This window comes from Streptomyces sp. NPDC007025 (assembly GCF_042869455.1).
In the GTDB taxonomy this organism is placed as follows: Bacteria; Actinomycetota; Actinomycetes; order Streptomycetales; family Streptomycetaceae; genus Streptomyces.
In genome coordinates, this window is the sequence record NZ_JBIAFT010000006.1 from 56392 (window position 1) to 114062 (window position 57671).

Sequence of the window (57671 nt, forward strand, 5' to 3'; positions counted from 1 at the left end):
GCCGCCACCAGCTTGTCGCACCGCTCGCCCGCCGACTGCATCGCCTCGGCGGCCTCCCGGCGGGCCCGCTCGTGCAGCTCCTCGACCTCCGCCTCGACGCGGGTGCGCAGCTCCTCGGCGCGCTCCCGGATCGCCCCCGAGTCGCTGCGCGCCTCCTCCAGCATCGTGTCCGCGTCCGAGCGCGCCTTCTCGACCAGCTCCCGGCCCTCGGCCTGCGCCTCGGTCACCAGCCGGTCGGACTCCCCACGCGCGGCACCGACCATCGAATCCGCCTGCTCCTCTGCGGTGGCCTGCGTGCGCAATGCCTCCTCCTGTGCCTTGGCGAGGAGCTGGTCGGCCTGCTCGGCGGCCTCGGCGCGCTTCTTGGCGGCCTCCTCGCGCGCCTCGTCCCGCAGCCGGTCGGCCTCCGTACGGGCCTCCTCGGCGATCCGCTCGGCCGCGGCGTGCGTCTCCTCGCTGAACCGCTCCGCCTTCGCCCGCAGCTCGGCGCCGACCCGCTCGGCCTCGGCGCGGGTCTCCTGGCTGTACCGGTCGGCTCCGGCATGGGTCTCGGCGCTGTACCGGTCGGCGCCGGTGCGGGTCTCCGTGCTGTACTGCTCCGCCTCGCCACGCGTGCGGTCCGCCTCCTGCCGGGCCTCGGTGAGGAGCTGGTCGGCCTGCTCGGCGGCCTCGGCGCGCTTCTTGGCGGCCTCCTCGCGCGCCTCGTCCCGCAGCCGGTCGGCCTCCGCGCGGGCCTCCTCGCTGCCGCGCTGGGCGTCGGCACGGGTGCGCTCGGCCTCCTCGGCCGCCTCCGAGACCGTGCGCTCGGCCAGCGACTTGGCCGCGTCGGCCTCCTCCTGCGCCTCGCTGCGCAGCGTCTGCGCCGCGAGTTCGGCCGCCGACCGCAGCCCGGCGATCTCCTCCTCGGCCTCCTCGCGCAGGCCCGCGACCGAGTCCCGCACCTGCTGGGCCGTCTCCTCGGCCGACGCGACGAGTTCGGCAGCGCGCCGCTCCGCCTCCTCCGTCAGCCGCTCGGCCTCCTCCTGTGCGTCGGCCACCCGCTTGCGGGCCGCCGCCAGCAGCTCCTCGCTCTGCTCGCGGGCCGCCGTGCGCTCCTGATGCGCCTCCTCGCGGGCGGAGGTCAGCAGCTCCTCGGCCTCGCGCCGGCGCCGGGCGGCCTCCTCCTGGGCGGCACTGAGCGCCTCGGCAGCCTCCGTGTTCGTCCGTTCGGCCGCCGCGTCCGCCTCGGCGCGCACCCGGTCGGCCGTCGTCCTGGCCTCCTCGCGCAGCCGCTCGGCCTCCGCCGTCGCCTCGCTGCGCAGCTGGACGGCGACCGACTCGCCCTCCGCGCGGGCCTGCGAGGCGTCCGAGGCGGCCTCGGTGCGCAGCCGCTCCGCCTCCTCCTCCGCCTGCTCACGCAGCGTGCGCACCCGCTCAGCGGCCTCGCTGCGCAGCCGCTCGGTCTCGGTCCTGGCCTCCTCGCGCAGCCGCTCGGCCTCGGTGCGGGCCTCGGCCAGCCCGGACTCGGCCTCCGCCAGCCTGGCCTCGGCCTCCTCGCGCAGCCGGGTCAGCTCCGCCTCGGTCTCGGCCTTCCGCTCGCGGACCGCCTCCTCGGCCTCCTCGCGGGTGCGCCGGGCGGCCTCGTCCGCCTCGGTGCGCGCCTGCTCGGCGTGCTCCTCGGCCTCGGTACGCGTCTCCTCGGCCTCCGTGCGGGCCCGCTCCAGCGCCTCCTCGGCCTGGGTGCGCAGCGCCGTGGCCCGCTCGATCGCCTCCGTGCGCACGCGCTCGCTCTCCGTGGCGGCGTCGGTGCGGGTCTCCTCGGCGTCCGCCTTGGCCTTGCCCAGCAGCTCCTCGGCCCGGTTGGCGGCCTCCTCGATCTGCTGGACGGCGTCGCGGCGGGCCTCGCCGCGGATCTTCTCGCCCTCCTCGACCGCCTCGGCGCGCAGTTGCTCGGCCTCGCCGCGCAGCCTGCGGGCCTCCTCCTGGAGCTCGACCGTCTTGGCCCGGTACTCCTTGGTGTCGTCCTTGGCGGCGCCCTTGAGCTCCGCGGCCACGTCGTGCGCCTCGGCGCGCAGCCGGTCAGCCTCCTCCTCGGCCTCCCGGCGCAGCCGCTCCGCTTCCTCGGCGGCCGACTTCGTGGTGGCCTGGGCCTCGTCCGAGGCGCGGTTGAGGACGTCCTCGGCCGTGCGGGCCGCCTCGGCGAGCTGGTTCGCGGACTCCTCGGCCGTGGTGGTGCGGGCCTTCTCGCGGGCCTCGGCGATCAGCCGCTCGCCCTCGGCCCGGGCGTCCTCGCGGACCTGCTCCGCCTCGGTGGTGATGGCCTCGGCGTCCTTGGTGGCCTGGCCCACCAGCCGGGCCACCTCCGCCTTGGCGGTACGGGTGCGCTGCTCGTTGACCGACTCGGTGTCGCTGAGCCGCTTTCCCGCCTCCTCCTCGGCCTCCTGGAGCTTCTCGGCGGCCTGCTCCCGGGCCTCGCGCAGGGCCTCCTCGGCCTCCCGCATCCGCTCCTCGGCGCCGCGCATCAGCTCGGCGGACTCCCGGCGGCTGCTCTCCACCTCCCCGGCGGTGGAGCTGCGGAGCTGCTCGGCGTGGTCGGTGGCCTCCTGCGCCTGGGTGGAGGCGGCGGTCAGCAGCCGCTCGGCGTCGGCGCGGGCCCGCCGCAGGATCGACTCGGCTTCGCTGCGGGCCTGCTCGGCCTCGCTGGTCAGCCGCTGCCGCGACTCCTCCGTCAGCCGCTGCGCCTCGGCGCGCGCCTGGGAGAGCGCCTGCTCCGTCTCGGCGCGGGTCTCCTCCATCAGCCGGCGGGCCTGCTGCTCGGTGCGGGAGCGGAGCTGCTCGGCCCAGGCCACGTTCTCGTTGACGTGGGTCTCCACCGTCGCGCGGCGGTCGGCCAGCTCCTGGTCGAGCTGCTGGCGGCGGCGTACCGCCTCGGCATGCAGCTCGGCCTCCAGCCGCGCCTGCTGCTCGGCCTGCTCCTGGAGCACCCGCTGGGTCTGGGCGCGCGCCTCGCGCAGTTCGCGTTCGGCGTCGGCGCGCATCTGGTCGGCCTGGAGCTGGGCGTTGCGCAGCAACTGCTCGGCCTGATGGGAGAGATTGTCGTATCCCGCCGGGCGCGTGGCCAGGGCGCGGCGCGCCTCGTGCAGCTTGGCGCGCAGCACTTCGACCTGGTAGCCGAGGTCGTCGGCATGCTCGACGGCCTTCTCCCGCTCCTTCTTCAGCCGCTCCATCTCGGCCTCGAACTGCGAGAGGTGATCGTCAGCCTCGTAGCGGTCGTAGCCCCGCACTGCGCGGTCCCATCCGTCCCCTGGTAGTCGTGGAGATGATCCGAGCCCTCTCCCGGACTTGAGTGGACACGTCTCCCGGAAATGGTGTCAGATCATCGGCGGAACGTGGACCGAGCCCCCAGCCCGGAGATCTCCGTACGGTGGGGAGGGCCCGCCCCGGCCGAGGGGCCACTCTACCGGGCCTGGAAGCCGACGTCAGTGGTCCGTTGGTGCTGCTGTGGTCCAGGGGGGTACGGGGCGGTGCGCCGGGCGTGGCGGAGTGTGACCGGATCGGAGCGCCGAGGTCCGCGGATCCTCCGGGTGCCGATCCCCCGGGGGGGCTTGCCGGGCCGTCGCCCGGACGGCGCGCGGTGCCCCGCCGGACCGGGACCGGTGCGCGTGGCGGGCCGGGACTCAGTGCTCCCCGTCGCCGGGCGTCGCCGCGGTGACCAGTTCGGTGAGCACTCCGTGGCAGTCCTTGGGGTGCAGGAAGGTGATCCGCGAGTCCATGCTGCCCCTGCGGGGCTCGTCGTACAGCACGCGGACGCCCTTGTCGCGGATGGCCTCCGCCTCGCCGTCCACGTCCGCGGTGCCGAACGCGATGTGGTGGACGCCCTCGCCGTTCTTGGCCAGCCACTTGGCGACCGCCGAGTCCTCCCGGATGGGCTCCAGGAGCTGGAGGTAGGAGGCGCCCCCGTCGTCCGTGCCGTTGATCCGCAGCATGGCCTCGCGGACGCCCTGCTCCTGGTTGACCTCGGTGTGGAACACCTGGAAGCCGTAGGTGCGAGAGTAGAAGTCCACGGTGGCCTCCAGGTCCCGGCAGGCGATTCCGATGTGGTCGATACGCGTCAGCATGGGGAACAGTGCAGCGCTCTCCGCCCGGTTACGCAACGTGCGCACGGTCACACCCACCGACCGGTGACCGCGGGTGGTACCGCTCAGTATCTTGAGTGGTAACCCTCGTTAACTTCCCCCCGGAAGGAAACTCCTCATGACTCCCACCCCCAGCAGCACCACATCCGTGATCGTCTCCGGAGCCCGTACGCCCATGGGGCGGCTGCTCGGTTCGCTGAAGTCCTTCTCGGGGGCGGACTTGGGCGGTTTCGCCATCAGGGCGGCCCTGGAGCGGGCGGGGATCGGCGGCGACCAGGTCGAGTACGTGATCATGGGCCAGGTCCTGCAGGCCGGGGCCGGGCAGATCCCGGCGCGGCAGGCCGCGGTCAAGGCCGGTATCCCGATGAACGTCCCGGCACTGACCGTGAACAAGGTGTGCCTCTCCGGGCTCGACGCCATCGCGCTCGCCGACCAGCTGGTGCGCGCGGGCGAGTTCGACGTCGTCGTCGCGGGCGGCCAGGAGTCGATGACCAACGCCCCGCACCTGATGCCCAAGTCGCGCGAGGGCTACAAGTACGGCTCCCTCGAGGTGCTCGACTCCATGGCGCACGACGGCCTGACCGACTCCTTCGACGGCGTGGCCATGGGCGCCTCCACCGAGAAGCACAACACCCGCCTCGGCATCCCGCGCGAGGTGCAGGACGAGATCGCCGCCCGCTCCCACCAGCGGGCCGCCGCCGCGCAGCGCGACGGGCTCTTCCAGGCGGAGATCACCCCCGTGGAGATCCCGCAGCGCAAGGGCGACCCGGTGCTCTTCTCCGAGGACGAGGGCATCCGGGGCGAATCCACCGCCGAGTCGCTGGGCAAGCTGCGGCCGGCCTTCGCCAAGGACGGCACGATCACCGCCGGTTCCGCCTCCCAGATCTCCGACGGCGCCGCGGCGGTCGTCGTGATGAGCAAGGCGAAGGCCGAGGAGCTCGGGGTGGAGTGGATCGCCGAGATCGGTGCACACGGCAACGTCGCCGGGCCGGACAACTCGCTCCAGTCGCAGCCCTCGAACGCCATTCAGCACGCGCTGAAGAAGGCGGGGCGCGCGGTCGCCGACCTCGATCTGGTCGAGATCAACGAGGCGTTCGCGGCCGTGGCGCACCAGTCCATGAAGGACCTGGAAATCGGCCCCGAAAAGGTGAACGTGAACGGTGGTGCCATCGCCCTGGGGCACCCCATCGGGATGTCCGGGGCGCGCCTGGTCCTCCACCTCGCGCTGGAGTTGAAGCGGCGCGGGGGCGGGCTGGGCGCCGCCGCCCTCTGCGGCGGGGGCGGACAGGGCGACGCCCTGCTCATCCGCGTCCCCTGACGACGGCTCCCCGCCGGGGCCCGGGAAGCAGTTCGCTCCCGGGCCGGGCGGCCGCCCGGCGGGTGCCCTCCGTCCGCCGGCGGCGGGCCCCGGGGCGGAGATCCCGCCGCAACCGGGTAGGAGGAACGGACAGACGGTGACAGCCCAGAACGGAGCGGTTTGACATGGCGGATGTCGCAGCGCTGGTGGCGGCGGCCCGGGAGGGCGCGCCGCGGGCCGTGGCGCGGCTGATCTCCCTCGTCGAGGGAGCCTCCCCGCAGCTTCGCGAGGCCATGGCGGCCGTCGCGCCCCACTGCGGCAACGCCTACGTGGTCGGCCTGACGGGGTCGCCCGGTGTCGGCAAGTCCACCACCACCTCCGCGCTGGTCACCGCGTACCGCGCGCAGGGCAGGCGGGTGGGCGTGCTGGCCGTGGACCCGTCCTCGCCGTTCTCCGGCGGCGCCCTGCTGGGCGACCGGGTGCGGATGGGGGAGCACGCCTCCGACCCGGGCGTCTACATCCGGTCGATGGCCACCCGCGGCCACCTGGGCGGCCTGGCCTGGGCCGCCCCGCAGGCGATCCGGATGCTGGACGCGGCGGGTTGCGACGTGGTCCTGGTCGAGACCGTCGGTGTGGGGCAGTCCGAGGTCGAGATCGCGGCGCAGGCGGACACCAGCGTGGTGCTGCTCGCGCCCGGCATGGGCGACGGCATCCAGGCGGCGAAGGCCGGAATCCTGGAGATCGGCGACGTCTACGTCGTCAACAAGGCCGACCGGGACGGCGCCGACGCCACCGTCCGCGAGCTCAACCACATGCTCGGGCTGGGCGAGGCCCGCGGTCCCGGCGACTGGCGGCCGCCGGTGGTCAGGACCGTGGCCGCGCGCGGCGAGGGGCTGGAGGAGATGGTCGCGGCCCTGGACAAGCACCGCGGCTGGATGGAGGAGCGCGGCGTGCTGGCCGAGCGCCGTGCGGCGCGTGCCGCGAAGGAGATCGAGACCATCGCGGTCACCGCGCTGCGCCGCCGGATCGGCGAGCTGCGGGGCGGCAAGCGGCTCGACGCGCTGGCCGCGCGCGTGCTCGAGGGGACGCTGGACCCCTACACCGCGGCCGACGAACTGGTCGAGGGCGTCACCGAGGGGTGACGCCCTGACCGGGCCGAGCTGCCGGACATCGCCCAGCGGCACGCCGCCGCGGGGGTGCGGGTCTCGGTGCGGGAAGGACGGATCTTCGAACGCTCTGTGCGACTGGATGCCGTGCGCACCCGCGACGGCGGCCGGCCGGTCCGGGGCCGGCCGCCGCCCGGGACGTCGCGGAGCACCATGGCCGCACCCTCCGCGCACCCTCCGCGCCCCCTCCGGGGGAGGGGGTTGGTGCGTCCTGCGGTTGCCGCTCGCCGACGCGTGGGACGGACGGGGAGGCCGGCGGGCGGGGCCGGCGAGTGGGGGCCGATCCGTGCGGGAGCGCTAGACGCGTCCCCGTTCGGCGCGGAGCTTCTCCGCCATGGGACGCAGGATGCGCTCCAGGTGGGCGAGGTCCGAAGGGGAGACCCCGTCGATGAAGTGCCGCCGCACCGAGGCGACATGGTGCGGTGCCACCGTGCGCATGGTCTCCCAGCCGTGCTCGGTGAGCACCGCGAACAGCCCTCTCTTGTCCGACTCGCAGGACTCCCGCCGCACCAGCCCGGCCTTCTCCATCCTGGTGATCTGGTGCGACAGCCGGCTCTTGGACTGGAGCGTCGCCGTGGCCAGGTCGGTCATCCGCATGCGGTGCTCGGGCGACTCCGAGAGATTCACGAGTATCTCGTAGTCGTTGAGGGTCAACCCGAACGGTTGCAGATCGCGCTCGAGCTGATAGCTGAGCAGCCTGCCGACGTCGAGGTGGGTGCGCCAGGCGCGCTGCTCGTCCTCGGTGAGCCAACGGGTGCCGTCATCGGTGTCCATACCGTGAGACTCTACCCAGGCCCGTACAGGCGTGCTTACGCCGCGTGGTATTTGTGCTCCGCAGCGTTGCCGGACGGCTCTTCACAGCCCCAGCCGGCGCTGGAGACTGCCGAACTGGCCCGGCAGTTGCGGCCCCTGCTGCCCGCCGTGGCCGCCGTCGCCCCCGTGGCCGCCCCCGGGCACCCCGGCCTGCTGCGGGACGGCGCCGGTGTCGCGCTCGTCCATGAGCACCTCGGACGACTGGATCAGCACGGTGCCCGCTCCGACGAACTCGAACTGGTGCTCCTCGCCGGAGGCGCCGCCCACCCCCGTCAGGGCGCGCAGCCCGCCCATGACGCCCTTGAGGTACCGGTGGTCGTAGTGGTGGCACGGCGAGGGGCAGTCCGCCCAGCCGACCAGCGCCTGCGGATCGACCCGCACCGGCGGCTCCACGAAGTGCACCTCCCCGTTCGAGGCGGCCACGAAGGAGCCGGTGCCGATCAGGGTGAGGAAGCCCGGGATGATGGACTGCTTCAGCGAGAGGGACGGGTCGAAGGCGAGCAGGTTGCCGGACCGGACGGTCAGGTTGCCGTCCTCCAGGTCGTAGGAGTTGATGTCGAAGGCGCGGTCGGCCAGCAGCAGTTTGCCGCGCCCCTGGGCGACCACCCAGTCCGCGGCGTGCAGCGGCGAGTGGAAGCTGCTCGCGACGAGTCCGTCCAGCGGTCCGTGCCCGATGCCGTGGAAGTCGATCTGCCCGTAGTAGGCGATCATCTTCCCCTTCTGCAGGAACCACCGGCCGTCCAGCTCGACGCAGAAGGCATAGGGGTTGACGTTGTCGTTCGCGGGCAGCGACACCGCGTCGTACACCCGGTAGTCCTGCGGGGCGCCCCCCTGCGGCGGCTGGGACATCACAGCTTCTCCTCACTGGCCTGCACGAAGACGGCGCCGCTGCCGGACAGTTCGAGCTGGAACGCCTCGCCCGAGCCGCGCCCCACCATGTCCCGCCAGCCCAGCGCCGAGGACAGCTTGTTGCGTACGTCGCCGAAGTGCGCCACATACGCCTGGGGGTCCACATGGACGGGGTGCCCGGGCGCGATGGTGAGCTGGACGATGCCGCCGTGCGCCAGCACGGCCGCCGAACCCCGCCCGGAGAGCGTGGTGGTGAACAGGCCCTGCCCGGAGACCTGGCCGCGCACCATGCCCATCACCCCGCCGTCCCTGCCGAGGAAGAGGGTGCCCTGCTGGAGGGTGCCGTCGAAGGCGAGGAGGCGGTCCGACTCGACGCACAGCGTGTCGCCGTCGAGGTCGATCACCTGGATGTGGTGGCCGCCGTGGCCGAACATCACGGTGCCGTCGCCCTCCACGGTCATCAGGGGCGCGGCCTCGCCCGCCACCCGGCGGCCGATCATCGACATCACCCCGCCCTGGCCGCCCTGGACGTTGGGCGTGAAGGAGACCTCGCCCCGGTAGCCGACCATGGCGCCGCGCTGGCTGAACATCCGCTGCCCGGGGGCGATGCGGGCCTCCACCAGCTTGCCGGACAACTCCCGGAACGGCATCAGACGTCCCCTCCCAGCGTGTTGCGCTCGCTCGGCTGCACGTAGACCAGGCCCGTGCCCTCGAAGCGGATCTGGAACGCCTCGCCGGAGCCCTCGCCCAGCAGCGTGCGGAAGTTCACCCCGGACTGGAAGCTCTGCCGCAGGTCCCCCTGGTGTGCGACGTAGGCGCCGGGGTCGACCTGGAGCGGCGTCTTCGGGCCGACCCGCAGCAGCACCGCGGGACCCGCCGACATCAGCGCCGCCTGGCCGGTGCCCTCGACGGAGGTGGTGAACAGCCCGTTGCCCTGGGAGGCCCCGCGCAGCCCGGTGAAGCTGGTGCCGGTGCGCAGCCCGCTGTCCGTGCACAGCAGGTTGCTCGCCTCGACATGCAGCTTCTCGCCGTTCAGCCGGACGAGGTTGATGTCGCAGGCCCGGTCGGCGAAGTAGCAGGTGCCCCGGCCCTTCACCTCCATCACCGTCAGCTGTTCGCCGGTGAGCCGCCGCGTGACCATGCCGCGCACGCCCTCGCCGCCGCCGCTCAACTTCTTGAACGCCATCTCGCCGTCGTAGGCGACCATCGAGCCGTTCTTCGCCTTGACCGCGTCGCCGCCGCCCTCGAGCGTGACGGCCAGCACCTTGGTGCCGTCGAGTCGGAACTGAGCCACGCGACGAACCTACCCTGCGGCCGGTGATCCATTGCAGGGCTGCCACAATGGAAGAGCTTGTGCGTTCCTTCACAAACGCCGGGCGCCGTCGTCCCCGCGCATCCGACCCCGCTCGACCCACACGATCTGAGGACCTGCCGTGGCCATACTGGAAACTCCTAGCGGCCTGCCGCCCAAGGCGGTCTCCGCCCTGCGCCGTCTGCGACTCACCTCGGTGCCCGAGGCGATCTCCTTCCTCATCCTGATCCCCTGCTCGGTGCTGAAGTGGACGACGGACATCGGCTGGGCGCCGGGCGCCGTGAAGGTGATGGGGCCCATCCACGGAGTCCTGTTCATCCTCTACGTCCTTTTCTGGCTGGACGCCTGGAACCGGAACAAGTGGGACAGGAACCGCGCCGCGCTCTACTTCGTCCTCTCGGTGCTCCCGACCGGCGGCTTCTTCGCGGACAAGATGCTCCGCAAGGAGGAGGAGGCGGGAGTGATCGCGGCGCGCGCCCGCAAGGAGCAGACCTCGCCCAGCGCGGTCAACTCGTGATCGTCGCCTTCTCCGTCACGCCGCTGGGAGTCGGCGAGGACGTGGGGGAGTACGTCGCCGACGCGGTGCGGGTGGTCCGCGAATCCGGGCTGCCGCACCGGACCGACGCCATGTTCACCTCGCTGGAGGGCGACTGGGAGGAGTGCATGACGGTCGTACGGCAGGCGGTCGCGGCGGTCGAGGCGCGGGCGCCCCGGGTCTCGCTCGTCCTCAAGGCCGACATCCGGCCCGGCGTCACCGACGGACTCACCTCGAAGGTCGCGACGGTCGACCGGTACCTCGACGGGAGCTGACCGGGCGGCCGGGAGCGGGGGCGTCCCCTTCCCGGCCGGCTGCCGGTGCCGGGCCCGGCGGGGTGCGCCCGTACAGCACCCGGCGGCCGGCCCCGCGACGAGGCCGGCAGCTCCGCGCCGCGCAGCCGCGAGGTGGGCCCGGACCCAGGCGAACCCCTGTCCGGCGCGGGTCGAGTGGTCCAGGCTCGTTCCATGCCACCGGACAACGAACTGAGCCCCCCGTCGGACAGCGCGCGGCCGGACGTGGTCCCGCAGCGGGCGGACAGCGGCGCGGACAGCGGCGCGGGCAGCGGGCGGGCCGAAGCGGTCCCGCAGCGGGCGCGGTATGCGGGGCTCTTCCGCGTGCCGGAATTCCGCGCCGTGTTCGCGGCGCATGTGCTGTCCCTGCTGGGCACGGTCGTGGCGGGACTCGCGCTGCCCGTGATGATCTACGCGGAGACCTCCTCACCGCTGCTGAGCGCCCTGACCTTCGCGCTCGGCTTCCTCCCGAACGCGGTGGGCGGCGCCGCCCTGGCCTCGGTCGCGGACCGGTTCAGCGCCCGCCGGGTACTGGTGGCCTGCGATGTGTTCAGCGCGGCCTGCGTCGCCGCGATGCTGCTGCCCGGGGCGCACGTGGCGCTGCTGCTCGCGCTGCGGGCCGCGGCCGCTTTCGTGCAGCCCCTCTTCACCGGGGTGCGGGCCGCCAGTCTGGGCGCGATCCTGCCGGGCCAGGACGCGTTCGTGCTCGGCCGCTCGCTGCTGCGCGTCGTCGCGCAGAGCACTCTGATCGTCGGCAACGCGGCCACCGGGCTGCTGCTGGTCGTCATCGCGCCGCGCACCGCGCTGGTGCTCACCGTCGCCGGGTTCCTGGGCTCGGCGCTGATCCTGCGGACCGGCACCCGGCTGCGGCCGGCGCTGGTGCGCGCGGCCGCGCACACCAGGGGCGGCACCCGTCGGCTGCTGGCCGATCCGCGGGTGCGGGCGCTGCTGCTGCTGTGCTGGCTCCCGCCGCTGTTCGCGGTGGTCCCCGAGGGGCTGGCGGCGCCGTACGCGGACGCGCTGGGGGCCGGGCCCGTCGGGGTGGGTCTGCTGCTGGCCGCGGCGCCGGTGGGCAGCGTGGCGGGCGAGCTGGCCGTCGGTTCGCTGCTGTCCCCGGCGGCCCGCGAGCGCATCGTCCTGCCGCTCGCCGCCACGCTCCTGCTCCCACTGCTCGTCTTCGTCCTGCGCCCCGGGCTGCCGCTGGCGCTGGCCGCGCTGTGCCTCTCGGGCGCGGGCATCGGCTACACCCTGGGCCTGGACCGGTGGTTCTTCGACGCGGCTCCCGAGGAACTGCGCGGCCGGGCGCTGACGCTGATGACGGCGGGCCTGATGAGCTCCCAGGGCCTGGGGATGGCGCTGGGCGGTGCGCTGGCCGAGACCGTGCCGGCACACATCGTGATCGCATCGACCGGGGTGGTGGGCACCGGGTGCGTGGTGTGGAACGCCCGGAGAGTGAGACAGCTTCAGCCGGTACATGACCGGCCGGTAGGGTCGTAGGGTGTCCAAGCCGCTCAGTCTGACGTTCGATCCGATCGCCCGTGCCGATGAGCACTGGAAGCAGCGATGGGGCTCGGTCCCCTCCATGGCCGCGATCACTTCGATCATGCGCGCACATCAGATCCTGCTGTCCGAGGTCGACGCGGTGGTCAAGCCCTACGGGCTGACGTTCGCGCGGTACGAGGCCCTGGTGCTGCTCACCTTCTCGCAGAAGGGCGAGCTGCCGATGTCGAAGATCGGCGAGCGGCTGATGGTGCATCCGACGTCGGTGACCAACACCGTGGACCGGCTGCAGTCGGCGGGCTTCGTGGAGAAGCGGCCCAACCCGAACGACGGCCGCGGCACCCTGGCGGCGATCACCGACAAGGGCCGCGAGGTGTGCGACGCGGCCACCGAGGACCTGATGGCGATGGACTTCGGCCTCGGCGCCTACGACGTCGGGCAGCTCGGTGACATCTTCGCCCTGCTGCGTCCGCTGCGGGTGGCCGCCGGTGACTTCCCCGAGGAGCCCGGACACTGAGCCGGGCCGTCCCAGGAGGCGGCGGGACGCGTCCACCGGGGGAGCGGTGCGGGGTCCGGGGCGGTGGCGGGACGCGCCGGAGCGGCGGTTACGCTCGTTTCCATGAAACGAAGCGTGCTGACCCGCTACCGCGTCATGGCGTACGTCACCGCTGTGCTCCTCGTCCTGCTGACGCTCGGCGTGATCGGCAAGTACCTGCTGGGTATGGACGGCGCCGAGGGCTTCACCAGCGTGGTCGGGATCGCGCACGGCTGGCTCTACATCCTGTATCTGATCTTCGCCTTCGATCTGGGCCAGAAGGCGAAGTGGCCGCTGGGCAAGCAGCTGTGGGTGCTGCTGGCCGGCACCGTTCCCACCGCCGCCTTCTTCGTGGAGCGCAAGGTCACCCGGGAGGTCGCGCCGCTGGTCGAGGACGGGACGGCGGCCCCGGCCGGCGCCTGAGCGCGGCCCGGCCCGCTTCCGGGCCCCGACGGTTCCGGCCCTCCGGTCGGGGTCGGGTGGGCCACACCCGGCGCTTTGTCATCGACATTTACTTGGACGTCCTAGTAAATTCGGTGGTATGGAAGCTGACGCCATCGCACAAGGCCGCCGCCGCTGGCAGGAGCGCTACGACTCCGCGCGCAAGCGGGACGCCGATTTCACCACGCTCAGCGGCGACCCCGTGGAGCCGGCCTACGGGCCCCGGGACGGCGACACCGTCGCGGGCTTCGAGCGCATCGGGTGGCCGGGTGAGTTCCCCTTCACCCGCGGCCTCTACCCGACCGGCTACCGGGGCCGGACCTGGACCATCCGGCAGTTCGCCGGGTTCGGCAACGCCGAGCAGACCAATGAGCGCTACAAGATGATCCTCGAGGCCGGCGGCGGCGGACTCTCCGTCGCCTTCGACATGCCCACGCTCATGGGACGGGACTCGGACGACCCGCGCTCGCTGGGCGAGGTCGGCCACTGCGGTGTCGCCATCGACTCCGCCGCCGACATGGAGGTCCTCTTCCGGGACATCCCGCTGGGGGAGGTCACCACCTCCATGACGATCTCCGGTCCCGCCGTCCCCGTCTTCTGCATGTACCTGGTCGCCGCCGAACGGCAGGGCGTCGACCCGGCCGTCCTCAACGGCACCCTGCAGACCGACATCTTCAAGGAGTACATCGCGCAGAAGGAGTGGCTCTTCCAGCCGGAGCCCCATCTGCGGCTCATCGGCGACCTGATGGAGCACTGCGCGGCGGGCATCCCCGCCTACAAGCCGCTGTCGGTCTCCGGCTACCACATCCGCGAGGCCGGGGCGACCGCTGCGCAGGAGCTCGCCTACACGCTGGCCGACGGTTTCGGCTACGTCGAACTGGGGCTCAGCCGCGGCCTGGACGTCAACACCTTCGCGCCCGGACTCTCCTTCTTCTTCGACGCCCACCTCGACTTCTTCGAGGAGATCGCCAAGTTCCGTGCGGCGCGCCGCATCTGGGCCCGCTGGATGCGCGACGTGTACGGCGCCACCAGCGAGAAGGCGCAGTGGCTGCGTTTCCACACGCAGACCGCGGGCGTCTCGCTGACCGCCCAGCAGCCCTACAACAACGTGGTCCGCACCGCCGTGGAGGCGCTCTCCGCGATTCTGGGCGGCACCAACTCGCTGCACACCAACGCGCTGGACGAGACCCTCGCGCTCCCCAGCGAGCAGGCCGCCGAGATCGCGCTGCGCACCCAGCAGGTGCTGATGGAGGAGACCGGCGTCACCAACGTCGCCGACCCGCTGGGCGGTTCCTGGTACATCGAGGACCTGACGGACCGCATCGAGGCCGACGCCGAGAAGATCTTCGAGCAGATCCGCGAGCGGGGACGGCGCGCCGTGCCCGACGGGCAGCACCCGATCGGCCCGATCACCTCCGGCATCCTGCGCGGCATCGAGGACGGCTGGTTCACCGGTGAGATCGCCGAGTCCGCCTTCCGCTACCAGCAGGCGCTGGAGAAGAACGACAAGAAGGTCGTCGGCGTCAACTGCCACCCCGGGTCGGTCACCGGCGACCTGGAGATCCTGCGGGTGAGCCACGAGGTGGAGCGCGAGCAGGTGGCGGCGCTCACCGACCGGCGCGCCGCGCGGGACGACGCCGCCGTGCGCGCCGCACTCAGCACGCTCGTGCAGGCCGCGCGGGGCGAGGGCAACATGATCGCGCCCATGCTGGAGGCGGTCCGGGCCGAGGCCACGCTCGGGGAGATCTGCGGAGCCCTGCGGGACGAGTGGGGCACCTACACCGAGCCGCCGGTCTTCTGAGCCCTGACCCGCCGGGCCCCGAGGGCCCGGCGGGTCAGGCCGGGTCCGCGGAGGTGGTGCGGTAGCGGCTGCGGAACTCCGCCAGCAGCGCGTCGGTCACCTCGGCGCCCGCGGCCACCGCCTCGTGCACGTCGCGGAAGTAGCCCTCGTAACCGGCGGGGGTGTAGAGGCACAGGGCGCGTGCCGTGCGGATGCCCGCGTTGCGGAAGCCGTGCGGGGTGCCGCGTACGGCCGCCAGCAGGGCGCCGGGTCCCGCGGTCACCTCCTCCTCACCGGTGTGGAGGGTCAGTTCGCCCTCGAGCACGTAGAAGTATTCGTCGTGTCCGTGGTGGACGTGCGGACGGGCGCCGACGATGCCCGGGGCCAGGGTGAACTCCTCGAAGGAGAAGCGCCCTTCGGTGTGCTCGGCCGTCAGCCGGAAGAAGTGCTCGACGCCGGCCACCTCGATCGTCTCTCCTTCCTGAGGGCCGCGGAGCAGCGGGGCGAGCGGCGAGGAGGGGAGGGGCTGTGGTGCTTCCTGTGCGGTCACCGCCGCATTCTGACAGGGCGCGGCAGCCGCTCACCGGGGATTTCCCGGGACCGGACCCGGCGGCGGGAGCGGGGCCCGGCAGCCCACGCCTGCGAGGCGCTGTGCAGCGGCGCCGGCAGTCCGCGGCGGGCTGCTCCCGGGTGCCGGCCGGCTACCCGTGGCTGCCACCGGGCGGCTCCGTCCCGTCGGGCGCTGCCGCGCCGCCGGCGTCCGGCGGGGGCGAGACCGCGCCCAGGCCCTCCAGCAGCAGGGTGGTGAACAGGCGGGCCCACGCCTCGTCCACCGGGCAGTCGCTCACCAGCGAGCGGTGCACCACAGCGCCCGCGATCACATCGAAGATCAGGTCGACGACACGTGCGGTCTCGGCGGAGTCGGCCGGGTCGGGAGGCAGCTCTCCACGCCGCTGCGCCCGCGAGCGGCCGTCCAGCACCAGCCGCTTCTGGCGGTCCACGATCGCCTCGCGGATGCGGGGCCGGAGTGCCTCGTCGGTGGTGGACTCGGCGAGCACGGCCATCAGCGCCGTCTTGGCCTCGGGGCGGCGCAGCAGGGCCGCGAAGGAGAGCACGACGCCTTCCACGTCGGCACGCAGGCAGCCCCGGTCGGGCAGCTGCAACTCGTCGAAGAGGACGGCGACCGCGTCGATCACCAGCTCGCTCTTGGCGGCCCAGCGCCGGTAGAGGGTGGTCTTGGCGACTCCGGCGCGCTGGGCGATCTCGCCCATCGTCAGCCTGCTCCAGCCGACCTCGACCAGCGCGGCGCGCGTGGCGGCGAGGATCGCCCGGTCGGCCGCGGCGCTGCGCGGACGGCCGCGGCGCTGGGCTGAGGGCAGGGGGTCGGGGACGGCCATGCGCAGACCCTACCGATCGGTACGGGCGGTGCAGAGTGAGGTGGATCACTGCGCGCCGGGGTGCTTGCGTCTTGCGGGGGCGCGGGGCGCACAAGTTACGCTACGACTCGTAGCGGAATGACTCCCGCGACGATCACGCGCCGGGTGGGGACCTGGCGACCACTGCACACGAGGCCGCCGCAAAGGGGGGAGACTGGACTCATGCAGCCACGCAACATGTCCATGAGCGGAGTCGTCGACCTCGCCGCGGTGAAGGCGGCCGGTGAGGCCAAGCAGAAGGCGGAGCAGGGGAGAGCCCGCGCCGCCGAGGGGAACGGGGCGCCGGGTCCGGCCGGCCTGGTGCTCGATGTCGGGGAGGCCGACTTCGAGGCGGAGGTGCTGGAGCGCTCCGCCGAGGTGCCGGTCGTCATCGACTTCTGGGCGGAGTGGTGCGAGCCGTGCAAGCAGCTCTCACCGCTCCTGGAGCGGCTCACCCAGGAGTACGCGGGCCGGCTGCTGCTGGCCAAGATCGACGTCGACCGGAACCAGATGCTGATGCAGCAGTTCGGCGTCCAGGGCATCCCGGCGGTCTTCGCCGTGGTGGCCGGGCAGGCGCTGCCGCTGTTCCAGGGGGCGGCCCCCGAACAGCAGATCCGCGCCACGCTGGACCAGCTCGTCCAGGTCGCCGAGCAGCGCTTCGGCATCACCGGCCTCCAGGGCGTCCCCCAGCAGGAGGAGGCCGCCGCCGAGCCGGCCGAGCCGCAGGTCCCGGAGGACCCGGTGCTGGCCGCCGCCCAGCAGGCGCTGGACTCGGGCGATCTGCCCGGTGCCGTCCAGGCGTACCGCAACAAGCTGGCGGACGAGCCGGCGAACGTGGAGGCCAAGGTCGGTCTGGCGATGGCCGAACTGCTCTCCCGGGTGCAGGACATGGATGCCCGGCAGGTGCGCAAGGACGCCGCCGACCGTCCGGACGACGTGGCCGCGCAGCTGCGGGTGGCCGATCTCGACATGGCCGGCGGCCATGTCGAGGACTCCTTCAGCCGGTTGGTGGACACGGTGCGACGAACGGCCGGTGAGGACCGGGACGCGGCGCGGGTGCGACTGCTGGAGCTGTTCGAGGTCATCGGCCCGGAGGATCCGCGCGTCGTGAGCGCGCGCGCCGCCCTCGCTCGGGCGCTGTTCTGACCTGCCCGTACCGACGGTCACACAGGCGTCGCCACTCATTGATTTAGCGACATCGGCGGCCGCGCTTTACCAAAACTTGGTAATCGCGGCCGCCTTTACGCGCTGTAGCGACATCTCGCGGAAACCTCCCGGCTTGCCCGGTTGAGGCGGTTCCGCGCCCACCCCCACCCGCAACCCTCCGTGGCCGAACGGTACCTTGCGACGGCTTCCGGGTTATCCAGCCGTTACTCGTAAGTAACGAACCCCCTTGTGCGTCGGGCTCAGATGCACCACGATCGGCCACGCTCGGTCCATCGCCCCGCAGCCCGGCATCCATTCGGCGCCGCGGTCGATGGTTCCCCACCGAGTGGACCGGCATCGCACCATTTGCACCACTTGCATCACCCAACATCCGTTTCACCCGCCGGTCCTCAGGACAGGGGGGTCCCTGCTCCACGGCAGGGCCTGTCCTTGCAAAGCAAGGTTGCGCGAGAGCGTGGCCCGTGGTTGTCGCTCGGGGGTGATCGTCAACAACTCGGACGTGACGTGCGTGAGGACGGCATGGACGACGTTGGCGCTCTCCGTTCCGAGGACGTAGCTCGTCTCCCTCCCCAGCCACGTGGCCGGGAGGTACCCCCACGGCAGGAGCGGCCCGCTGAGCACAGGCGGCACGGCTCTCCGAGCCGGAGATGTACGTCCGAGAAGGAGGAAAGTCATGGAGTCCCTGGCTCGTGGCGGGACCAGATGGAAGCGGTTCGCCGTAGTCATGGTGCCGAGCGTGGCCGCTACGGCAGCGATCGGCGTCGCCCTCTCGCAGGGTGCGCTGGCGGCGTCGTTCAGCGTCTCCGGCCAGCAGTTCAAGGTCACGGCGGATCAGCTGGACGGCAGCGGGTTCGTCCAGTACGGCGCGCTCGACAGCACGGAGAAGGGCAAGAAGCCCGTCGCCGTCGTCGGCATGAACTCGGCGAAGATACGCAATCTCTGCCAGTCGGTCGTCGTTCCGGTCCCGGTCTTCGGCGACGTCTCGATGAAGCTGAGCGCCGGCGGCGCAGGTGGCCCCAAGGTCGAGGCGAAGAAGCTCTACATCGACGCCGACGACCTGTACGCCAACGCCACGTTCAAGAACATCGACATCGGCGTCAGCACGGACAAGACCACCAAGGGTCCCGGTCCGCACAAGGGCGACGCCTACGCCAAGGGCTCCTTCGCCCAGCAGGCGGAGAGCGTCCGGTTCACCGACGTCAAGCAGCGCGCGTGGGCGACCACCGCCGGCACCTTCAAGCTCAGCGGTCTGCACATGAGCGTCAAGAAGGGCAAGTCCGAGTGCTACTGATGTGAGCCTCCCACGGGTGCGGAGGGCGAGGGCACCCGCTCCGACCGCACCTCCGCACCCGTAGGGTCCGCTCCACACCAGCAAGTTCTGTGCCAGTTCCGAGGAGCCCCGTACCATGAGCGCCGACACGCGACAGAGTCTGACGACCGGATTCGGCCACAAGAGGCAGTCCTTCCGGCACTGGCGCGGCCAGCGCCCGTTCTGGGGCGGGATGCTGACGCTGCTGGCGGGCATCCCGATCATGTACGTCCCCTACCAGAACCTCACCCTGGGGTCCTTGACCATCCGGATGTCGACCACCGCGGGCGCGGGGTCGCTGATCATCGGCGTGCTGCTGGTCGTCCTCGGACTGACCATGTGGTTCCAGCCCCAGTCGCGGGTGTTCGCAGGCGTGGCCGCGATCCTCCTCGCGCTGGTCTCCCTCGTCGTCTCCAACTTCGGCGCCTTCCTGATCGGTTTCCTGCTCGGACTGATCGGTGGAGCGCTGGGCGTCTCCTGGGTCCCGGGCAAGACCGCCGTGGCCGAGCCCGCCGCGCCGGCCGAACGGGCCGAGCGCAGCGAGCAGGCCGAGGGGGCCGGGCATCCCGCGGAGAATGCCGGTGCGGACGCCGGAACGGGGCCGGCGAGCGACAACACAGCAGTCTCTGGAGCGTCCCCCGCGGACGGGGTCGACGCGCATGACGGGAACGGGAGGCACCGTGCCGGGTGACGAGGTCCACGAAGGGGAGCGCGCGCGCCCGGGCGCCGCGTCGGGTGCCCGGGGAAGAGCCGGGCCCCGGCACGCCGCCCCCAGGAAGCCGTTGCTGACCCGGTTCCACCTGCCGGCCGGCAAGGCGGTGGCGCTGGCCGCGATGCCCTCGGCCGTCCTGCTGGGAGTCGGGATCACCCCGCAGCTCGCCAACGCCAAGCCGCTCCCCAAGAACCCCTTCAAGGGCGACTCCTGCGTCTCCATATCCGAGCAGCAGGAGACCGAGGAGGAGAAGGCCGAGCGCAAAGAGCGGGCCGAGAAGCTCAAGAAGGAGCTGGCCCGCAAGCAGGCCGAGCGGGAGAAGGAGGCCGAGGAAGCCGCCGGGAAGGCCGACGGCGAGAAGTCCGACGAGAAGGCCGGCGGCAAGCCCGGGGACGGCGCCTCCGGTAGCGGATCCGGCGGCGACAAGCCGTCCGGTTCCTCCGGTTCCTCCGGTTCCTCCGGGAAGACCACTTCCGAGGAGCCCGCCACCTCGCCCTCGCCGTCCGCGAAGTCCGAGGACAGCGCGCCGGACGACGAGGAGGAGAACCCCTGGTACGACCCGCTCGGGGTGGGCAAGACGCTCGACGACCTGCTCCACCCGGACAAGGGCGAGGACAAGGGCGAGCCCGCCGACGAGCCCGCCGACAGCCCCACGCCCAGCCCTTCGAAGGGCTCCGGGGACACCGGTGACGCCGATGACGAGGACACCTCCCCGTCCGGCGGTGGCGCGAAGTCCGGGCGCGGATCGGACGGCGACAACACCGCCGACCGGACCGGGAAGGCCGACGGGAGCGGTGCCGCGAGCGGCTCCGGCAAGGCCGACGACGGCAAGGCCGACGGAGGCAAGAACACCGGGGACGAGAAGGACGGCAAGGGCGACGAGTCGGGCGAGGACTCGGGGGTCGGCGCCGACGCGAAGGACGGCACCGCCCGCGACTACGACCCCGAGAAGGACGCCGGCAAGCCTTTCCCGTGCCCCGAGAAGATGGACGTCCAGGGCACCGGTGAGCAGACCCCGGCCCAGGTCCCCAACGACCCCTGGAACCTGGAGGCGTCCTCGCTGACGCTGATGGGCCTCGACTACGAGGGGGTCGTCAACATCACCATGCCGAACGGGAAGACCAAGCAGGCCCTCAAGTTCACCGCCGACGCGCTGGACATCGGCGATCTGCACCAGACGGTGCAGGCCGACGGGGTGACCTACCACGTGCAGGCGGCCGAGGGATCCAGGTCGACCATCCGCGGCGGCAAGGTGACCATGTACACCGAGGAGCTGAAGGGCAACCTGTTCGGGCTGATCCCGATCACCTTCAGCCCCGAGACGCCCCCGCCGATCAATGTGCCCTTCGCCTACTTCACCGACGTGTCGGTGCGGCAGGCGGGCCAGTTCGGCGGCACCCTGACGATTCCCGGACTGCACCAGTACGTCAGCAAGTAGGCCCCGGACGGCCGAGCCCCGCACGCGAAGTCCCGCACCCTGCCCGGGGTGCGGGACTTCGCGTCGGTCCGGCCGGGCGCCTGCGCATCCGGCGCCCGGGGGCGTCGGATGCGGGCATCCCGTCAGCGGATCAGGCGGTGCCCAGGTGGTGGACGCGGACCATGTTGGTGGTGCCGGGGACGCCGGGCGGGGAGCCCGCGGTGATCAGCATCGTGTCGCCGGTCTCGAACCGCTGCAGCCGCAGCAGTTCGGCGTCGACGAGCTCGACCATCTCGTCGGTGTGGTCGACGTGCTTGACCACGAACGTCTCCACACCCCAGCTCAGCGTCAGCTGGTTGGCGGTGGCCGCCTCCGTGGTGAAGGCGAGGATGGGCTGGCCGACCCGGTAGCGGGACAGCCGTCGGGCCGTGTCGCCGGACTTGGTGAAGGCCACCAGGGCCTTGCCGTCCAGGAAGTCGGCCATCTCGCACGCCGCGCGGGCGACCGAACCGCCCTGGGTGCGCGGCTTCTTGCCGGGCACCAGCGGCTGCAGCCCGCGGCCGAGCAGCTCCTCCTCGGCGGCCTGCACGATCTTCGACATGGTCTTGACTGTCTCGACGGGGTACTGGCCCACCGAGGACTCGGCCGAGAGCATCACCGCGTCGGCGCCGTCCAGCACCGCGTTGGCGACGTCGCTGGCCTCCGCGCGGGTGGGCCGGGAGTTGGTGATCATGGACTCCATCATCTGGGTCGCCACGATCACCGGCTTGGCGTTGCGGCGGCACAGCTCCACCAGCCGCTTCTGCACCATCGGGACCTGCTCCAGCGGGTACTCCACGGCCAGGTCGCCGCGCGCCACCATCACGCCGTCGAAGGCCAGCACGACCTCCTCCATGTTGGCGACCGCCTGCGGCTTCTCGACCTTGGCGATCACCGGGACCCGGCGGCCCACCTCGTCCATCACGCGGTGCACGTCGCGCACGTCGGAGGCGTTGCGCACGAACGAGAGGGCGATCATGTCGGCGCCCATCCGGAGCGCGAACTTCAGGTCCTCGATGTCCTTCTCGCTGAGCGCCGGCACGTTCACCGCGGCGCCGGGGAGGTTGATCCCCTTGTGGTCGGAGATGACACCGCCCTCGATGACGATCGTGCGGACCCGGGGGCCCTCGACCTCGACGACCTGGAGCGCGACGTTCCCGTCGTTGATCAGCACCGGGTCGCCCTTGGAGACGTCGCCGGGCAGCCCCTTGTAGGTGGTGCCGCAGATGCTCTTGTCGCCCGCCACGTCCTCGGTCGTGATGGTGAACTCCTCGCCGCGGACCAGCTCGACGGGTCCCTCGGCGAAGGTCTCCAGCCGGATCTTGGGGCCCTGGAGGTCGGCGAGGACACCCACGGCGCGGCCGGTCTCCCCGGCGGCTTTGCGGGTGCGGTGGTACCGCTCCTCGTGCTCGGCGTGGGAGCCGTGGCTCATGTTGAACCGGGCCACGTTCATACCCGCCTCGATCAGCGTCTTCAGCTGTTCGTAGGAGTCGACGGCGGGGCCCAGGGTGCAGACGATTTTGGAACGGCGCATGGTGGCGATCCTATCGTTTTGTTTAGGTACTGAACGATTCGGGGGCGGTGCCCCCGGGCGACGGGGCCGTCCGGCTCGGGGCGACCAGCGCGTAGGTCTGCTCTGCGATCTCCAGTTCCTCGTCGGTCGGTACCACGGCCACGGCCACTCTCGCGTACGCGGGTGAGATCAGCCGCGCCTCCTTCTCCCGCGCCGCGTTCAGCTCGCCGTCCACGGCCAGCCCCAGCTCCGCCAGCCCCGCCACGGCGGCCTCACGCACCGGTGCGGCGTTCTCGCCGACGCCCGCGGTGAAGACCACGGCGTCGACCCTGCCCAGCACGGCGTAGTAGGCGCCGATGTACTTCTTCAGCCGGTGGATGTAGATGTCGAAGGCCAGCGCCGCGGCCCGGTCACCCGCCTCGATCCGGCGGCGGATCTCCCGCATGTCGTTGTCGCCGCACAGCCCCAGCAGGCCGCTGCGCTTGTTCAGCAGCTCGTCCACCGCGTCCGCGTCCATTCCGGCCACCCGCTTGAGGTGGAAGACCACTGCCGGGTCGATGTCCCCCGACCGGGTTCCCATCACCAGCCCCTCCAAGGGGGTCAGTCCCATGGAGGTGTCCTCGCACCGCCCGCCGCGCACGGCGGAGGCCGATGCGCCGTTGCCCAGGTGCAGCACGATCAGGTTCACCTCGCCCGGGTCCTTGCCCAGCAGCTCGGCGGCCCTGCGCGACACATAGGCGTGCGAGGTGCCGTGGAAGCCGTAGCGGCGCACCCGGTGCGCGTCGGCGGTCTCCGTGTCGATGGCGTAGCGGGCCGCGTGCTCCGGCATCGTGGAGTGGAACGCGGTGTCGAAGACGGCGACCTGCGGCAGATCGGGGCGCAGCCGCTGCGCGGTGCGGATGCCGGTGAGGTTCGCCGGATTGTGCAGCGGCGCCACCGGGACCAGCCGCTCGATCTCCTGGAGCACCGCGTCGTCCACCACCGTCGGCTCGGTCAGCCGCAGCCCGCCGTGCACCACCCGGTGGCCGATCGCGGCCAGCTCGGGGGAGTCCAGGCCGAGCCCGTCGGTGGCCAGCTCCTCGGCGACGGCTTTCAGCGCCGCTCCGTGATCGGCCAGCCTCCCCGCGCGGGTGCGCCGCTCGCCCCCGGCGGCGAGCGGCTGGTGGGTGACGGCCGAGGTCTCCTCGCCGATCCGCTCGGCGAGGCCCGCGGCCAGCCGGCTGCGGTCCGCCATGTCGATCAGCTGGTACTTCACCGACGACGAGCCGGAGTTGAGGACGAGGATCCGGGTGGGGCTCACGGCAGGGTGCTCTCTGTGCGGGTACGGGGGGACGGGTGCGACGCTCAGCCGCCGGAGCCGTGCGGGAACGCGTCCTGCGCCTGGACCGCGGTGATCGCGACCGTGTTGACGATGTCCTGCACCAGCGCGCCGCGGCTCAGGTCGTTGACCGGCTTGCGCAGCCCCTGGAGCACGGGGCCCACGGCGATGGCCCCGGCCGAGCGCTGCACGGCCTTGTAGGTGTTGTTGCCGGTGTTCAGATCGGGGAAGACCAGCACGGTCGCCTGCCCCGCCACCGCGGAGCCGGGCAGCTTGGTGGCGGCCACCGAGGGCTCCACGGCCGCGTCGTACTGGATCGGCCCCTCCGTGAGGAGGTCCGGGCGGCGCTCGCGGACCAGTTCGGTGGCCCGCCGCACCTTGTCCACGTCGGCGCCCGAGCCGGAGGTGCCCGTCGAGTACGAGAGCATCGCGACTCGCGGCTCCACCCCGAACCGGGCCGCGGTGGTCGCCGACTGGATGGCGATGTCGGCGAGCTGCTCGGCGCCCGGGTCCGGCACCACGGCGCAGTCCCCGTAGACCAGCACCCGGTCGGCCAGGCACATGAAGAACACCGAGGAGACGATCGAGGCGTCCGGCCGGGTGCGGATGATCTCGAAGGCCGGGCGGACCGTCGCCGCCGTCGAGTGCACGGCACCGGAGACCATGCCGTCGGCCAGCCCCTCGTTGACCATGAGCGTGCCGAAGTAGGACGCGTCGGAGACCACGTCGTGGGCCAGCTCGTAGGTGACGCCCTTGTGCGCGCGCAGCGCCGCGTACACCTCGGCGAAGCGCTCCCGCAGCGGGGAGGTCTGCGGATCGACGATGCGCGCGGTGGCGCCACCCGGGCCTGCGACCGGGTCCGCGGGGACCTCGTCGCCGGCCGGCAGATCGAGGCCGATGCTCAGCTCGGCGGCGCGCTTGCGGATCACCGCCGGGTCGCCCAGCAGCGTCAGGTCACAGATGTTGCGCCGCAGCAGCACCTCGGCCGCACGCAGCACCCGCTCCTCGGTGCCCTCCGGCAGCACGATGTGCCGCCGTGCCGCGCGTGAGCGCTCCACCAGCTCGTGCTCGAACATCATCGGCGTGACCCGCTCGCTGCGCTCCACCGAGAGCTGCGCAGAGAGCTGGGCGGCGTCCACATGGGTCTCGAACAGCCCCAGCGCGATCTCGGCCTTCCGCGGGGTGGCGGCGGTCAGCTTGCCCTCCAGGGACAGCAGCGCGTCGGCGGTCGGCATCGACCCCTCCGGGACCACCAGCACCGGCGTGCCGGGCGCCAGCCGCGCGGCCAGCGCCAGGGTCTGGTCGTCGGGGCGCTCGTCCAGCGTGAGCAGCACACCGGCGATGGCCGGGGAGCCGGCGGAGTGCGCGGCCAGCGCCCCGATGAGCAGGTCCGAGCGGTCGCCGGGCGTGACCACCAGGCAGCCCTCGGTGAGCGCGGGCAGGAAGACGGGCAGGTGGGCGCCGCCGAAGACCAGGTTGCGGACGTCGCGGGAGAGTCCGGCGTGGTCGCCGAGCAGGACCTTCGCCGCCGTCGCCTCCTTGACCTGGGCCACCGTGGGTGCGGCCAGCGCGGGCTCCTCCGGCAGCACGAAGACCGGCTCGGGCAGCCGCTCGGCCAGTCCGCGCACGGCTGCCGCACCCTCGGGGTCGGCCACCCGGTTGGCGACCATGGCGATCAGGTCGGCGCCCAGTGAGGCGTAGGCGTCGTGCGCGTTGCGCACCTCGGCGACCACGGCCTCGGGCGACTGGTCGCGGGCGGCGACGACCGGCAGCACGGCGGCCCCGAACTCGTTCGCGAGCCGCGCGTTGAGCGCGAGTTCGGCGGGCAGTCCGGTGTCGGCGAAGTCGGTGCCGAGCACGAGGACGGCCTCGTAGGCGTCGGAGACCTGGTGGTAGCGGTCCACCAGGCGGGAGATCAGCTCGTCCGTGCCCTGCTCGGCCTGGAGCGCCGCCGCCTCCTCGTACCGCATGCCGAAGACCGAGGAGGCGGGCTGGGTGAGCCGGTAGCGGCTGCGCAGCAGGTCGTAGAGCTCGTCGGGCTCGTCGTGCACCAGAGGCCGGAACACCCCGACGCGGTCCACCTGGCGGGTCAGGAGCTCCATGACTCCCAGCTCGACCACCTGGCGGCCGTCGCTGCGGCCGATGCCGGTCACGTACACGCTGCGCGCCACGCGCTGTCTCCTCCGGTCGCGGTCGGGAGCGCCTCGGGGATCTCTTGAGCAGTTCCGCCTGGAAAGCACCCGTAAGGGTAGGGCTATACCCTTGACACTACCTGTGCCTCTGGTGAGCACGCGCGCCAGGAGGGGGGCCGGTGCGGCTCCGCCGGAGGGTGCCCGCAGCGGTCCGGATGCTGAGCGGGGCCCCTTCCCTCGCCTTCAAGACGTGAAACAATCGCACCGGCTCAGGGACCAGCGGCACCCCCGGACAGTGAGGTCCGACCGTGCCCCAAGCGGCCTGCCTCCCCGGCGGGCATCTACGGAGCAGGAGAAGCGAACCCCATGCGTATCGGAGTGCTCACCGCGGGCGGAGACTGCCCCGGTCTCAACGCCGTGATCCGATCCGTCGTGCACCGCGCCGTACACGACCGCGGCGACGAGGTCATCGGATTCGAGGACGGATTCAAGGGCCTGCTGGAGGGCCGCCACCGGCCCCTGGACATAAACTCCGTCAGCGGCATCCTCGCCCGCGGCGGCACCATCCTCGGCTCGGCCCGGCTGGAGCGGGACCGGCTGCGGGAGGCGTGCAACAACTCCGAGGAGCTGATCGACCGGCTCGGCCTGGACGCGCTGATCCCGATCGGCGGCGAGGGCACCCTGACCGCCGCGCGGATGCTCGCCGAGATCGGGCTGCCGGTCGTCGGCGTCCCCAAGACCATCGACAACGACATCTCCGCCACCGACCGCACCTTCGGCTTCGACACCGCCGTCGGTGTCGCCACCGAGGCCATGGACCGCCTCAAGACCACCGCCGAGTCCCATCAGCGGGTGATGGTCGTGGAGGTCATGGGCCGGCACGCGGGCTGGATCGCGCTGGAGGCGGGCATGGCGGCGGGCGCGCACGCCATCTGCATCCCCGAGCGCAACTTCGAGGTCGACGACCTGGCCAAGATGGTCGAGGAGCGGTTCGCGCGGGACAAGAAGTTCGCCATCGTCTGCGTCGCCGAGGGCGCGCACCCGGCCGAGGGCTCCATGCCGTACGAGAAGGGCGTGATCGACCAGTACGGTCACGAGCGCTTCACCGGCATCGGCAACCGGCTCGCGGTCGAGCTGGAGCACCGGCTCGGCAAGGAGGCACGGCCCGTCATCCTCGGCCACATCCAGCGTGGCGGCACCCCCACGGCCTACGACCGGGTGCTCGCCACCCGCTTCGGCTGGCACGCCGTCGAGGCGGCGCACCGCGGAGAGTTCGGCCGGATGACAGCCCTGCGCGGCACCCGGATCGTGATGGCCCCGCTCGCCGACGCGGTCTCCGAGCTCAAGCGGGTTCCGCAGGACCGCATGGACGAGACCGAAGCGGTCTTCTGAGCCGTCGCGCGCCGCGTTCCCGCGCGGCGCGAGTGCCCGGGCCGGCGCGGAGCCTCGCCGAGTCCGGCAGCCCGCCGCCGGAGCCGGGAGGCTCGACCGGGCTCGTACCGCTGCTCGAACCGCCCGGTCCCCCGACACCCCCGCACGGCCGGTGTCGGCGCCAGGTCACCGGCCGTGCGGCTCCCCGGACGGTTCCGCGGCCCCGGTGTGCGCTGCGCTGGGCGCGGTCCGCACCGCCGCCCGGCTCCCCCCGGCCTCCGGGCGCGGGCCGACCGCCACCCGTTGCCGGCCGGCCGGGGCCCGCACGAAGGCCAGCACCACCGCCGCGCAGCCGGCCAGCGCGGCGCCCACCAGCAGCACCGTGCGCAGCGGTGCGGCGTCCACCACGCGGCCGCCGACGAAGGCGCCCAGCGCGATGGCGGCGTTGAAGACGGAGGCGAACAGGGCACCCGCCGCCTCGCGTTCGAGCGGCGCCGCGGCCAGCACCCAGCTCTGGCTGCTCACCGAGACCCCGCCGTAGGCCAGCCCCCACAGCAGCAGCGCCGCGACGGCCGCTCCGGTGGCCGGGCCCGCCGCGGCCAGCAGCAGGGTCGTCACCGCGATGCCCCCTGCCAGCGTCAGCAGCGTGCTCCTGGGCCGCCGGGCCGCGCGGGCGCCCGCCACGAAGTTCCCGGCGACGCCCGCCGCACCGTACGCCAGCAGCAGCACCCCGACCAGTGCGGGCGCGACGCCGGAGAGCTGCTCCAGCACCGGCCGTACATAGGTGTAGGCGGCGAAGTGCCCGGTCACCAGCAGGGCGAGGAAGACGAATCCGGTGCGCAGCCGGGCATTCCGCAGCAGCCGCGGCAGTGTGCCGGGGCGTACCGGGCGGTCGGCGGGCAGCGCGGGCAGCAGCAGCGCGAGGGCCGGCGCCACCCCGGCCGACAGCCCCGCCGCCGCGCCGAACGCGGCCCGCCAGCCGACCGCTTCGCCCAGCATGGTGCCCGCGGGCACCGCCAGCACACTGGCCAGACCGATGCCGCCGAAGACGGCTGCCAGCGCCGTGCTCAGCGAGCGCTGCGGCACCAGCCGTACCGGCAGGGTGGCCGCCAGCGCCCATACGCCGCCGAGCGCGACACCCACCAGGACGCGGGCGAACAGCAGCACGGCGAGGGAGGGCGCCGCCGCCGAGAGGGTGTTGGCGGCGGCCAGCAGCAGCGCCAGCGCCGCCAGCACGGTACGGCGGTCGAGCCGGCCCGCGGCGGGTGGGACGAGGGGCGCGGCGAGGGCCGCGACGACGCCGGTGAGGGAGACGGTCAGCCCCGCCGAGCCCTCCGAGACAGCGAGGCTCCCGCTGACCGGGGTGAGCAGCCCGACGGGCAGCATCTCGGACGCGGTGACCGCGAAGGTGACGGACGTGAGCGAGGCGACGCCGAGCCACGCCCGCAGCGGCGTGCGCTCTCTTCCGCCGGGGTCGTGTCCTGGGGGATCCGTGCAGGTGGGGGTCTCAGTCATGGTTCAAGACTTCGCGCCCGGCCGCCCGGGAACAACGGCGGACTTCTCATCCTTCCATGAGCGGGGCTCATCGCTCCTCCCCGAGCGGGGCGGAGGGCTCGTCGACACGGCGGCGGGCGGGCGCGCGGAGCGGAGTGCGGGAGGCGGAGTTGGACAGCGGTGGCGGTACCCGGATCCGGTCGCTGGAGATGCGGGAGCTGGAGTGCTTTCTCGTCCTCGCCGAGGAACTCCACTTCGGGCGCGCCGGGGAGCGGCTGTATGTGTCGCAGAGCAGGGTCAGCCAACTGCTGCGCGCGCTGGAGAACCGGATCGGGGCGCGGCTGGTGGAGCGCACCAGCCGCCGGGTGGCGCTGACGGAGCTCGGTTCCCGGTTCCTCGAACGGCTGCGGCCCGCCTACGGATTGCTGGGAGAAGCCGTGGACGAGGCACGTGCCGCGGCCCGGAGCGTGACCGGGCGGCTGCGGCTGGGGTTCCTGGGCAGCGCCGACCATCGCACCACGGCGGCCCTCGGCCTCTTCCACGCCCGCCATCCCCAGGTGGAGACCGTCGTCGTGGAGATCACCATGGCGGATCCGTTCGGACCGCTGCGGCGCGGTGAGGTGGACGCCGCCGTGGTGCTGCTGCCGGTCGCGGAGTCCGGTCTGGTGGTGGGGCCCGGATTCGGGGCACAGCCGTGGACACTCGCCGTCTCCTCCGGCCACCCTTTCGCCGCCCGGTCCGCGCTGAGTGCCGACGATCTCGTGGACTGCCGGCTCATCGCCGCCGCGCCGCCCGCCCCCGGCTACTGGCGCGACCATCAGGCCCCGCCGTGCACACCGGGCGGTCGCCCCATCGCCCGGGGCCCGGCGGTGACCACTCTCCAGGAGGGGCTGGCCAACGCCGCCGCGGGGCGCGGGGGCCTGCTGCTGTGCCGCCCCACGGCCGAGACACACGCCCGTGCGGACCTCGTCTTCGTACCGGTCGACGGACTGCCGCTGTCGGAGCTGGCCGTGGTGACGCAGGGCGGCCACGGCAGCGTGTTGCAGCGGGCGTTCGTGCGGGCCGTGGTCGACTCCGCCGGTACGGTCCCCCCGGCTTCGGCGGTGCCGGGGCCCTGCTGAGGATCGCGGCCGCCCGCCGCCGGGGGCACGCGACCGGAAGCGGATGTCCAACTTCACCCAATCGCAACCTTCTTCCCGCGGCGCCCGCCATCCCCGCTGCGACCTGCGGTCTCGCCGTCGGGACCGGGACCCGGCGAACTGGACCACGGACGGGAACACTTGGATATTCCGGGGCGCGTGTGCTCCGGGTTGAGGATGCGAGTACCGTGCTGTCACCCGTCGTGCGTGCATCTCGTACGACGGTCCTACCGGAAGGAAAACGATGACAGCACTGCGCCTCAGATGGCAGCGGTCGGTCGCCATCGCGGCGACCGGTGCCGCGGCGTTCGTCGGTACCGCGATAGCGGCCGCCCCCGCCCAGGCACACACCCCTTCATGGTCGGTGACCTGCGACTCGGTCTCGATCGACCTGAAGATGTACGCGCCCAAGGACAACAAGGTCACCGTCAAGGCCGGTGGCGAGACGCTGATCAGCGAGACCTTCGGCCGCAGCTTCCAGAAGAAGGTCGACCTGCCCGAGCACGGCGAGCCGCTGAAGGTCACCGCTCAGGTCGTGGCCTCGGACGGCGACCGGTTCTCGTGGGGCCCGGAGACCAAGACGTCCCCGGTCTGCGACAAGCCGACGCCCACCCCGACGCCCAGCGAGTCGGAGTCCACCCCGCCCTCCTCTCCCAGCCCCTCGCAGAGCCCCAGCGAGAAGCCGGAGCCGAGCGCGCCCGAGTCCAGCTCCAGCGCCCCGGCGGAGAAGCCGCAGGGCGGCGGTGACGACCTTGCCGAGACGGGTTCCTCCAGCAACACCCCGATGATCGCAGGCATCGCGGCCGCCGTGGTCATCGCAGGCGGGGGCCTCGTCGCCTTCGCGCGCAAGCGCCGCTCCTCGCAGAGCTGATCCACCGGGGCTGTCCCCCGTGCAGCCCCGGACCGTTCGTTCGGACGGTTGACGGACAGCCCGCACCACCGCCCGGCGGCCCGCCTCGGCCGGCCGCCGGGCGGCACGGGCCCCGGCCCCCCGCCCCGCAGCGCGGCGTTCCGCCGACGGGACCCACACGGGGCGGGACCCTAGGGCCCGCCGGACGCCGGGCCCCCGCGCCACAGATAGTGGTGCTCGGGGCGCCCCACCTGCCCGTACCGCTGCCGCCGCTCCGCGGAGCCGGTGGTGACGAGGTGTTCGAGATAGCGGCGTGCGGTGATCCGGTTCACGCCGAGCGCCGCCGCCGCCTCACTCGCCGTCAGCCCCTCCCGGGCCGCCTCCCGCAGCCGGTCCGTCACCCGCGCCAGCGTCGGGGAGCTCAGCCCCTTCGGCAGCGCCGAGGCGGTGGGAGCGGCCCGCAGCACCGACAGCGTCCGGTCCACCTCGTCCTGACTGACCGCCTCGCCCCCGGCCTCGGCCGTGGCACGGAAGTCCGCGTAGCGCAGCAGCCGGTCGCTGAGCGTCCGGAACGTGAACGGCTTCAGCACATGCTGGACGACTCCGAGCGCGACCCCCTCCCGGATCATCGTCAGATCGCGGGCCGACGTCACGGCGAAGACGTCCTCCGAGTGCCCCGCCGCACGCAGGGCACGCAGCAGGTCCAGCCCGCTGCCGTCGGGCAGATACAGATCGAGCAGGATCAGATCGACGCCGCCGCCCCGGCCCGCTGCGTCCTCCAGGGCGCGGAGCGCCTCGGCCCGGGAGTGCGCCTTCCCGGCCACCTCGAAGCCCGGCACCCGGCTGACGTACAGGGCGTGCGCGTCAGCCGCCACGGGATCGTCCTCGACGACCAGGACACGGAGTGTCATCGCAGTACCTCCTGAGCTCCTGCCTCCCGCGGAAGCGGCAGCCGCACCTCGAACTCGGCGCCCGCGCCGGGGAGATCGCGGGCCTGTACCTCGCCCCCGTGCCGGCGTGCGGTCTGCCGCACCAGGGCCAGGCCGATGCCGCCGCCCCGGCCGGGTTTGGTGGACCAGTTCCGCTCGAAGAGCCGGTCCCCGGCCCCGGGCGGCAGGCCGGGTCCGGTGTCGGCCACGCGCAGCAGCAGGACGCCGGAGCGGTCGCACCGGACCGTGACCGTCACCCGCGGGCTGTCCGGGGCCCGCTCCTCACCGGCCGGGCCCGGCACCCGGCCGGCGGGCGGGGCCGCGACTGCCTCCACCGCGTTGTCGATCAGATTGCCCAGTACCGTCACCAGGTCCCGGCCCGGGATGCCCGGCACGTCCTCGGCGCCGGAGTCCGGCGCGAGGGTCAGCTCGACGCCGCGCTCCTTGGCCTGCGCGGCCTTGCCCAGCAGCAGCGCGGCCAGCACCGGCTCCCGCACCGCGCTCACCACCCGGTCGGTCAGCGCCTGCGCCAGCTCCAGTTCCTCGGTCGCGAAGCGCACGGCCTCCGTCACCCGGCCCAGTTCGATCAGGGAGACGACGGTGTGCAGCCGGTTCGCGGCCTCGTGGGCCTGTGAGCGCAGCGCCTCGGCGAAGCCGCGCACCGAGTCCAGCTCACCGGCCAGCGCCCGCAGCTCGGTGTGGTCGCGCAGGGTCACCACCGTGCCCCGGTGCTCCCCGCCGTCCACCGGCGCGGTGTTGACGACCACGACCCGCTCGCCGGTCAGATGGACCTCGTCCCGGCGCGGCTCCTCGGCCAGCAGTGCCTCGGTCAGCTCGGCGGGCAGCCCGAGGTCGGCGACGGTCCGGCCCACCAGGTCCCGGGGTCCGTCCCGGCCCAGCAGCAGGCGGGCACCGTCGTTGACGAGCGCGACCCGCCCCTCCCCGTCGAGCAGCAGCAGTCCCTCGCGCACCGCGTGCAGTGTCGCCTGGTGGTAGTCGTGCAGCCGGCTGAGTTCGACCGCGTTCATCCCGTGGGTGTGGCGGCGCAGCCGGGCGTTGGTCAGATACGTGCCGACGGCGCCCAGCCCCAGGGCCCCGCCCGCCACCGCGAGCACCGCGGTGAGCTGCTCGCCGACCTGCCTGCTGATGGTGTCGATGGTGATCCCGGCGCTGACCAGGCCGATGATCCGGCCCTCCCGCCCGCCGTGCCCGGCTTCCCGGACGGGAGTCACCACGCGTACCGACGGGCCCAGCGTGCCGGTGTAGGTCTCGTCGAAGGTGTGGCCCCGCAGCGCGGGCCCGATGTGGCCGACGAACTGCTCGCCGATCCGGTCGGGGTCGGGGTGCGTCCAGCGTTTGCCGTCCGGATCCATGATCGTCACAAAGCTGACGCCGGTGTCCCGGCGCACCTGCTCCGCGTAGGGCTGCAGACGCGCGCTGGGATCGGTGGAGCCGATGGCCGCCCGTACGGAGGGGGAATCGGCCACGGCCTGGGTCGTGGCCCGGGCGCGGTGCGTCGCCGCCTCCCTGGCCTGTGACTTTCCGGAAACGTACGCGAACACCGCGCATCCGGCGACCACCAGGGCGACCAGCACCACCTGCATGGCGAAGAGCTGTCCGGCCAGGCTGCGCGGGCGGGACCGCAGGGGGAAGCGGGGTCGGGGGACGCGCATCGTCTCAGTCTGCCGTGGCTTGTTTCGTGCACGTAATGCACGTAAGGGTGACGCACATCGCACCGTGTTGCATAGTCGCCGGGACTCAACACGATCGGAATTCGCAATCGAGCGTCCACCAGGGCGTTGTGGCGGAGACATCGTGACGTGACCCATGGACGAGGAGCCGCCGACGTGTCGAAGAAGACACCGCAGCAGGCCGCAGCGGGTGCTGCGCCGGACACCCCGCAGCAGCCGGGGCCCAAGCGGGACCGCACCCATTACCTGTACATCGCGGTGATCGGCGCCGTGGTGCTGGGCGTGGTGCTGGGACTGACGGCACCTGGTGTGGCCACCGAGCTGAAACCGCTCGGCACGGGGTTCGTCAATCTCATCAAGATGATGATCTCCCCGATCATCTTCTGCACGATCGTGCTCGGCATCGGCTCGGTCCGCAAGGCGGCCAAGGTCGGCGCGGTCGGCGGCCTGGCACTCGGCTACTTCCTGGTGATGTCGCTGGTCGCGCTGGCGATCGGGCTGGTCGTCGGCAACGTCCTGGAGCCGGGCCACGGGCTGCAGCTCACCGACGCGGCCCGGGACGCGGGCGCCTCGCAGGCCGAGGGCGGTGAGGGCCTGACCGACTTCCTGCTCGGCATGATCCCCACCACCATGGTCTCCGCCTTCACCGGTGGCGAGGTGCTGCAGACCCTGCTCATCGCGCTGCTGGTCGGCTTCGCGCTGCAGGCCATGGGCTCGGCGGGGGAGCCGGTGCTGCGCGGTATCGGGCACCTGCAGAAGGTCGTCTTCCGGGTGCTGGCGATGATCATGTGGGTGGCCCCGGTCGGCGCCTTCGGTGCGATGGCGGCAGTGGTCGGCGAGACGGGGGTGGACGCGCTGAAGTCCCTCGCCGTCATCATGATCGGCTTCTATCTGACCTGCTTCGTGTTCGTCTTCGCCGTGCTCGGGACGATCCTGCGGGTGTTCACCGGCGTGAACATCTTCAAGCTGCTGAAGTACCTGGGGCGGGAGTTCCTGCTGATCCTGTCCACCTCCTCGTCCGAGTCGGCACTGCCCCGGCTGATCGCGAAGATGGAGCACCTGGGCGTCAGCCGACCCGTCGTGGGCATCACCGTGCCCACCGGCTACTCCTTCAACCTCGACGGCACCATGATCTACCTGACCATGGCCTCGATCTTCGTCGCCGAGGCCATGGGCAACCCGCTCGGCATCGGCGAGCAGATCTCGCTGCTGATCTTCATGTTCGTCGCGTCCAAGGGCGCCGCCGGGGTCACCGGCGCCGGGCTGGCCACCCTGGCCGGCGGCCTCCAGTCGCACCGTCCCGAACTGGTGGACGGCGTCGGCCTGATCGTCGGCATCGACCGGTTCATGAGCGAGGCCCGCGCGCTGACCAACTTCGCCGGGAACGCCGTGGCCACCGTGCTGGTCGGCACCTGGACCAAGGAGATCGACCGGGAGCGCGTCGGCGAGGTGCTGCGCGGTGCGCTGCCCTTCGACGAGCGGACCCTGGAGGCCGCCCACGAGCCCGCCCCGGACCGGCCGGAGGAGAGCGCGGCCGAGCAGGTCCCGCCGCAGGAGCGCGCCGCCGCGGCCACCAAGAGCTGATCCGGACGCCGCCCGGCTCCGCCCGGCCCCGGTCCGCCCGGCCTCCCGAGGCCGCCTCGCCCCGCCCCCGCCCCGCAGCCGCCGGAGCGGGGGCGGCGGCGTCCCGCCCGCTCCGGGCCCCGGCGGGCGCGGGCGGTCGGCGCGGTCCGGGTACCGGATCAGGTCCTGCGCAGCCGGAACCAGTAGAAGCCGTGCCCCGCGAGCGTCAGCAGATAGGGCAGGCCGACGATGGCGGGGAAGCGGACGCCGCCGATCAGTTCCACGGGGACCCGCCCCTGCCACTCCCGCAGATCCAGCTCGGTCGGCTGCGGGAACCGCGAGAAATTGTGCACGCACATCACCAGGTCGTCACCGCCGCCGGGGAGCGCCAGCTCCCGCAGGAAGGCCAGGACGCACGGGTTGGAGGAGGAGAGCTCCTGGTAGGACCCCAGCCCGAAGGCGGGGTTCTGCTTGCGCACCTCGATCACCCGCCGGGTCCAGTGCAGCAGCGAACTCGGCGAGCTCATGGCGGCCTCGACGTTGGTGGCCTGGTAGCCGTGCACCGGGTCCATGACGGTCGGCAGGAACAGCCGCCCCGGATCGCAGGAGGAGAACCCGGCGTTGCGGTCGGGCGTCCACTGCATCGGAGTGCGGACGGCGTCCCGGTCGCCGAGCCAGATGTTGTCGCCCATGCCGATCTCGTCGCCGTAGTAGAGGATGGGCGAGCCGGGCAGCGACAGCAGCAGCGCGGTGAACAGTTCGATCTGCTTGCGGTCGTTGTCCAGCAGCGGCGCCAGCCGGCGGCGGATGCCGATGTTGGCCCGCATCCGCGGGTCCTTGGCGTACTCCGCGTACATGTAGTCGCGTTCCTCGTCGGTGACCATCTCCAGGGTCAGCTCGTCGTGGTTGCGCAGGAAGACGCCCCACTGGCAGCGGGAGGGGATCGCGGGCGTCTTGGCGAGGATCTCGGAGACGGGGTAGCGCGACTCGCGGCGCACGGCCATGAAGATGCGCGGCATGACCGGGAAGTGGAAGGCCATGTGGCACTCGTCGCCGCCCGTCGCGTAGTCGCCGAAGTAGTCGACGACGTCCTCCGGCCACTGGTTGGCCTCGGCCAGCAGCACGGTGTCGGGGTAGTGGGCGTCGACCATCCGGCGGACCCGTTTGAGGAAGGCGTGCGACTGCGGAAGGTTCTCGCAGCTGGTGCCCTCCTCGGCGTACAGGTAGGGGACCGCGTCCAGCCGGAAGCCGTCGATGCCCAGGTCCAGCCAGAACCGCAGGGCGGAGATCATCTCGTCCTGGACCAGCGGGTTGTCGTAGTTGAGATCCGGCTGGTGGGAGAAGAAGCGGTGCCAGAAGTACTGCCTGCGCACCGGGTCGAAGGTCCAGTTGGACACCTCGGTGTCGACGAAGATGACGCGTGCGTCCTGGAACTGCTTGTCGTCGTCGGCCCAGATGTAGTAGTCGCCCCACGCCCCTTCCGGGTCGCGCCGGGACTCCTGGAACCACGGGTGCTGGTCGCTGGTGTGGTTCATGACGAAGTCGATGATCACGCGCATGCCGCGCTGGTGCGCGGCGTCCACGAACTCCACGAAGTCCGCGAGGTCGCCGAACTCGGGGAGCACGGAGGTGTAGTCGGAGACGTCGTAGCCGCCGTCCTTGAGCGGGGACTCGAAGAACGGCGGCAGCCACAGGCAGTCCACGCCGAGCCATTGGAGGTAGTCCAGCTTCGCGGTGAGCCCTCGCAGATCCCCGATGCCGTCGCCGTCGCTGTCCTGGAAGGAGCGGACGAGCACCTCGTAGAAGACGGCGCGCTTGAACCAGTCGGGATCGCGGTCCCGGGCGGGGGTGTCCTCGAAGGTGTCGGGGACGGGCTCGTTGACGCTCATGTGTGGGTGACCCTCCGGTCGGTGAGGACGGTCGCAGGGTGCGGGCGCGGGCCGGCCGGAGGACTCACCTCCCCCGCAGGAGCCGCACGCCGCCCTCCCTGCCCCAGTGATCGGGCTGTTCGGCGCACGCGGCGCGTACCGGCAGGATTGGGGTCCGCTCAACTGAGCGGCACACGGTCCGGATGCGAAGCGCGAGCTGTTCAACGACTTCGCCCCCGCGTGGGTGTGGTGCGCCGGCGGTCGCCACCCGGACCCTCCCGGCGGCCACGGAGCGCCCGCGCGGTGCGCCGGTACCGACCCGCATCCGCGTGCTCGCGGAACGGCAACGGCTCCCAGGACCTCGACAGGTCCTGGGAGCCGTTGTCATGCCGGCGTGGGCACCACCTCCGCCGCATCCCGGCGGGGGCGGGGCGAAGCCCCGCGGGCGGCGCCGCCGCAGGTCAGCTACCGGTCACGTTCACCCCGGTCCAGGCGGCCTCGACCGCCTCGACCTCGGCGCTGTCCGCACCGTAGAGGTCGGTGGCCGACTGCACTGTCGCCTTGCGCGCGTCCGCGTAGTCCGTCGTCGACGTCATCTGCTCGGTCAGCGCCTTGAACCAGATCTGCTCGGCCTTCTCGATGCCGATCCCGTCCAGCTTCTCGCCGTTCTTGGTCGGAGAGTTGTACTGCACGCCGTTCACCTCGCGCTCCCCGCTGCCCACGGACAGCAGGAAGAAGAAGTGGTTGGCGATGCCGGAGGAGTAGTGGACGTCCACGTCCCCGGCCTCGGGGCTCCAGTAGTCCAGCGAGCTGCCGTCCTTGCTGGGCTCGTCCATGTAGCGCAGCGGGGTGCCGTCGCCGTTGATGTCGATCTTCTCGCCCACGAGGTAGTCCGGCACGTCGTCCGGGCTGTCGGCGTGGAACTCGACCGCGGCGGCGAAGATGTCGGAGGTGGCCTCGTTCAGGCCGCCCGACTCGCCCGCGTAGACCAGGTCGGCCGTGGTCGAGGTGACCCCGTGCGACATCTCGTGCGCCGCGACGTCCAGCGAGGTCAGCGGGTTCTTGTTGCCCTGGCCGTCGCCGTAGGTCATGCAGAAGCAGGAGTCGTCCCAGAAGGCGTTGACATAGTTGTCGCCGTAGTGGACCCGGCTGAGGGCGCCCTTGCCGTCGCCCGCGATGCCCTCGCGGCCGTGCACCTGCTTGTAGTAGTCCCAGGTCTGCCCGGCGCCGTAGTGCGCGTCCACGCCCGCGGTGGCCCGGTCGTCGGCGGTGCCGTCGCCCCAGACGTCGTCGTCGTCGGTGAAGAGCGTGCCCTCGCCGCTCTGGCCGCCGTTGAGGTCGGAGGTGCGGTTGCCGCCGCGCGCGTCGTCCTTCATCGTGAACGAGCCGGACGAGCCCGAGGTGCCGATCTCGACCTTGCCGCTGTACTGGCTGTTGCCGGTGCCCTCCTTGATGCCCTGGAACTCGAAGAGCTTCTTGCCGGTCTTCGCGTCCGTGATCACGTGGAGCTGGTTGGGCGCCCCGGACTTCTGCACGCCGCCGACGACGGTCTCCCAGGCGAGTACCGGCTCGCCCGCGCCCGCCCAGACGATCTTCCGGGGCGCCTTGCTGCCCTTGGCCTCGGCCGTGACGGGCTTGTGCGCGGTGGGGGCCGACGTCTTCACCGCGATCTTCGCGCGGGTGGCCTTGGAGGCGCCGGTGCGCTTGCCGGAGGCGGATTTGTGCACCACGAGGTCGCCGCCGAGGACGGGCAGCCCGTCGTAGGTGCGCTCGTAACGGACGTGTGTGGAGCCGTCCTTGTTCTTGACGACATCCTTGACGTGGAGCTTCTCCTTGGAACCGAGACCCAGTGCGCGGGCGTCGGCGGACTTCGCCGCCTCGCTGTCCGCCGTCTTGACCAGCTCGGTGTGCTGGCTCGCGGTCAGCTGCGCGGGCAGCGCGCCGTTCGCGGTGGTCTCGGCGGCCGGGGCCGCTCCGGCGGTTCCGGCGGTGACTCCTGCCGCGACCAGGGCCGCCGTGGCGGCGAGGGCGGATATCCGCTGCTTGGAGGTGAATCTCACGTCAGTGACTCCTTCTGCCGTGGGGGCCGGACGGCATGACTGATCAACCGTCCGGGCAGAACTGAACTGCGGTGCGCCACGCGAAAGTACGGACGGGGTTCGTGCTGCTGTACGCATCCCGTGTGACGTGCTCGTGAGCCTGCCACTCTCAGCATGGACATGTCATCGGCGCATCGACGTCTGATCAGAGGTTGGCCAGATTCTGTTCGTTGATACGAAACCCGTGCCCGCATAGCGGACAACTGGCAGAAGCGCTTCCGCCGTCCTGCGCCCGCCCACCGCGCGCTACCGCGCTCCGCCGCCCCCACCGCCCCCACCGCGCCGTCCCGGTGCCCGGCCGGCACCGGAACGCACCGGGCGCCGCCGGTGCTCCGCGCGGGAGCGGGCTCAGGCGTCGACGTCGTGGGTCGCCGCGCCGCGCTCCGCGGACGGCTCCCCGCGGGCCGGAGCCCGGCGGGGCACCGCGCGCAGCGTGCGGACGGCCGGGACCGACAGCAGTGCCGCACTGATCCCGATCATGATCACGCCGCCCGCCAGCAGCACCATCCGGGCCCCGAGCAGTTGTGCCGCCGGGCCCGCCAGCGCCTGACCCGCGGGCATCATGGCGAGCGAGCCGGCCACCTCGTAGGCGTGGATGCGGTTGAGGATCCGACCGGGAACCTGGGTCTGCACACTGGTCGCCCACATCACGCTCCACACGCCGCCGCCCACGCCCCAGACGGCCGCGGCCGCCATCATGGCGGCGGGCGGCAGGCCCATGCCGACGGCGGCGGGGTAGCAGCAGCACCCGAGCAGTGCGAACGCCCCGGCACGCAGCTGCCGTTCGGGCCGGAAGCGCAGCGCCAGCAGCCCGCCCAGCGCGGTGCCGCCGCCCAGCGCCGAGTTGACCAGCCCGAAGACCCCCGGCCCGTCCGACGGGATGATCTCGGCGGCGGTCAGCGGCACCAGCGGCCCGGAGACGGTGACCATGTAGACCATCCAGATGAGGATGACGCTCCACATCCAGGTGCGGGCCCGGAACTCGCGCCAGCCCTCGGCCAGATCGGCACGGTAGCGGGTGCGCTGGACGGGGCGGGTCCGGGCGGCCGGCAGCCGCAGCAGCGCCAGGCACACCGCGCTGAGCAGATAGGTCCCGGCGTGCGCGGCGAACACCCCGCCCGGGGAGAAGCCGCCCACCAGCGCACCGGCGAGGGCCGGGCCCAGCAGCATGGCCAGGGACTCCGCCGTGCGGATCAGCCCGTTGGCGCCCTGCACGTCGTCGGCCACCCGGGGGACGGTGCTGGCGACCCCCGGCTGGAACAGGCCCGCGCAGATGCCGTTGACGGCCCCGATCGCGCACACCTGCCACAGCACCACGTGCCCGCTCAGGAAGAGCGCCGACATGCCGGCCTGGGTGACCACCCGCACCAGATCCGAGCCGATCATCAGCCTCCGGGTGTCGAACCGGTCGCAGAAGACGCCGCCGAAGATGACGAAGCCCGCCAGGAACACCGTCAGCGAGGCCAGCGCCACCCCGATCGCGCCGGGCCCGTGGCCGTGCTGGATCAGCCCGGCGGACAGCGCGATGGGCAGCATCGCGTCACCGAGCTTGGCGACGGCCCGGCCGGTGAAGAACAGAGCGAAGTTGCGGGAACGCAGAGCGGCCGTCGCGGCACCGGAAGGGGTCACGTCCAGCCAGTGTGGCCAAGGGTGCGGTCCGGAGCGAACGGATTTCGCACGGCGCCCGCGGCTGTGTCGTGCTCCGGGGCGGCTCGGCCGCCGCGGGGATTCCTCGTTCACTCGTGTGAGCCCGGTGTCCCTCCCGCACGCGCTTCGTTGGTCCGTTCGTCCGGGTGAGGCGGCTGAACGCCCTCGACAGCAGGCGACGCACAGGAGCGGGGACGGCATGGGACGGGGCACGACGGCACGGCGAGTCCGGGCACTGCTGTACCACGCGGGTGGCATGCGCCGGACGGTGCGCGCTGTGCTGGCCGTCGTGGTGCTCGCGCTGCTGTGCACCGCACCTGCCGGATGCGCCGTCGTGGACGACTCCAAGCCGCCGGGGGGCGCCATCCGGGTGACGCCCGAGGACGGTGCCAGCGATGTGCCCACCGACGCCCGGGTGGAGGTCTCGGTCGCCGAGGGGAAGCTGCGCAGCGTCCGGATGCAGCACAAGGGCAAGGACGCCGGGCGCGCCATCGCGGGCCGGTTCTCCGCCGACCGGCGGAGCTGGCGCCCGCTGCCCGCCTCCGAGGAGAACGCCTCCGGGCGCGGAGCCGGGCACGGCAAGGGCACGGTGCTGGAGTTGGCCGGCACCTACGAGGTGGACGTGGTGGCCGTCGACGGCGAGGGCGACCGGGTGATCCGGCACGCCACCTTCTCCACCCGGGTTCCGCCGCACCGCTTCGTGGGCTACTTCCGTCCCGAGGACGGCCAGACCGTCGGTACCGCGATGATCGTCTCGCTGGAATTCAGCCGGCCCATCGCCGACCGGGCGGCAGTCGAGCGCGCCATCGACGTCACCTCCACTCCCCGCGTGGAGATCGCCCCCCACTGGTTCGGCCGCAACAGGCTCGACTTCCGGCCCCGCACCTACTGGCAGCCCGGTACGGAGGTGACCCTCGATCTGCGGCTGCGCGATGTGCGCGGGGCGCCCGGGGTCTACGGGACGCAGCGCAAGCAGGTGACGTTCACCATCGGCCGCGACCAGCGCAGCGTCGTGGACGTGGGCCGCGGCACCCTGACCGTGCGGCAGGGCGGCCGCCGGGTCGACCGGCTGGACATCACGGCGGGCACGAAGAAGACCCCGACCTACAACGGCCGCATGGTCATCAGCGAGAAGTTCCAGGAGACCCGGATGAACGGGGACACCGTGGGGTTCGGCGGCGAGTACGACATCAAGGACGTGCCGCACGCGATGCGGCTCACCCGCAGCGGCACCTTTCTGCACGGCAACTACTGGGCCTCCGAACGGACGTTCGGCAAGAAGAACACCAGTCACGGCTGCGTCGGCCTGGAGGACGAGCGCGGCGGGGACGACAAGTCGCCCGCCGGGCGGTTCTTCCACCGCTCGCTGATCGGTGACCTGGTCACCGTGCGCGGTTCGCACGACCGGACCGTTGCGGCGGACAACGGGCTGGGCGGCTGGAACATGCCCTGGGCGACCTGGGTCGGGGGTTCGGCCCTGAACTGACCGCGGCCGGGGAAGCGCCCCGCCTCCCTGCCGTGCATCCCGCCCCCTCCGGTCCGCTTCGTCCCGTTCGCGGCGGGCCTGCGCAGCCCCGGTCCCGTAGCCCCGCGAGCCCGTGGTGCTGCGGGGCTGCGGGCGACCCCGGCGGTGCGCCGGCCTGCCCGGTGGGCGTGGCGTCCCGGCGCCGGTGCACGGGCGCTCTCTCTCCTCCGGGCCTTCCCAAAAACGCGACCGAATGGTGACCACGGAGTGCGGTTCGCCGTCATTGCGGTGTGGTTATCTAACAATGCGGATGCGCGCCGCCGTTCATGTGCCGTTCACGGCCGGGCGGCGCGATGTCGCGTTTTCGGGGGCGCACACGGGTGCGCGAAGCCGTGTGAGGACGAGGGATGGGGCCGTCTTGGATCTGAAGACCGTGGCCGGGGACAAGTTCACGTGGAAGGCGATCCGGGGGGACAGCCGTGCCCGGGTCATCGGAGGCTCAGCCGTCGGCTTCGTGGTACTGCTCGTGGTGCTGCTGCTCACGTTGACCACCTGCGGCGGCGGTGGCGGCACCGGCGCCCGCGCGAACAGCGGGGACGACGACCGGGACAAGCCCGCCAAGGGTCCCTCCCGGGCCGTGCTGACCGTCGCCCCGAAGGACGGCGCCGACGACGTGAAGACCTCGGGTGTCCTTCAGGTCCGGGCTGCCAAGGGCAAGCTGACGAAGGTGACGGTCAAGGACGCCAAGGGCGCGAAGATCGAGGGGAAACTCGCCGACGGCGGCACGGTCTGGCGCCCCGCCACCCACCTGGCGGCCGGTACCAAGTACACGGTGGACGCCGTGGCCGAGGACTCCGAGGGACGTGCCGCGGCCAAGCACGCCGCGTTCACCACGTTCGTGCCGCAGAACACCTTCGTGGGCTACTTCACGCCGGAGAACGGCGACAAGGTCGGCGCCGGGATGCCGTTCTCCATCAACTTCAACCGTCCCGTCGCCCACCGGGAGGCCGTGGAGAAGGCGATATCCGTCTCCGCGGACCCTGAGGTCGAGGTGGCGGGCCACTGGTTCGGCAACCAGCGCCTCGACTTCCGGCCCGAGAAGTACTGGAAGGCCGGGACGAAGGTCGCCGTCGACCTCAACCTCAGCGGCGTCGAGGGCGCCGAGGGCGTCTACGGGACGCAGCGCAAGACCGTGCGGTTCACCGTCGGCAGGCAGCAGGTCAGCGTGGTGGACGCGAAGAAGAAGACGATGACCGTGACCCGCGACGGCGAGAAGATCAAGACCTTCCCCATCAGCTCCGGGCGCCCGGCCAACCCCACCTACAACGGTGTGATGGTCATCAGCGAGAAGCACGAGGTCACCCGGATGAACGGGGACACCGTGGGGTTCGGCGGCGAGTACGACATCAAGGACGTCCCGCACGCGATGCGGCTGAGCACCTCGGGCACCTTCATCCACGGCAACTACTGGATGGCCAAGTACCAGTTCGGCAAGGTCAACAGCAGCCACGGCTGTGTGGGCCTGTTCGACCTGCGCGGCGGCGGCGCCAACGGGACGCCGGGCGCCTGGTTCTTCAGCCACTCCATGGTCGGCGACGTGGTCGAGGTCGAGAACTCGCAGGACGAGACCATCGAGCCGGACAACGGTCTCAACGGCTGGAACATGTCCTGGGAGAAGTGGACGGCGAAGCAGTAGCGGGCCCGTCGGCCGGCGGCCCGCCGCGCGGAGTGCCCGGGGCGGCAGCGCCCCGGCGCCCCAGCGCGGCGGAGGACCGGGCCGGGGTTGTGAGGAAGGGCACCGGGTCCGCGGCGCGGAACGGCCGTTAACCTTCCCGGCATGACGACTGACGAATCCAGCGGCGCCACCGCGCGCCTCGAGGTCGCCGACGGCGTCGGCACCATCCGGCTCGACCGGCCGAAGATGAACGCCCTCGACATCGCCACCCAGGACCTGCTGCGCGAACTCGCCGAGGAGGCCGCCTGCCGCGAGGACGTGCGCGCCGTGGTGCTCTACGGCGGCGAGAAGGTGTTCGCGGCCGGTGCGGACATCAAGGAGATGCGCGAGATGGACCACTCCGCGATGGTCCTGCGCTCCCGCGGTCTCCAGGAGGCGTTCACCGCGGTGGCTCGCATCCCCAAGCCGGTGGCCGCGGCGGTCACGGGCTACGCCCTCGGTGGCGGCTGCGAGCTGGCGCTGTGCGCGGACGTCCGGTTCGCGGGCGAGGGCGCCACGTTGGGGCAGCCGGAGATCCTGCTCGGCCTGATCCCCGGCGCTGGCGGCACCCAGCGGCTGTCCCGGCTGGTCGGCCCGGCCAAGGCCAAGGACCTGATCTTCACCGGGCGGACGGTGCCGGCGGCCGAGGCCGCCCGGATCGGCCTGGTCGACCACGTGGTACCGGACGCCGAGGTGTACGAGCAGGCGCACGCCTGGGCCGCACGGCTGGCGCGGGGGCCGGCGCTCGCGCTGCGTGCGGCCAAGGAGTCGGTCGACTTCGGTCTGGAGGCGGACATCGAGACCGGCCTGGCACTCGAAAGGAACTGGTTCGCCGGGCTGTTCGCGACGGAGGACCGGCAGATCGGCATGCGCAGCTTCGTGGAGGACGGCCCCGGCAAGGCCCGGTTCCGCTGAGGGACCCGCACCCGACCGGGTGCGGCACGGGGGTCCGGCCGCCGCTGCCCCGAGACGGCTGACCGGTCGCCCGCCCGCCCGCCCGCCCGGCCGCCCGGCCGCTCCGATACGTGGCAAGAGGGCGCCGGGGTGGGGTGGTTGGGGGTGGCGTAAAGCGCAGCACAGGCCGGACACCCCACCGTGTGGGGGAATCCGCCGGGGCCGGTCCTCCCCCGTTCGTGGGTGGGACGTGGCGCGTTGTGATCATCTGCGCACGGCTTGTCATCCCGGGTCGTCCCAGGTCAGTGCGCATCCGCCGGGTCTCGGGGTGCCCGGTGGCGGCGGTCGCGGCGCGCTGGAGGGGGTTGTTCCGCCTTGGTGGATACCCGCGAACCGCCCCCAGCGGCATTCCCCTGCCGCCATGATGGAGGCATGGCGGGTCAGGGAGATGTGGCGAGCGTGACCGAACGGGTTCCGGAAGACCCAGCGGGGAAGTGGGACGCCGAGCCGGTGCGCACGGTTCTCGAACGGGCGGGCGATCCGACCGTACGGGAGGTGCCGCTCCCCAACCTTCCGGAGTCCGCCCGGCTGGCCCGTCGCCTCACCCAGGCCGTGCTGCAGGAGCGGTGGGCCCTCCCGGCGGAGCGCACGGAATACACCGTGCTGCTCGTCTCCGAGCTGGTCGGCAACGCCGTGCGGCACACCGGCGCGCACACCATCGGTATCCGGATGCTGCGGCGCTCGGGGTGGATCCGCGTCGAGGTGCGGGATCCCTCCCGCGGACTGCCGTGCCTGCTGCCGGTCGGCGAGCTGGACACCAGCGGCCGGGGGCTCTTCCTCGTGGACACGCTGGCCGAGCGGTGGGGTGTGGATCTGCTGCCGCGGGGCAAGACGACGTGGTTCGAGATGCGGGCCACGAGCTGACCTTCGCGCGGCCCCGCCTTCCCCGCGGCCCCGCCGTCCCCGCGGCCCTGACGGGGTGCGGGCCCGCCGTCCCGTCCGCCCTTCGGACGCGCCGTCCGCCGAGGTGTGGCGCCCCGGGCGCGGGGAACCCGGCGTGAAACCACCACGAAGGCGTGCCCCCGAGCCGGTGCGCGGCTCCGGCGGGGGCGCTGTCGACGTACGGAGGAAGCCATGCCCGCAGGGTCCGACCGCAAGCGCGAACGCCAGTACGAGCACATCAAGGAAGGGGCCCGGCGGCAGGGCGCCTCACCCGCGCGGGCCAAGGAGATCGCGGCCCGCACGGTGAACAAGGAGCGCGCCCGGCACGGTGAGGCCAAGAGCGCCAGCCGTACCTCGGTGCGCGACGCCGCCCCCTCCCGGCGCGGCGGTCGGCGCTCCGGCAACCGCATGGGCCCCGGCGGTCCCACTCGCGAGCAGCTCTACAACGAGGCCCGGCAGCGCGGCGTCCGGGGCCGCTCGCAGATGACCAAGGCCCAGCTCCAGCGCGCTCTCGGCCGCTGAACGCCACTCGTCGCACCCGGGCACCGGGCACATCCGGACACCCCGCGCGTACCGGACCGCCCCTCCGCCCCTCCCGGGTCCCGCGCTCCCTCGGTCCCCGCACCCCCGGTCCCTGCCCCCGGGCCCGGGGGCAGGGACCCGCGCACGGTTCCGGGCCGGCCCGGCGGCAGGTACTCGAACGGGAGTTCGGCAAGGTTTGACCTTGTGCTCGGCGGAAACCCCGGGACGGGAACAGCTCACGTACGCCCACTCCGTGGCGCCGTACCCGCTGGGAGGGCGACGGCCCGTCGCGCCCGCCCCGCCCCTCCCGACCACATCCGAGGATTGGAGCGCACCGTGGCAGCTCACGCGTCCAACGAGGGCTCGACCCCGTCCTACACCGTTCCCGGCATGACCACGGCAGAGGGCGGCAGCGTCATCCAACTGCTGCGCATGCGGCTGCACGCGCTCAACGACCTGGCGCTGACGCTGAAGCACGTGCACTGGAACGTGATCGGACCGCACTTCATCGCCGTCCACGAGATGCTCGACCCGCAGGTCGACGCCGTCCGCGAGATGATCGACAACACGGCCGAGCGCATCTCCACCCTGGGCGGTTCCCCCTGGGGCACCCCGGGTGTACTGGTCGCCGAGCGGACCTGGCACGACTACACGCTCGGACGCGCCGAGGCCATCGAACACCTCGGCGCCCTCGACGTCGTCTACACCGGCGTGATCGAGGACCACCGCAAGGCCGTCCAGGCGACCGACAGCTCCGACCCGGTCACCCAGGACCTGCTCATCGAGCATCTGCGCAAGCTGGAGCTGTTCCAGTGGTTCGTGCGCGCACACATCGAGAGCTCCGGCGGCAAGCTCGCGACGGGCCCGCACGACTCCGAGTCGGCCGCCGCCGAGAAGGCCGCCGGCCAGGCACGCGGAAAGCCCTGACCGCGGGCCCCGCACGCGCGTCCCCGTCAGGACCCCGGCGCTCCGGCGCCGGGGTCCCACTCCCGCCGCCCCTGGGCCGCCCGACCGGCCCGCCCACCTCCCCTGACCGCTCTGCCGCCCGCCGCCCTGCCGCCCCCTCACGCGTCCGGGCCGCCGCCGCGCCTCTCGACGCGCGGTACCGGTCGGCTCCCCGCATGATGGGGAGGTGGCCTCGCCAGGCGCTGCCGCGGCTGTCGCTGAGCGGGGCGCAGGCACCGGGGCCACGCGATCGGGAGACAGCGATGCACCGCTTCCGCGAACCGAACACGGAGCCCGCCGGTCACGGCGAACCGCCGGTCGCCGCCCATGTCGCGCTGGCCGTCAACGGTATGGGCAGCTTCTGCTGGGACCTGCAGTCGGGCGAGATGAAGTACGACGACGCCGGACTCGCCGTACTGGGGTTCAAGCCGGAGGAGTACGACGACCGCCCGGCCACCGTCGCCGACCGGATGGTGCCCCAGGAACTGCCCGGGGTCCAGGCGCAGGTCGGCCGCGCGCTGAAGGCCCGGACGGGCTACAGCATCTACTTCCGGGTACGCCACCCCGACGGCTCGCTGCGCTGGACACACTCCCAGGCGACCGTCGTGTGCGACGACACCGGCAGCCCGGTGCAGGTCGTGGGGATCATCCGGGACGCCAGCCAGGAACTCCAGGCGGTCGACCAGACGAGGGAACTGCGGCAGGCCAAGAGCGACCGGCGGCGGCAGGCCGACCTCGTGGGTCACGTCAACGACGCCCTCGCCCCCACCGTCACCGTCGAGGACGTCGCCGAGGCCCTCACCACCACCCGGCTGGTGCAGCGGCTGGGGGCGGCCAGCATCACCCTCGGCCTGGTGGACGGCGGGCGGATGGGACTGGTGGGCTCCAACGGGGTGCCGGACGAGATCATCCGCGACTTCCATCTGGCCCGGATCGGGGCCCCGCTGCCGCTCACCGAGGCGGTCCGCACCCGGGAGCCGGTCTTCGTCACCAGCCGCGCGGAGTTCGCCCGGCGCTACCCGGGGCTGGGCCAGTACCTGGGCCTGGTGCCCCGTGCCACCGCGGCGGTCTACTTTCCGCTGATCGCGCACGACACCCCCATCGGCGCCGTGGGCCTCACCTACGAGGGCAAGGACCGCTTCACCCACGACGAGCGCACCGTGCTGACCGCGCTCAGCAACACCATCGCCCAGTCCCTCCAACGGGCCCTGCTCTTCGACCAGGAGCACGAGCTCGCCGCCGGACTCCAGACGGCGATGCTGCCCGGACACATCCCGCACGTCCCCGGCCTGGCCATCGCGACCCGCTACCGTCCGGCGCGGGCCCGCGGTGGAATCGGCGGCGACTGGTACGACGCCGTCACGCTGCCGGACGGCCGGATCGCCGCCGTCGTGGGCGACGTCCAGGGGCACGACGTGACCGCCGCCGCCGTCATGGGGCAGCTGCGGATCGCGCTGCGTGCCTACGCGGCCGAGGGGCACCCGCCGCTGACCGTCATGGCCCGGGCCTCGGCCTTCCTCGCCGAACTGGACACCGACCGGTTCGCCACCTGCCTGCTGGTGCTGTTCGACCCCCGCACCGGCGTCGCCGTGACCGTCCGGGCCGGTCACCCGGAACCGGTCCTGCGCCGCCCCGACGGGAGCTGCGTATGGGTGGACACCCCCGTCGGGCTGCCGCTCGGGCTCGCCGCGCCCTCGGCCCAGCCCCCCTACGCGCTCTCCGAGACGCTGGTGGAGCCCGGTTCCTCACTGGTGATGTGCACCGACGGCCTCATCGAGTCCCGCACCCAGGACCTCGACGAGGGGCGCGCGAGACTGCTGGAGGCGGTGCGGCACGGCCCCGTGCGCCCCGACGACCTCGCCGACCACCTGCTGCGCACCATGGGCGACTTCACCGGCGAAGAGGACGATGTCGCGCTGCTGCTGCTGCGCCGTGCCTCGGGCCGGCGTCCGGCCGCGCCGCAGATGGCCGTCACCATCTCCTCCAGCGACCCGCAGTCCCTGCACGCGGCCCGGCAGGCGCTGCGCACCGCCCTGCACCGCTGGTCCCTGGACTCCCTCGCCGACACCGCCGAGCTGCTCGCCAGCGAGATGGCCACCAACGCGCTGCTGCACACCGAGGGCGACGCCACCCTCACGGCCCGGCCGGTGCGCAACGGCAGCCGCGCCCTGCGCATCGCGGTCACCGACACCTCGCCGGACAACCCCTACCGCCGGGCCGCCACCGAGCAGTCCACCTCGGGGCGCGGCCTGATGCTCATCGAGGAGCTGGCCACCGACTGGGGCGTCGAACCGCGTGGCAACGGCAAGCGCGTCTGGTGCGAGATCCCGCTGAACGCACACTAGTGCTGTGACCGGAGACGCTCACTGGGCAGCTCGGGCACCGGTCACGCTTGTGGGGCCGGGAAGCGCCGGGACAGGAGCAGCCGATGTCAAGGTCGAGGCAGGCGCGCTGCCTGCCCTCGTGCCCGGTGCCGTCGTGCGTACGACCAAGTCACCGCAGTCATCAGGGCCGGGATGGCGAACAGCGGGGCGAAAGCAAAGCCCCAGACGGTCTGTGCTGCACCACTCGACATGTACGTCCGGCTCTCGACGGTGAAAGCGACCACGAGTTGCCACACTGCCACCAGGACCAGGATGCCCGAGGCGGTCCAGGCCAGCGGGGCGAGGATCCTGGGGTGCAGCGGCCGCCACCGGTTGCTGACGAGCAGCAGCGGAAACAGAGCGGCCAGCTCGGCAAGGACGGAGAGACCGACGACGTATGCGATGCCCCAGCCCGGGATGTCGTAGACGTCGCGCAGCACCTGGTCGCTGTAGCCCACTTGGACACCGGATGCCATGGCGATGCGCCACAGGCCGGACGGAACTGCGCACAGAGCGACGGCGTGGGCGGCGCGGCGAGCCCAGGCAGGCGCCGATGCGGAGCCGGGGAGTGGAACGGTCGCTGTCGTCATGATGGACATGCTGGCCCTGGACTCGTCAGCCGCGCTTCGTCCGCTACGGCGGACCGTCTCCGCCCTGCGGATGAGGGCGCACCCGCTGAGGGAGCACCTGAGGACTGCTCACCTCGCCGGACACGCCGGGATATGCCATCGCTCGGCGATCGAGAACATCGCCCCGAATCCGGTTGTCCGCCGGGTGCGTGCCGCACTAGCGTGCCGGCGTGGATCTCTTCGCCTGCTCGTGGACGGCGCTGCGGACGGCGGTCGCCACACTCCCGGACGCCGACTTCGCGCAGCCCTCCGGGTGCGCCGGCTGGCTCGTGCGGGACCTGGTGTGCCATCTGGTCATCGACGCGCAGGACGTCCTGATCACCCTCGCCACCCCGACCGGGAGCGAGCCGACCGCCGACGCGGTGACCTACTGGGAGGTCGCCGACCGGCCGCCGACCGGCGAGGACCCGCTGGACGCGCTCATCGTCCGGCTGGCCGCGGCGTACCGGGAGCCGCACCTGCTCACCTTCCACCTCGACGACGTCGGCTCCGCCGCCGGCCGCGCCGCCGCACTGGCCGACCCGCTGCTGCGGGTGCGCACCCGTGGCCAGGTTCTCACCGCGGGCGACTATCTCGCGGCCTACGTCCTGGAGTGGACGCTGCACCACCTCGACCTGGTCGCCCATCTGCCGCACGTGGCGGGGCCGCCCGCCGAGTGCCTGGCCCGGTCCCGCGCCGCGCTGGAGGAGATCGCCGGTGCCGCGTTCCCGGCCTCGCTCGGCGACCGGGACGCGCTCCTGATCGGCACCGGCCGCCGGGCCCCGACCGCTGCCGAGCGTGCCGAACTCGGCGCCGCGGCCACACGCGTGCCGCTCCACCTGGGGTGACCCCTCCCCGGCCGGCCCGGGGACCGGGGAGCGCAAGGCGGGTGCCGTCCGGCGCCGGGCGCGAACCGGCCGGCCTCCGCCGCGGTGCTCCGGGGCGCATGGCCCGGCGGCTCGCGGGCACCCGGGCCCGGTTCATCGCCCCGACCAGCACGGGCGCCCAGGACCGGACGGAAGGCCGCAGTTGGACACCGCGATATCCCATACCCCCGCACAGCCCCTCAAGGTCAGCGTCGTCGTCCCCGCGTACAACACGGGTGACGCGGTACTGACGGGGCTGCGCTCGCTCCTGGCGCAGACGATGCCCCGCTCCGAGTTCGAGGTCATCTACGTCGACGACGCGTCCGACGACGACACAGTGGCGCTGCTGGAGGAGGAGACGGCAAAGCGTGGCGCGGAGGCGACCGTCCGCGTGGTGCGGGCCGCGCACTCCGGCTGGCCCGGGCGTCCCCGCAACATCGGCACGGACCTGGCCCGCGGCGAGTTCGTGCACTACGTGGACGACGACGACCGGCTCGCGCCGGAGGCGCTGGAGCGGTTGTACGCGCGGGCCCGGGAGACCGGCGCGGACATCGTCGTGGGACGGATGGCCGGACACGGCCGCCCGGCGCCGCGCGCTCTGTTCGAACAGCCGCGGGCCGCGGCCGACCTGCGGACCGACCCCGCGCTGCTGGGCTCGATGACGGTGCACAAGCTCTTCCGCCGGGCCTTCCTGCGGGAACACGGACTGCGGTTCGCGGAGGGCAGGGTGCGGTTGGAGGACCACCTGTTCACCCTGCGCGCGTATCTCCTCACCGGCCGGGTGGCCACCGTGCACGACTACACCTGCTACCACTGGGTGCGCCATGCCGACGGGAAGCAGAACGTCAGCTACGCGCAGATCGAGCCGTACTCCTACATCGACAGCGTCCGGCGGGTGCTGGCCGTCCTGGACGCCGCCGACACCCGGGTGCCGCCGGGCCCGCTGCGGAACCGGCTGGTGGCCAGGTGGTACGGCAAGAAGGCACTCGACCGGATAGCGGGCAGGCGCCTGCTGGACCAGCCGGCGGACCGCAGGACCGCGTGGTGCGAGGCGGTCGGCGCGCTGGCCGCCGAGCTGCCCCCGGAGACGGACGCGGCCCTGCCCACCCGGCTGCGGATCGTCGCCGCCCTCGCCCGGCACGGGGACCGCGCGCTGCTGGAGGAACAGGCCGGGTTCGAGGCCGGTGTCGTGCACCGGCCGCGGGTGACCTCGGCCCGGTGGACGGACGGGCAGCTCACCGTCCGGTGCTCGACCGGGCTGGTACGGCGCCGCGGCCGGGCCCGGGGCACCGCGCCGCTCGCCTTCGCCCGCACCCGGGAGGGCGAGGGGCGGCTGCTGCGGCTGCCGGAGCGGGTGGCGGCGCTGCCCGCCGCTGCCGAGCGGGCCGACTTCGCCAAGGCCGTGCGGCGCAGCAATGTGCGCGGCCAACTGCGCCACCGGGAGGGCGGAACGGTGCTGAACCTGCCGGCCAGCCGGCACGTCGTGGAGGAGCCGTACCGCCCGGGGCGGCCGGCGGGATGGCCCGCCCGGCTGTCGCGGGTGATGGCGCGGGTGCCGGCGGCGGTGGCGGCGAAGGCGCCCGGAGCGCTCGCCGGAGCGGCGGCGCGGGCTGCTGCCCGGCTGCGCGGCGCGGGGCGCGACCGCCGGGAGTTGCGCACCCTGCGGTGGGAGTCGGAGTTCACCGTCGATCCGGCCACGGCCGACCACGGTCGGGCGCTGGCCCCCGGCACCTGGGATCTGCGCTTCCAGCTGGGCTGCGGCGGCTGGCGCACGTCCCAGCCGCTGCGCGGGTACGCGATCGAGGTGCCGGAGACCGCCGGGCCGGACGGGGAACCGGCGGCTCCCCGGGGACAGGACCGGGCCGTCCGCGGCGCGGCCGCGCGCTGACCGCCGGCCCGGCCGTCCACGGGCGGGCCGTCAGGGGACGGTGAGCGGGGGCATGCCGTCGGCGTCCCGGCCGCGGCCGGTGGCGCCGGGTGCCGGGGCCGGCCGGTCGTGTCCGGGTGTGGTGGCCGGCAGGGTGATCGCGGTGATCAGCAGGTTGTCGCGGCACAGCCAGTGCCCGGTGAACCCGCCCAGGGGCCTGCCGCCGACCGTCGGCCCCGGGACCAGAAGCCGGGCCGTGAAGGTCCCGTTCTCCCGGTCGATCTCGATGTGCGCCTCCTCGAAGTCCAGTTCGCGGCGGGTGAGCGGATACCACACCTTGAACACCGACTCCTTGGCGCTGAACAGCAGCCTGTCCCAGCGGACTCCGGGCGCGGCGCGGGTGTGCGCGGCCACCCACTCCCGTTCGCGCTCCAGCGAGATGAGATCCAGGACCCCGGCCGGGCAGGGTTCGTTGGGTTCGGCGTCGATCCCGACGCCGATGACCTCCCGGCTGCGGGCCACGGCGGCGGCCCGGTAGCCCTCGCAGTGGGTCATGGCGCCCACCACGCCCTCCGGCCACTGCGGGGCGCCGCGCCGGTCGGGCAGCAGGGGGACGGGCCGTACGCCGAGGCTGCCCGCGGCCCGCCGGGCGCAGTGCCGCACGGTGGCGAATTCCCGCTGCCGGCGCGGCACCGCGTGGTCGATCACCTGCGCCTCCCGCGGGTGGAGATGGTCGGCGGGCGCTCCGGGCAGGTCGGTGAACGCCTCGGCGGTGGCCACCGTGGCGGGCAGCAGCGCGCGCAGCAAGGTGCTCTCCCCGGCCGGAGCCGTCGCCGCGAGCGGAGCCTCCGCGGCCGGAGCCGCCCCGATCGCAGGACCCGCTGCCGGAGCGGTGGCGGGCGAGGGCGGTGGTGGGACGGTGGCGGGCAGCACCGGGCGCAGCGGCTCCCGCGGTTCGCGGGGCTGCCACTCGCGCGGGTAGCCCACCGAGACTTCCTCGAACCTGATTCCGTCGTGCCAGCTGACACGGGGGATGTGCAGATGGCCGTAGACGACGGCCGCCGCCCGGAAGCGGCGGTGCCAGTCGGCGGTCAGTTCGGTGCCGCACCACTGCGCGAATTCCGGATGGCGCAGGATCCTGGTGGGTTCCCGGACCAGCGGCCAGTGGTTGACCAGTACCGTCCGCTGCCCGGTCGTGAGGGCTTCGAGCCGGCGCCGGGTCCACTCGGCGCGGGCCCGGCACCAGGCGTCCGGGCTCGGGTAGGGGTCGGGGTGCAGCAGGTACTCGTCCGTGCAGACCACGCCGGCCTCGTGCGCCCGGCGCAGCGACTCCTCCTTGGTCGCCGTTCCCGGGGCGCGGAAGGAGTAGTCGTAGAGGACGAACAGCGGCGCCACGGTGACCGGTCCGCCCGCGCCGTGCCACACCGGGTAGGGGTCCTCGGGCGTGGCCACGCCGAGGCCGCGGCACATCTCCACCAGCCGCCGGTAGCGGCGGTCGCCGCGCAGGGTCACCGGATCGGCGGGATGGGTCCACAACTCGTGGTTGCCGGGGGCCCAGAGCACTTTGGCGAACCGCGCGCTCAGCAGCCGCAGAGCCTGTTCGACGTCCGTGAACCGTTCCGCGACGTCCCCGGCGACGATCAGCCAGTCGTCGTCGCTGCCGGGGCGGAGGGACTCCAGCACGGTGCGGTTCTCGCGGAAGGCGACGTGCAGGTCGCTGACCGCCAGCAGCCTTCCGGCCATGACTCCACCCCCGTCCGCGAGGGGCGACGTGCGCCCGGAGTGCCCGCGCCGGCCGGCGACCGGCGGGCGGTGCTCGCTGCCGCATGGAAACAAGCACCCACCCGGCGTGTCAACGGCTGCCGGAGGCGCTGCGGACCGGGACCGGCGCTCTGCCGGGCGTCGCCGCCTCCGGCGGACCAGGCGAGCAACTTGCTTGGTCTATACAGGAGTTCCAGTTCCCGTACCGATCGGTATGTGATCAGGGATACACTCCCGGCCCGCCGGTGCATGCGCATCGCGAAGCTGGTCGAAGATGCCCTTATGGAGGCGTACATACCCTTCTCCATGGCGCGATCCTTCCGCCGGGAGGATGTCCCTGTCCTCGACCACGATGTCCCCGACCGCAGCGTCCCCGACCACGGCGTCCCCGACTTCGACGCGGTGCTGCACGAGCAGCTCGCCGGTCCGGACCACCGGCTCGCCGAGATCAACGGGGAGCTGGCCAGAATCGGTACCTGCGACCCGGGCGCACTGGCACTCCTGCTGGAGGCGAGCAGGTGCTATCTGCAGAAGAACGACCATCTGCGGCAGGAGTACTACGCCGCGCAGGCGTTCGAGCGCGCGGTCGCCTTCGATGACCGCGGTGCCGTCGCCGAGGCGGGCATGTCGCTGGCGCTGTCCGGCTGCTGGACCGGCGGGCTCTACACGGCCCGGGTGCACGCCGACCGGGTGGCCGCCCACCTCGACCGTGCCGACGACACCGCCGTCGGCCGGCTGCTGCCCTTACTCACCGACCTGTCCTGGGTGGAGAGCCAGCTCCAGCGGTTCCCCGAGGCCGAGGCGCACCAGCGCCGCGGCATGCGGGTCGCCGAGGCGCTGCAGGAGTGGCGGCACGCACTCCTGCTCCGCGTCCTGCACGGCGCCACACTGCGCGAGCTCGGCCGGCTCGGCGAGGCCGAGCGGCACACCCTGCATGCCCTGCGGACCGCGGAGACCCGCGGCCACCCGGACCTGGTGGAGACGGCGCTGATCGCGCTCAGCGAGATCGCACTGGAGGCGGGCGACAACGAGCGCGCCCGTGAACTGGCCGAACAGGCGCGGACCGTCACCCCGTTCCGCGGCCCGTTCGAGGACGCGGCGCTGGTGCTGATCGGGATGACGATGCTGCGCACCGGGTCGCTGCGGGACGGCCGGGACACGGTGCTGGAGGCGGTGGGCGGCAAGCGGCTGCCGCTGGTCCCGTTCGTCGGCCGGGCCCGCGTCTACGCGGTGCTGGCCTCGGCGGACTCCTCGCTCGACCAGCACGGCGAGGCCCGCGAGTGGAGCAGGCTGGCCATGAGCAGCGCGCTGGCCTGTGGCATGAACCGGGCCCACGGCTACGCCCAACTCGCCCACGCCGAGGCGGTGCTCGGCTCCGACCCGGACGGCGCGCAGCGCGCGGCCGACGCCGCGTGTGTGGCCTTCGAGCGCGGCCGGGCCCGGCTGGGGCTGGCCGCCGCGTATCTGATGGCCGGGGCGGCGCACGGCCGGAAGGGCCGCCGCCGCGCTTCCCAGTCGGCGCTGGCCCGGTCGGAGGAGCTCTACCGGGCCTCCGCCGCACCGGTCGCGGCGGACAACGTCCGGCTGCTGCGGGCGGCCGGGCGGTCGGCCCCCGCCGGCGACGCGGGCCCGGGGCCGATCGAGTGCCTGTCCCCGCGGGAGCTGCAGGTGGCCCGGCTGATCGCGCGCGGCAGCTCGAACCAGCAGATCGCCAGTGCACTCGACATCAAGCTGAACACCGTCCAGGTCCACGTCGGCCGCATCCTGCGCAAGCTGCGGGTCGGTTCGCGGGTGGCGGTCGCCCGGGTGGTCATGCTCGCGGAGTCGACGGCGGCGTCCGACCGGGCGGCCGTACCCGCGGGCGGGGGTAACTGATTCTCGTTATTGGCAGGTTCGCGTACCGGCCCATAGGTTCGAGACGCCCTTGAGGGACAGGAGAGGTGGAAGCGTATGACGACCTTGACCGGGCCCGGCCGCGAAGTCCTCGACATGTCGTTCTTCCAGGATCCGTACGCGGTCTACGACCGCCTCCGGGTGGAAGGACCCGTCCACGCGATGCGGACCCCCGACGGTATCGACGTCTGGGTGATCACCCGCTACGAGGAGGCCAAGGAGGCCCTCTCCGACGCCCGGTTCACCAAGGACTTCTCCGGTGTTCCGGACATCTTCGCGCAGCAGAGCACCGGTGTGTCGGCGCACGAGGGGTACACCGACATCCTCACCAAGCACATGCTCTTCGCCGACCCGCCGGACCACACCCGGCTGCGCGAACTGGCGGCCAAGGCGTTCACCCGCCGCCGGGTCGAGGCCCTGCGCCCCGAGATCCAGCAGATCGTCGACGGCCTGCTGGACACGATCTCCGCCACGGGCGAGGTCGACCTGCTGCGCTCCCTCTCGTTCCCGATGTCGATGGCCGTGACCTGCCGGCTGCTGGGGATCCCGCCGGCCGACGAGGACGCCTTCCGCACCTGGACCGAGACGATCTTCACCACCAACGACCCGGCCCGGATGAACGAGGCGGTGCGCGGGGTCGACCAGTACCTGGTCGACGTCATCGAGGCCAAGCGGGCCGACCCGGCCGACGATCTGATCACCGCGCTGATCAACGCCCGCGAGGACGGCGACCGGCTCAGCGACCGCGAACTGGTCTCGACCTGCGCGCTGATGTTCGTCGCCGGTTACGAGACCACCGCCAGCATGGTCGGCAACGCCGTGCTCGCGCTGCTGAAGAACCCCGACAAGCTGGCCGAACTCAAGGCGGACCCGTCGCTGATGCCCAACGCGGTGGACGAACTGCTGCGGTTCGACGGCCCGGTCAACGTGGCCACCCTGCGCTCCACCGCCACCGACGTGACCGTCGCCGGCACCACCATCCCCAAGGGCCAGTTCGTCCTGGTCTCGCTGATCGCCGCCAACCGCGACGGTGAGAAGTTCCCCGAGCCGGCCCGGCTGGACTTCACCCGGCCGCTGGGCGGCAGCCTCGCCTTCGGCCACGGCATCCACTACTGCCTCGGCGCACCGCTCTCGCGGGTGGAGATCGAGGTGGCGCTGAGCAGGCTGCTGGCCCGCTTCCCGGACCTGAGCCTGGCCCGGGAGCCGGAGACCCTCCAGTGGCGCAACAGTCTGCTGGTCCGCGGCCTGAGCACACTGCCGATCCGGCTGCACTGAGCGAGCCGCTCCGCCGGCCGTGAGCGAGGGCCAGGGGAGCGGCGCACTGACGGGGAACAGCGGGGGCACGGGAACGGGGAAGCCTTGCTCAGTGAAAGTCTCTTTCGGCGTGCCGTCGAACGCTCCACCGGCGCCGCTCCGTCCGCGGCGGAGGCGCCGGCCGCCTCGCCCGGCCGGGACACGGCCCGGCTGCTGGACGAAGCGGAGCGGTTCGTCGGCCTCTTCCACAGCGAGGGCGAGGGGCAGG

47 protein-coding genes and 1 pseudogene (2 of these 48 only partly in view) are annotated in these 57671 nt (G+C 72.8%); 28 read left to right on the forward strand and 20 right to left on the reverse strand.

Annotation, left to right across the window (positions count from 1 at the left end; genetic code table 11):
• On the reverse strand, positions 1-3263 hold the 5' portion of the coding sequence (gene scy, locus ACFYMO_RS13470) for a polarized growth protein Scy (protein WP_366772904.1). 526 nt of this gene lie to the left of the window's left edge; 3263 of the gene's 3789 nt are visible here — the first part of the coding sequence; it begins with the start codon at positions 3261-3263; its stop codon lies off the left edge, out of view.
• Between the two features lie 393 nt (positions 3264-3656).
• Positions 3657-4097: a methylmalonyl-CoA epimerase gene (gene mce, locus ACFYMO_RS13475; protein WP_019354649.1), complete on the reverse strand. Its 441-nt coding sequence runs from the start codon at positions 4095-4097 to the stop codon at positions 3657-3659.
• 136 nt (positions 4098-4233) lie between these two features.
• Between mce and ACFYMO_RS13480 the strand changes: the two genes are divergently transcribed.
• Both ACFYMO_RS13480 and meaB read left to right on the forward strand, forming a co-directional pair.
• Complete coding sequence (locus ACFYMO_RS13480) at positions 4234-5433, forward strand: acetyl-CoA C-acetyltransferase (RefSeq protein ID WP_366772903.1); 1200 nt, start codon at positions 4234-4236, stop codon at positions 5431-5433.
• A gap of 164 nt (positions 5434-5597) precedes the next feature.
• Positions 5598-6554, forward strand: coding sequence for a methylmalonyl Co-A mutase-associated GTPase MeaB (meaB, locus tag ACFYMO_RS13485; protein ID WP_388546265.1), 957 nt, complete (start codon positions 5598-5600; stop codon positions 6552-6554).
• A 321-nt stretch (positions 6555-6875) separates the two neighbouring features.
• On the opposite strand, the gene ACFYMO_RS13490 is transcribed toward meaB, so the two are convergent.
• The 4 genes from ACFYMO_RS13490 to ACFYMO_RS13505 all read right to left on the reverse strand — a co-directional run bounded on the left by ACFYMO_RS13490 (position 6876) and on the right by ACFYMO_RS13505 (position 9534).
• A complete protein-coding gene (locus ACFYMO_RS13490) occupies positions 6876-7352 on the reverse strand; it encodes a MarR family transcriptional regulator (RefSeq protein WP_366772901.1) in 477 nt (158 codons plus the stop codon).
• Positions 7353-7433: 81 nt separating this feature from the next.
• On the reverse strand, positions 7434-8240 hold the full coding sequence (locus ACFYMO_RS13495; RefSeq protein ID WP_366772900.1) for an AIM24 family protein: 807 nt from the start codon (positions 8238-8240) through the stop codon (positions 7434-7436).
• Positions 8240-8890: an AIM24 family protein gene (locus tag ACFYMO_RS13500; protein ID WP_366772899.1), complete on the reverse strand. Its 651-nt coding sequence runs from the start codon at positions 8888-8890 to the stop codon at positions 8240-8242. The genes ACFYMO_RS13495 and ACFYMO_RS13500 overlap by 1 nt, the downstream gene beginning before the upstream one ends.
• Positions 8890-9534: an AIM24 family protein gene (locus ACFYMO_RS13505; RefSeq protein ID WP_388546270.1), complete on the reverse strand. Its 645-nt coding sequence runs from the start codon at positions 9532-9534 to the stop codon at positions 8890-8892. Before ACFYMO_RS13505 ends, ACFYMO_RS13500 begins: the two co-directional genes overlap by 1 nt.
• 139 nt (positions 9535-9673) lie before the next feature.
• Here ACFYMO_RS13505 and ACFYMO_RS13510 point away from each other — a divergent pair, with 139 nt between their 5' ends.
• The 6 genes from ACFYMO_RS13510 (at position 9674) to ACFYMO_RS13535 (ending at position 14657) form a co-directional block, all read left to right on the forward strand.
• On the forward strand, positions 9674-10069 hold the full coding sequence (locus tag ACFYMO_RS13510) for a DUF3817 domain-containing protein (protein WP_366772897.1): 396 nt from the start codon (positions 9674-9676) through the stop codon (positions 10067-10069).
• Positions 10066-10362, forward strand: a complete 297-nt coding sequence (locus ACFYMO_RS13515) for an MTH1187 family thiamine-binding protein (RefSeq protein ID WP_366772896.1) — start codon at positions 10066-10068, stop codon at positions 10360-10362. Before ACFYMO_RS13510 ends, ACFYMO_RS13515 begins: the two co-directional genes overlap by 4 nt.
• 192 nt (positions 10363-10554) lie before the next feature.
• A complete protein-coding gene (locus ACFYMO_RS13520; protein WP_388546274.1) occupies positions 10555-11877 on the forward strand; it encodes an MFS transporter in 1323 nt (440 codons plus the stop codon).
• 1 nt (position 11878) lies between these two features.
• Positions 11879-12397 carry a MarR family transcriptional regulator gene (locus tag ACFYMO_RS13525; protein ID WP_366772894.1) on the forward strand — a complete coding sequence of 173 codons (519 nt, stop codon included), beginning with the start codon at positions 11879-11881 and terminating at the stop codon, positions 12395-12397.
• Between the two features lie 102 nt (positions 12398-12499).
• Positions 12500-12838, forward strand: coding sequence for a DUF3817 domain-containing protein (locus ACFYMO_RS13530; RefSeq protein ID WP_366772893.1), 339 nt, complete (start codon positions 12500-12502; stop codon positions 12836-12838).
• A 118-nt stretch (positions 12839-12956) separates the two neighbouring features.
• A complete protein-coding gene (locus tag ACFYMO_RS13535) occupies positions 12957-14657 on the forward strand; it encodes a methylmalonyl-CoA mutase (RefSeq protein WP_388546278.1) in 1701 nt (566 codons plus the stop codon).
• Positions 14658-14691: 34 nt separating this feature from the next.
• On the opposite strand, the gene ACFYMO_RS13540 is transcribed toward ACFYMO_RS13535, so the two are convergent.
• Both ACFYMO_RS13540 and ACFYMO_RS13545 read right to left on the reverse strand, forming a co-directional pair.
• A complete protein-coding gene (locus tag ACFYMO_RS13540; RefSeq protein WP_366772891.1) occupies positions 14692-15186 on the reverse strand; it encodes a cupin domain-containing protein in 495 nt (164 codons plus the stop codon).
• Positions 15187-15337: 151 nt separating this feature from the next.
• The gene (locus ACFYMO_RS13545) at positions 15338-16033 is read right to left on the reverse strand and encodes a TetR/AcrR family transcriptional regulator (protein WP_366772890.1); all 696 of its coding nucleotides are present in this window, start codon (positions 16031-16033) and stop codon (positions 15338-15340) included.
• Between the two features lie 201 nt (positions 16034-16234).
• On the opposite strand from ACFYMO_RS13545, the gene ACFYMO_RS13550 reads away from it, so the two are divergent.
• The 4 genes from ACFYMO_RS13550 (at position 16235) to ACFYMO_RS13565 (ending at position 20677) form a co-directional block, all read left to right on the forward strand.
• On the forward strand, positions 16235-17197 hold the full coding sequence (locus ACFYMO_RS13550) for a tetratricopeptide repeat protein (RefSeq protein ID WP_366772889.1): 963 nt from the start codon (positions 16235-16237) through the stop codon (positions 17195-17197).
• A 694-nt stretch (positions 17198-17891) separates the two neighbouring features.
• On the forward strand, positions 17892-18509 hold the full coding sequence (locus ACFYMO_RS13555) for a DUF6230 family protein (protein WP_026004312.1): 618 nt from the start codon (positions 17892-17894) through the stop codon (positions 18507-18509).
• A gap of 115 nt (positions 18510-18624) precedes the next feature.
• On the forward strand, positions 18625-19218 hold the full coding sequence (locus ACFYMO_RS13560) for a DUF6114 domain-containing protein (protein WP_366772888.1): 594 nt from the start codon (positions 18625-18627) through the stop codon (positions 19216-19218).
• On the forward strand, positions 19187-20677 hold the full coding sequence (locus tag ACFYMO_RS13565) for a hypothetical protein (RefSeq protein ID WP_366772887.1): 1491 nt from the start codon (positions 19187-19189) through the stop codon (positions 20675-20677). Before ACFYMO_RS13560 ends, ACFYMO_RS13565 begins: the two co-directional genes overlap by 32 nt.
• 130 nt (positions 20678-20807) lie before the next feature.
• Here ACFYMO_RS13565 and pyk read toward each other — a convergent pair whose 3' ends face one another.
• Genes pyk through pta form a run of 3 tightly spaced genes read right to left on the reverse strand, consistent with a single transcriptional unit; the run spans position 20808 to position 25697 of the window.
• On the reverse strand, positions 20808-22229 hold the full coding sequence (pyk, locus tag ACFYMO_RS13570) for a pyruvate kinase (protein ID WP_366772886.1): 1422 nt from the start codon (positions 22227-22229) through the stop codon (positions 20808-20810).
• A 22-nt stretch (positions 22230-22251) separates the two neighbouring features.
• Positions 22252-23508 carry an acetate kinase gene (locus ACFYMO_RS13575; protein WP_366772885.1) on the reverse strand — a complete coding sequence of 419 codons (1257 nt, stop codon included), beginning with the start codon at positions 23506-23508 and terminating at the stop codon, positions 22252-22254.
• A gap of 44 nt (positions 23509-23552) precedes the next feature.
• Positions 23553-25697, reverse strand: coding sequence for a phosphate acetyltransferase (pta, locus tag ACFYMO_RS13580; RefSeq protein ID WP_388546284.1), 2145 nt, complete (start codon positions 25695-25697; stop codon positions 23553-23555).
• Positions 25698-26024: 327 nt separating this feature from the next.
• Between pta and ACFYMO_RS13585 the strand changes: the two genes are divergently transcribed.
• Positions 26025-27050: an ATP-dependent 6-phosphofructokinase gene (locus ACFYMO_RS13585; RefSeq protein ID WP_019354671.1), complete on the forward strand. Its 1026-nt coding sequence runs from the start codon at positions 26025-26027 to the stop codon at positions 27048-27050.
• A 165-nt stretch (positions 27051-27215) separates the two neighbouring features.
• Here the strand turns inward: ACFYMO_RS13585 and ACFYMO_RS13590 are convergent, their stop codons facing one another.
• Entirely contained in the window at positions 27216-28544 is a 1329-nt protein-coding gene (locus ACFYMO_RS13590; protein ID WP_366772883.1) for an MFS transporter, read from the reverse strand.
• A 188-nt stretch (positions 28545-28732) separates the two neighbouring features.
• On the opposite strand from ACFYMO_RS13590, the gene ACFYMO_RS13595 reads away from it, so the two are divergent.
• The gene (locus ACFYMO_RS13595) at positions 28733-29644 is read left to right on the forward strand and encodes a LysR family transcriptional regulator (RefSeq protein ID WP_366772957.1); all 912 of its coding nucleotides are present in this window, start codon (positions 28733-28735) and stop codon (positions 29642-29644) included.
• Positions 29645-29906: 262 nt separating this feature from the next.
• Positions 29907-30533, forward strand: coding sequence for an Hsp20/alpha crystallin family protein (locus tag ACFYMO_RS13600; protein WP_366772882.1), 627 nt, complete (start codon positions 29907-29909; stop codon positions 30531-30533).
• Between the two features lie 170 nt (positions 30534-30703).
• Here the strand turns inward: ACFYMO_RS13600 and ACFYMO_RS13605 are convergent, their stop codons facing one another.
• Both ACFYMO_RS13605 and ACFYMO_RS13610 read right to left on the reverse strand, forming a co-directional pair.
• Complete coding sequence (locus ACFYMO_RS13605; RefSeq protein WP_019354675.1) at positions 30704-31423, reverse strand: response regulator; 720 nt, start codon at positions 31421-31423, stop codon at positions 30704-30706.
• Positions 31420-33114 (reverse strand): sensor histidine kinase, encoded by a 1695-nt coding sequence (locus tag ACFYMO_RS13610; RefSeq protein ID WP_366772880.1) that lies wholly within the window; start codon positions 33112-33114, stop codon positions 31420-31422. Before ACFYMO_RS13610 ends, ACFYMO_RS13605 begins: the two co-directional genes overlap by 4 nt.
• Before the next feature lie 174 nt (positions 33115-33288).
• Between ACFYMO_RS13610 and ACFYMO_RS13615 the strand changes: the two genes are divergently transcribed.
• Positions 33289-34716 carry a cation:dicarboxylate symporter family transporter gene (locus tag ACFYMO_RS13615; protein WP_388546289.1) on the forward strand — a complete coding sequence of 476 codons (1428 nt, stop codon included), beginning with the start codon at positions 33289-33291 and terminating at the stop codon, positions 34714-34716.
• Between the two features lie 158 nt (positions 34717-34874).
• On the opposite strand, the gene treS is transcribed toward ACFYMO_RS13615, so the two are convergent.
• The 3 genes from treS to ACFYMO_RS13630 form a co-directional block, all read right to left on the reverse strand.
• Entirely contained in the window at positions 34875-36584 is a 1710-nt protein-coding gene (gene treS / locus ACFYMO_RS13620) for a maltose alpha-D-glucosyltransferase (RefSeq protein WP_366772879.1), read from the reverse strand.
• Positions 36585-37024: 440 nt separating this feature from the next.
• Positions 37025-38623 carry a M4 family metallopeptidase gene (locus ACFYMO_RS13625; RefSeq protein WP_388546293.1) on the reverse strand — a complete coding sequence of 533 codons (1599 nt, stop codon included), beginning with the start codon at positions 38621-38623 and terminating at the stop codon, positions 37025-37027.
• 387 nt (positions 38624-39010) lie between these two features.
• The gene (locus ACFYMO_RS13630; RefSeq protein ID WP_388546296.1) at positions 39011-40291 is read right to left on the reverse strand and encodes an MFS transporter; all 1281 of its coding nucleotides are present in this window, start codon (positions 40289-40291) and stop codon (positions 39011-39013) included.
• Between the two features lie 274 nt (positions 40292-40565).
• Here ACFYMO_RS13630 and ACFYMO_RS13635 point away from each other — a divergent pair, with 274 nt between their 5' ends.
• The 7 genes from ACFYMO_RS13635 (at position 40566) to ACFYMO_RS13665 (ending at position 49136) form a co-directional block, all read left to right on the forward strand.
• The gene (locus ACFYMO_RS13635) at positions 40566-41795 is read left to right on the forward strand and encodes an Ig-like domain-containing protein (RefSeq protein ID WP_388546576.1); all 1230 of its coding nucleotides are present in this window, start codon (positions 40566-40568) and stop codon (positions 41793-41795) included.
• 397 nt (positions 41796-42192) lie between these two features.
• On the forward strand, positions 42193-43470 hold the full coding sequence (locus tag ACFYMO_RS13640; protein WP_388546299.1) for an Ig-like domain-containing protein: 1278 nt from the start codon (positions 42193-42195) through the stop codon (positions 43468-43470).
• Positions 43471-43611: 141 nt separating this feature from the next.
• Positions 43612-44403, forward strand: coding sequence for an enoyl-CoA hydratase-related protein (locus tag ACFYMO_RS13645; protein WP_366772874.1), 792 nt, complete (start codon positions 43612-43614; stop codon positions 44401-44403).
• Between the two features lie 411 nt (positions 44404-44814).
• Positions 44815-45306 (forward strand): ATP-binding protein, encoded by a 492-nt coding sequence (locus tag ACFYMO_RS13650; RefSeq protein WP_026004315.1) that lies wholly within the window; start codon positions 44815-44817, stop codon positions 45304-45306.
• A gap of 210 nt (positions 45307-45516) precedes the next feature.
• Entirely contained in the window at positions 45517-45846 is a 330-nt protein-coding gene (locus ACFYMO_RS13655) for a plasmid stabilization protein (protein WP_366772873.1), read from the forward strand.
• A 390-nt stretch (positions 45847-46236) separates the two neighbouring features.
• Positions 46237-46773 carry a DNA starvation/stationary phase protection protein gene (locus ACFYMO_RS13660; RefSeq protein WP_366772955.1) on the forward strand — a complete coding sequence of 179 codons (537 nt, stop codon included), beginning with the start codon at positions 46237-46239 and terminating at the stop codon, positions 46771-46773.
• A gap of 281 nt (positions 46774-47054) precedes the next feature.
• Positions 47055-49136, forward strand: a complete 2082-nt coding sequence (locus tag ACFYMO_RS13665) for a SpoIIE family protein phosphatase (protein WP_366772872.1) — start codon at positions 47055-47057, stop codon at positions 49134-49136.
• Between the two features lie 86 nt (positions 49137-49222).
• Here ACFYMO_RS13665 and ACFYMO_RS13670 read toward each other — a convergent pair whose 3' ends face one another.
• Entirely contained in the window at positions 49223-49753 is a 531-nt protein-coding gene (locus tag ACFYMO_RS13670) for a hypothetical protein (RefSeq protein ID WP_366772871.1), read from the reverse strand.
• A 200-nt stretch (positions 49754-49953) separates the two neighbouring features.
• Between ACFYMO_RS13670 and ACFYMO_RS13675 the strand changes: the two genes are divergently transcribed.
• Entirely contained in the window at positions 49954-50610 is a 657-nt protein-coding gene (locus tag ACFYMO_RS13675) for a maleylpyruvate isomerase N-terminal domain-containing protein (protein WP_366772870.1), read from the forward strand.
• A gap of 181 nt (positions 50611-50791) precedes the next feature.
• Complete coding sequence (locus tag ACFYMO_RS13680) at positions 50792-52516, forward strand: glycosyltransferase family 2 protein (protein WP_388546305.1); 1725 nt, start codon at positions 50792-50794, stop codon at positions 52514-52516.
• Positions 52517-52546: 30 nt separating this feature from the next.
• Here the strand turns inward: ACFYMO_RS13680 and ACFYMO_RS13685 are convergent, their stop codons facing one another.
• Together ACFYMO_RS13685 and ACFYMO_RS13690 are read right to left on the reverse strand one after the other, a co-directional pair.
• Positions 52547-53275: a 4'-phosphopantetheinyl transferase gene (locus tag ACFYMO_RS13685; protein WP_388546579.1), complete on the reverse strand. Its 729-nt coding sequence runs from the start codon at positions 53273-53275 to the stop codon at positions 52547-52549.
• Between the two features lie 120 nt (positions 53276-53395).
• Positions 53396-54238, reverse strand: a pseudogene (locus ACFYMO_RS13690) (metallophosphoesterase family protein); the annotation flags it as partial.
• Positions 54239-54562: 324 nt separating this feature from the next.
• On the opposite strand from ACFYMO_RS13690, the gene ACFYMO_RS13695 reads away from it, so the two are divergent.
• The 3 genes from ACFYMO_RS13695 to ACFYMO_RS13705 form a co-directional block, all read left to right on the forward strand.
• On the forward strand, positions 54563-56131 hold the full coding sequence (locus ACFYMO_RS13695) for a LuxR C-terminal-related transcriptional regulator (protein WP_388546308.1): 1569 nt from the start codon (positions 54563-54565) through the stop codon (positions 56129-56131).
• Positions 56132-56206: 75 nt separating this feature from the next.
• Positions 56207-57424, forward strand: coding sequence for a cytochrome P450 (locus ACFYMO_RS13700; RefSeq protein WP_366772867.1), 1218 nt, complete (start codon positions 56207-56209; stop codon positions 57422-57424).
• An 84-nt stretch (positions 57425-57508) separates the two neighbouring features.
• A protein-coding gene (locus ACFYMO_RS13705) for a nitric oxide synthase oxygenase (protein WP_388546311.1) crosses the window boundary here: on the forward strand, positions 57509-57671 show its 5' end (the start). 1154 nt of this gene lie beyond the right edge of the window; 163 of the gene's 1317 nt are visible here — the first part of the coding sequence; the start codon lies at positions 57509-57511; its stop codon lies beyond the right edge, outside the window.

Bases quoted from the DNA above. Each gene is read 5' to 3' on its own strand.
- mce (WP_019354649.1), bottom strand. From the start codon at position 4,097: ATGCTGACGCGTATCGACCACATCGGAATCGCCTGCCGGGACCTGGAG.
- ACFYMO_RS13480 (WP_366772903.1), top strand. From the start codon at position 4,234: ATGACTCCCACCCCCAGCAGCACCACATCCGTGATCGTCTCCGGAGCC.
- meaB (WP_388546265.1), top strand. From the start codon at position 5,598: ATGGCGGATGTCGCAGCGCTGGTGGCGGCGGCCCGGGAGGGCGCGCCG.
- ACFYMO_RS13490 (WP_366772901.1), bottom strand. From the start codon at position 7,352: ATGGACACCGATGACGGCACCCGTTGGCTCACCGAGGACGAGCAGCGC.
- ACFYMO_RS13495 (WP_366772900.1), bottom strand. From the start codon at position 8,240: ATGTCCCAGCCGCCGCAGGGGGGCGCCCCGCAGGACTACCGGGTGTAC.
- ACFYMO_RS13500 (WP_366772899.1), bottom strand. From the start codon at position 8,890: ATGCCGTTCCGGGAGTTGTCCGGCAAGCTGGTGGAGGCCCGCATCGCC.
- ACFYMO_RS13520 (WP_388546274.1), top strand. From the start codon at position 10,555: ATGCCACCGGACAACGAACTGAGCCCCCCGTCGGACAGCGCGCGGCCG.
- ACFYMO_RS13530 (WP_366772893.1), top strand. From the start codon at position 12,500: ATGAAACGAAGCGTGCTGACCCGCTACCGCGTCATGGCGTACGTCACC.
- ACFYMO_RS13535 (WP_388546278.1), top strand. From the start codon at position 12,957: ATGGAAGCTGACGCCATCGCACAAGGCCGCCGCCGCTGGCAGGAGCGC.
- ACFYMO_RS13545 (WP_366772890.1), bottom strand. From the start codon at position 16,033: ATGGCCGTCCCCGACCCCCTGCCCTCAGCCCAGCGCCGCGGCCGTCCG.
- ACFYMO_RS13550 (WP_366772889.1), top strand. From the start codon at position 16,235: ATGCAGCCACGCAACATGTCCATGAGCGGAGTCGTCGACCTCGCCGCG.
- ACFYMO_RS13555 (WP_026004312.1), top strand. From the start codon at position 17,892: ATGGAGTCCCTGGCTCGTGGCGGGACCAGATGGAAGCGGTTCGCCGTA.
- ACFYMO_RS13560 (WP_366772888.1), top strand. From the start codon at position 18,625: ATGAGCGCCGACACGCGACAGAGTCTGACGACCGGATTCGGCCACAAG.
- ACFYMO_RS13565 (WP_366772887.1), top strand. From the start codon at position 19,187: ATGACGGGAACGGGAGGCACCGTGCCGGGTGACGAGGTCCACGAAGGG.
- pyk (WP_366772886.1), bottom strand. From the start codon at position 22,229: ATGCGCCGTTCCAAAATCGTCTGCACCCTGGGCCCCGCCGTCGACTCC.
- ACFYMO_RS13585 (WP_019354671.1), top strand. From the start codon at position 26,025: ATGCGTATCGGAGTGCTCACCGCGGGCGGAGACTGCCCCGGTCTCAAC.
- ACFYMO_RS13590 (WP_366772883.1), bottom strand. From the start codon at position 28,544: ATGACTGAGACCCCCACCTGCACGGATCCCCCAGGACACGACCCCGGC.
- ACFYMO_RS13595 (WP_366772957.1), top strand. From the start codon at position 28,733: ATGCGGGAGCTGGAGTGCTTTCTCGTCCTCGCCGAGGAACTCCACTTC.
- ACFYMO_RS13600 (WP_366772882.1), top strand. From the start codon at position 29,907: ATGACAGCACTGCGCCTCAGATGGCAGCGGTCGGTCGCCATCGCGGCG.
- ACFYMO_RS13605 (WP_019354675.1), bottom strand. From the start codon at position 31,423: ATGACACTCCGTGTCCTGGTCGTCGAGGACGATCCCGTGGCGGCTGAC.
- ACFYMO_RS13610 (WP_366772880.1), bottom strand. From the start codon at position 33,114: ATGCGCGTCCCCCGACCCCGCTTCCCCCTGCGGTCCCGCCCGCGCAGC.
- treS (WP_366772879.1), bottom strand. From the start codon at position 36,584: ATGAGCGTCAACGAGCCCGTCCCCGACACCTTCGAGGACACCCCCGCC.
- ACFYMO_RS13635 (WP_388546576.1), top strand. From the start codon at position 40,566: ATGCGCCGGACGGTGCGCGCTGTGCTGGCCGTCGTGGTGCTCGCGCTG.
- ACFYMO_RS13645 (WP_366772874.1), top strand. From the start codon at position 43,612: ATGACGACTGACGAATCCAGCGGCGCCACCGCGCGCCTCGAGGTCGCC.
- ACFYMO_RS13650 (WP_026004315.1), top strand. From the start codon at position 44,815: ATGGCGGGTCAGGGAGATGTGGCGAGCGTGACCGAACGGGTTCCGGAA.
- ACFYMO_RS13655 (WP_366772873.1), top strand. From the start codon at position 45,517: ATGCCCGCAGGGTCCGACCGCAAGCGCGAACGCCAGTACGAGCACATC.
- ACFYMO_RS13660 (WP_366772955.1), top strand. From the start codon at position 46,237: ATGACCACGGCAGAGGGCGGCAGCGTCATCCAACTGCTGCGCATGCGG.
- ACFYMO_RS13665 (WP_366772872.1), top strand. From the start codon at position 47,055: ATGCACCGCTTCCGCGAACCGAACACGGAGCCCGCCGGTCACGGCGAA.
- ACFYMO_RS13670 (WP_366772871.1), bottom strand. From the start codon at position 49,753: ATGTCCATCATGACGACAGCGACCGTTCCACTCCCCGGCTCCGCATCG.
- ACFYMO_RS13695 (WP_388546308.1), top strand. From the start codon at position 54,563: ATGGCGCGATCCTTCCGCCGGGAGGATGTCCCTGTCCTCGACCACGAT.
- ACFYMO_RS13700 (WP_366772867.1), top strand. From the start codon at position 56,207: ATGACGACCTTGACCGGGCCCGGCCGCGAAGTCCTCGACATGTCGTTC.